Raw genomic sequence first — 54,062 nt, forward strand, 5'->3', positions numbered from 1 at the left:
TGCTTGAGGGCGTTGTCCTGGTCGACGTGCTCGTAGCGGTAGCGGGCGTCGAGAATGGGCTTGCCTTCGGTGAACAGCTTGCTGAAGTCCTCCGCGGCAACGGCGTGGTTAGTCAGGGTGCTGGCGATGGCCAGGGACAACAGGGAAAGTTTGATCAGGCGCATGGCGATTTCCTTGGGGCCAGAAACGCAAAAAAAAACGCCACGGCATCCAGTGCTCCCCAGGGAGTCGGATTGCCGTGACGTCGTTGTCGGTTGTGGCAGACACGCCGTTGTGCTGACCGCTGGCTGCCATAGCAGGCACCGTGCCATTGTTCATAACCTGATGATATTCAAGGATAAAACATGAAAGCGCCGAGCCATCCAGCGGCTCGTCTGGGCTGTTTCTGACTTGAGACGGTGCAAGCGCCGGGCGCTGTTGCGCCATAAAAAGCCGCCGCTGTATTACCGGTCCTGGCCGTTCCGAGGCATGCTTCGGGTTTTGCAGCCAAGGAGAGCCACCATGCAGCTTGAATTCCACCAGATCGATGCCTTCAGTCAGCACCCGTTCGGCGGCAACCCGGCGGTGGTCTACCGTCTCGATGCCTGGTTGGCGGACGAGGTGATGCAGCAGATCGCCGCCGAACACAACTTGGCGGAGACCGCGTTCGTGGTGAAGGAGGGTGCGGCTTGGCACATTCGCTGGTTCACCCCCGAGGTCGAGATGCCGCTATGTGGTCACGCCACCCTGGCGAGTGCCTTTGCCTTGTTCAACTGTCATGGCGAGACGGGTGACACGCTGGACTTCACCTGCCAGTCCGGTCCGCTGCGGGTGACCCGCGAAGGCGAGCGCCTGGTGCTGGACTTTCCCGCGCAGCCGCCCGCGCCGGTGGACACGCCCGAGGGCCTGGAGCAGGCGCTGGGCGTGGCGCCCAACGCTACGCTGGCCACCAACAAGCTGATCGTGCTGCTCGAATCCGAGCGGGCGGTGCGCGACTGTCGCCCCGACTTCGCCGCCATTGCCCGCCTACCCTGGCAGGGCGTGGTGATAACCGCTCCCGGAGAACGGCACGATTTTGTCTCGCGCTTCTTCGCGCCAGACATCGGCATTGACGAGGACCCGGTGACCGGTGCCACCCATTGCAGCCTGATCCCCTACTGGGCACAACGGCTCGGCAAGCCGGAGCTGAGCGCCTACCAGTGTTCGGCCCGTGGCGGCGAACTCCTGTGCCGACTGGAAGGCGAGCGGGTAATGATCGCCGGCCACGCGATCCTGGTCGCCAGCGGCAGCCTGTACTTGCCCTGACCGGCGATGCCTGCGTGCTGGCTATACTGCCGGCACTTCCCCGTTGGAGAAGGAGTGCCGATGCAGCCCTCCCGAAAACAGCTTGTGCGCGTGCGCCGCACGCTTCTGGCCAGCAGCGCTTCCCTGATGCATCTGTTGCTCTGCTGGCTGGCCTTTGCCGCCGGCTTCATGCAGCTCGGCTTGCGCGGCATGTTGCTGCTGAGCTTCGTGGTGCTGGCGAGCTGCAGCGCTTTCCTGCTGGCCACCTGGGCCAATTTCAACCTGCGTTTTCGCGACCCGAGCCTGACCCTGCCGCAGATGTGCTGGGCCATCGGCGTGGTGTTCGTCAGCGCCTATTTCGCCGACGAACTGCGTTCGCTGTTCCTGATGATGGTTTTGCTGGTGGTGATCTTCGGCGCCTTCGGCCTGGACCTCGGCGGCTTCGTGCGTGTCGGGCTGTTCAGTGCGCTCTGCTATGCCCTGTTGCTCCTGGCGCTGGCAGAGCGTGATGCGCTCATCGAACCGCGCTACGAATGGCTCTATGCGGTGGGGTTCTTCGTCCTGCTGATCGGCGTATCGGTGCTCGGCGTCGAAATGAGCGGCTTGCGCCGCGCGCTGCAGCTGCGTAATCGCGACCTGCGCCAGGCGCTGGACTGCATTCAGCGCTTGGCCATCACCGACGAGCTGACCGGCCTCTGCAATCGCCGCTATGCCAAGGAAGTGCTCGGCCAGCAGAAGGCGCTGGCCGATCGCGGCGACTACGGTTTCGTGCTGTGCCTGGTGGATATCGACTACTTCAAACGCGTCAATGACCGCTACGGCCATGCCGGTGGCGATGCGGTGCTGCGCCAGTTGTCGCGCCTGCTGGAAGGAGCGGTGCGCGATGTCGATTTCGTTGCACGGCTGGGCGGCGAGGAGTTCCTGCTGGTGCTATCGCGCACCGACGAAGCCGGCGCGGTGCTGATGCTCGAGCGCTTGCGCCAGCGCCTGGCCGGCGTCGAGTGGGACCAGTGCCCGGCGCTGCGCCTGACCTTGTCGGTGGGCATCAGCGCCTATCGTCCTGGCGAACAGTGGGAAGACAGCCTGCTACGGGTCGATAGTGCGCTTTACCAGGCCAAGCACAACGGCCGCGATCAATTGGTGCTGCTGTAGCGACGCACGCCGGATTCCGGCAGCGCCACGTGGGCTGCGACGCTGCCGAGGGCGGGGAACGCCACCAGGTGATCGGCGGCCACGCGAATACCGACTTCCTCGCCGGGCAGATGGTCGGCGTGGCTGGGGAACAACGACTCCAGCTGGCTGCCGGTGGCCAGTTGCAGGCGGTAGAGGGTGGCGGCGCCGAGGAAGGTCTTGCCGACGATGCGTGCCTTCTGTGGGCTATCCGGGTCGTAGACGATATCGTCCGGGCGCAGCAGCACGTCCACCGCGCTGCCGATGGGCCAGAGGTAGGCACGGTTGCCGCTGATCATGCCCAGTTCGGTCTGCACCGCTTCCGGGCTGTGCAACTGGCCGCGAATGAAATAGCCCTGGCCGATGAAGCTGGCGACAAAGGGCGTCAGCGGCTCGTGGTAGAGGTTGAACGGCGTATCCCACTGCTCCAGGCGCCCCTGGTTGAAGACCCCGACGTGGTCGCTGACGGCGAAGGCTTCTTCTTGGTCATGGGTGACCAGGATCGCGCTGGTGCCGCGTGCCTTGAGAATGTCGCGCACCTCATGGCTGAGTCGGCGGCGCAGCTCACCGTCTAGGTTGGAGAACGGTTCGTCGAGCAGCAGCAACTGCGGCTCGGGCGCCAGGGCGCGGGCCAGGGCCACGCGTTGCTGCTGGCCGCCGGACAGTTCGTGGGGGTAGCGCTTGCCCAGGTGGGTCAGCTTGACCAGTTCCAGCAGCTCGGCGGTGATGCGCTCGCAGTCCGGCTGCTTGCGAATGCCGAAGGCGATGTTCTCGGCCACCGACAGGTGCGGGAACAGGGCGTAGTCCTGGAACACCATGCCGATCCGGCGCTTCTCCGGCGCCAGGGTGAAGCCGGGGCGGGAGATGACTTCTCCACCGAGCTGGATCTCGCCTTCGCGCACTGGCTCGAAGCCGGCGATGGCGCGCAGAGTGGTGGTCTTGCCGCAGCCGGAGGGACCGAGCAGGCAGCCGATGTCGCCGCTGTTCAGGTGCAGGTTGAGGTCCTGCACCACACGTTGCTCGCCATAGCCGCAGGCGAGGTTGCGCAGGTTCAGCAGCAGGTCGTGGCTCATGCGTGGTGGTAGGCCGGCTCGACCAGCAGTTCCAGCAGCGCCTTCTGCGCGTGCAGGCGATTTTCCGCCTGGTCCCAGGCTACCGAGCGCGGGTCGTCGAGCAGGTCTTCGCTGATCTCTTCACCGCGATGGGCGGGCAGGCAGTGCATGAACAGCACGTCCGGGGCGGCGGCATCGAGCAGTTCGCGGGTCACCTGGTAGGGCTTGAACAGCGCCAGGCGGCGTGCACTTTCTTCTTCCTGTCCCATCGACGTCCAGACGTCGGTGCTCACCAGGTGCGCGCCCGCCACCGCTTCGCGCGGGTCGCGCAGCACCTGCACGCGATCGCCGGCCTTGGCGAGGAACTCGGCATTCGGCTCGTAGCCTTCCGGGCAGGCGACCTTGAGCTGGAAGTCGAACTGCATCGCCGCTTCTATATAGGTGTTGCACATATTGTTGCCATCGCCGACCCAGGCCACCGTCTTGCCCTGGATCGCACCGCGATGTTCGAGGAAGGTTTGCATGTCGGCGAGCAATTGGCAGGGATGCAGGTCGTCCGACAGGCCATTGATCACCGGTACCTGGGAGTGGGCGGCGAACTCGGTGAGGTTGCTGTGGGCGAAGGTGCGGATCATCACCACGTCGAGCATGCGTGACATGACCCGGGCGCAATCGCCGATCGGCTCGCCGCGGCCGAGCTGCGTGTCGCGCGGCGACAGGAAGATCGCCTGGCCGCCGAGCTGGATCATGCCGGCTTCGAAGGAAAGGCGGGTACGGGTAGACGCCTTCTCGAAGATCATGCCCAGTACGCGGTTCTTCAGCGGCTCGAACAATACGCCGCGGTTGCGCAGGTCCTTCAGCTCGATGGCGCGGCGCAGCAGGCCAACCAGTTCCTGGGGCGTGCAGTCCATCAGCGAGAGAAAATGCCTAGCGCTCATCATCAACTACCTTTCTGCAACGGGCCGCGGGTCCAGGGGGCTTTTACGAGGGAAAAGGGACGGGACCTGCGGCAATGGGCCGCGCGGGGGCGACAACGGGGAAGGCGCGATCTTATAAGGAAATTACGCACAGGCGCAAATTGCCCGCCGCAGACACACCGAGCGGCGCTCCGGACACGGTATTTTCCCGCTAATGCGGGAGGTGTCACAAATCTGACATGGCGGCTTGAACCTTTTCCGGGTGGGCTCCTACCATGCGCCCGCCTTTTCGAGGCAATGCATTGCCCCGCTAGGGGACATCCATGGATCTTTCAATGCAAAGGAGTTTTGCATGAAACAAGTAGCCTACGCCGCCGCCTTCTCCGCCCTCGCTCTGCTGACCGGTTGCGCCAGCCAGAACGTCAGCCAGCCGACCGCTCCGCTGAACGGTGAAGTCAAAACCAGCCTGAAGGCTGACGTCAAAGTCGGCGAGTCCATCTCCGGCCAGTCGTCCGTGAACATCCTGTTCGGTGTGATCAAGCTGGGTGGCGACACTCAGTTCGCCGACGGCGTGACCTATGGTGGTGGTGAGGGTGGTTTCGCTCTGGGTCTCGACCCGGTTGCTACCGCCAAGTCCGCAGCCGCTTACAAGGCTGTCAAATCCTCCGGTGCCGACCTGATCGTCGCTCCGCGCTACGAAGTTAGCGTGCAGGATTACTTCGTGTACAAAGCCGTGAACGTCAAAGTGACCGGCAACAAAGGTACCGTCACCGCTATCCGTTAAGGACTGCGTCGAATCGGCAGGCATGATGCCTGCCGATTCATGAAACTGACCCTGCTGGTCAATTCCCCCGCCTGCGCCCATAGTCTGGATTTCCCATCGACCCGACCGGTCGACTAGAACCAGAAGAATCGAGGCCAGGCCAATGAGCAAGACCCTCCATCACCGTGCGTGCCATCTCTGCGAAGCCATCTGCGGTCTGACCATCGAGACCGAGACCCAGGCCGACGGCAGTCAGCGTATTCTCTCCATCAAGGGCGACGCCCAGGACAGCTTCAGTCGCGGCCATATCTGCCCCAAGGCCGTGGCCCTGCAGGACATCCAGAACGATCCCGACCGCCTGCGCCAGCCCATGCGCCGCGTCGGCAGCGAGTGGCAGGCCATCGAGTGGCAGGAAGCCTTCGACCTGGTCGCCGAACGGCTCAGCGACATCCAGGCCCGCTACGGCCAGGGCGCCGTGGCCACCTATCACGGCAATCCGAACGTGCACAATTATGGGCTGATGACCCATGGCAACTACTTCCTCGGACTGCTGAAGACCCGCAGCCGCTTTTCCGCCACGTCGGTGGACCAACTGCCCCACCACCTGAGCAGCCTGCTGATGTACGGCCACGGCATGCTGCTACCGATTCCGGACATCGACCATACCGACTTCATGCTGATCCTCGGCGGCAACCCGCTGGCCTCCAATGGCAGCATCATGACCGTGCCGGATGTGGAAAAGCGCCTGAAAGCGATCAAGGCCCGCGGCGGCAAGGTCGTGGTGGTCGATCCGCGCCGCAGCGAGACGGCAGCCATCGCCGATCAACATCTGTTCGTACGCCCTGGGCAAGATGCAGCATTGCTGTTCGGCGTACTCAATACGCTGTTCGAGGAAGGCCTGACCCGGGAAACCCACTTGCCGGTGGAAGGCCTCGACGAGGTGCGTCAGGCGATCTCCGCATTGACCGCCGAGGCCATGGCCCAGCGCTGCGGCGTGCCGGCCGCCAGCATCCGCCAGTTGGCCCGCGACTTCGCCGCTGCCGACAAGGCGGTGTGCTACGGTCGCATGGGCATTTCCACCCAGGCGTTTGGCACCCTCTGCCAGTGGCTGGTGCAACTGATCAACCTGGTGACCGGCAATCTCGACCGCGAGGGTGGCGCCCTGTGCACCGAGGCGGCCATCGACCTGACGTCCTCCAGTTCGGGCACCCATTTCGACCGCTGGCGCAGCCGGGTTTCCGGGTTGCCGGAGTACGGCGGGGAACTGCCGGTGGCGGCGATGGCCGAGGAGATGCTGACGCCTGGGGAGGGGCAGATTCGCGCGTTGATCACCGTCGCCGGCAATCCGGTGCTGTCGACGCCCAATGGCCGGCAGCTGGAGCAGGCGCTCGATGGCCTGGAGTTCATGCTCAGCATCGACCCCTATATAAATGAAACGACCCGCTATGCCGATCTGATCCTGCCGCCGACCGCACCGCTGGAGCACGATCACTACGACATGACGTTCAACAGCTTCGCCGTGCGCAACGTCAGCCGCTTCAACGAAGCGGTGCTGGCCAAGCCGGCCGGTGCGCTGCACGACTGGGAAATCTTCGTCGGCCTGGCCCAGGCCTTCGCGGCCAGGACCGGTGTGGAGCTGAAGGCGACCATGCCGCCGGAGCAACTGGTGGATATGGGGCTGCGCATGGGTCGCTACGGTGACCAGTCCGAGCAGAAGCTCAGCCTGGCCATGCTGCGCGATCATCCCCACGGCATCGACCTGGGGCCGCTCAAGCCCAGCCTGGCCGCGCGCCTGCGCACGCCGAACAGCACCGTGCAGGCCGCGCCTGCTCTGCTGATGGCCGATCTGGCGCGGTTCACCGCCGAGCGGCCGCCGATTGTCGGCGAGCTGATGCTGATCGGTCGTCGCCATGTACGCAGCAACAATTCATGGATGCACAACTACCATCGCCTGGTGAAGGGCAAGCCGCGTCACCAACTGCTGATGAATCCCGAAGACCTGGCCTCCCGTGGCCTGGCCGACGGCCAGCGGGTACGGGTACGTTCGCGGGTGGGCGCCATCGAAGTGGAGGTGGCCGCCAGCGACGAGATGATGCCTGGCGTGGTCAGCTTGCCCCATGGCTGGGGGCATGCGCGCCCCGGCGTGCAGATGGCCATTGCCAGCGCGCAACCGGGCGCCAGCGCCAACGACCTGACCGATGAGCGGCTGATCGACGCGGTGTCCGGCAACGCTGTGCTCAACGGCGTGCCGGTCGAGGTAGAGGCGGCCTAGGGCCGCCTCCGGCAAGGCTGAGCAGACTGCTCGGCTTTCCGTTACAATGCGGCCACCGTGCCGGCCGTTGGGTCGGGCAGATGAGTCGGAATGAGCTGAGGTGCACCGTGGATATCATCGAAACCATCAAAGAGCAGATCGCCAACAACACTGTGCTGCTGTACATGAAGGGCTCGCCGAACGCCCCGCAATGCGGCTTCTCGGCCCGCGCCGCGCAGTTGGTCATGTCCTGTGGCGAGAAGTTCGCCTATGTCGACATCCTGCAGAATCCGGAAATTCGCGCGAACCTGCCGAAGTACGCCAACTGGCCGACCTTCCCGCAGCTGTGGGTCGACGGTGAACTGGTCGGCGGCAGCGATATCCTCACCGAGCTGTTCGAGAAGGGCGAGCTGCAGACCCTGATCAAGAACGCGGTGAACAAGGCCGACGCCTGAGTCCAGTCCGGTAATGAAAAAGGCCCCGCCAAGTGCGGGGCTTTTTCATTGCAGCCATCAGCGGTTGACTGAGCTGTAGTTCACTACATCCACAGCGATCTCTTCCAGCATCTGAATTTCTGCGCAAAGAAACGAAACGCCCGGGCAGCTGGCCCGGGCGCATGGCTCATTCTTGGAGGGCTATTCGTCCATCTGCGATTGCAGATAGTTCTCCATGCCCACCTTGGTGATCAGGCCGAGCTGGGTCTCCAGCCAGTCGATATGCTCTTCCTCGGACTCGAGGATCTCCTCCAGCAATTCCCGGCTGCCGTAGTCGCCGATGCTCTCGCAATAGGCAATGGCTTCCTTGAGGTCGGGCACCGCCTGCATTTCCAGGTTCAGGTCGCTTTGCAGCATTTCCTTGGTGTTCTCGCCGATCATCAGCTTGCCCAGGTCCTGCAGGTTGGGCAGGCCTTCGAGGAACAGGATACGCTTGATCAGCTTGTCGGCGTGCTTCATCTCGTCGATGGATTCGTGGTACTCGTGCTCGCCAAGCTTCTTCAGGCCCCAGTCCTCATACATGCGGGCATGCAGGAAGTATTGGTTGATTGCCACCAGTTCGTTGCCGAGGATCTTGTTCAGATACTGGATGACTTTCTTGTCGCCTTTCATGGGGAGTCCTGCCACTGCGTGATGGAATGGCCTGAAAGTCTGGTCGCGCAGATGGGGGATGTCAACCTAACTGATTGAATGTAAAGGGAAATTAAATCTTAATAGGAACGTTTAAGTTCTGCGTCTTGCTGATAACTGACTGATATTTAGGGACTATTGGGCGCCGGTTGGAAACGCCGATGGTCGCTGTCTTCGGCGACATAAAAAAACCGGACGCAAGGTCCGGTTCTTTACAGCGATATCCACTCAGGCGGCGACGAAGCCGGGGGAATAGGTCTGTACGCCCTGGCTGCTTTGCACCTCGGACAGGGTCTCGCGCACGACCTGCTTGGCCAGGCAAGCACACTTGCCACATTGGGTGCCGACTCCGAGGCTGTCGCGCACGTCTCGGTAGCTACAGCAACCCTCGAAGATTGCTTCGCGAATTTGACCGTCGGTGACACCTTGGCAGAGACAGACGTACATGGGGGCAACCCGTGCAAGAGGTTTCGATGAAAAGGATACTAATCAGAATGAGAATGATTGTCAAAGTTTCCAGAGAATCGGTCGCTCCCGGAAAAACCCTATATATAGCAGTGGCTTAGCGAAGGCGAAGGCGGGCGCAAATGCGGTGGGCGCTGCCCAAAATCGCGGTGTATGATGAACGGCCCTGTGCCGCGGGCCGCCTCACGTGATGGTTGGATACCGGTCCCGCGCTTCACTCGTTACTCAAGGAGATCTGGAATGAGCGTACTCGTAGGTAAAAAAGCGCCTGACTTCACCGTTGCGGCTGTGCTGGGCAATGGCGAAATCGTCGACAGCTTCACGCTGTCTTCCGCCATCAAAGGCAAGTACGGCCTGGTGTTCTTCTACCCGCTGGACTTCACGTTCGTCTGCCCGTCCGAGCTGATTGCTCTGGATCACCGTATTCCGGACTTCCAGTCGCGCAACGTGGAAGTGATCGGTGTGTCCATCGACTCCCACTTCAGCCACAACGCCTGGCGCAACACTCCGGTGGAGAAGGGCGGCATCGGCCCGGTCAAGTACACCCTGGCTGCCGACGTGAAACATGAAATCGCCAAGGCCTACGATGTCGAGTCCGAAGACGGCGTGGCTTTCCGCGGTGCCTTCCTGATCGACAAGAACGGCGTCGTACGTTCGCAGATCGTTAACGACCTGCCGCTGGGCCGCAACATGGACGAGCTGCTGCGCCTGGTCGATGCCCTGCAGTTCACCGAAGAGCACGGCGAAGTCTGCCCGGCCAACTGGAAGAAAGGCGACAAGGGCATGACCGCATCCCCGGAAGGTGTGGCCAAGTACCTGTCCGAAAACGCCAGCAACCTGTAAGGCGGCTGCGGCTGCGGCTGCGGATACGAAAAACCCGGCTGTTGCCGGGTTTTTTGTGTGCGTCGATCAGGATTTACTCGTCGAATTCATCCCAGCCGCCGAGTTCCTTCCAGCGGTTGACGATGCCGCAGAACAGCTCGGCGGTCTTCTCGGTGTCGTAGCGAGCCGAGTGGGCTTCGCGCCCGTCGAACTCGATACCGGCCGCCTGGCAAGCCTTGGCCAGCACGGTCTGGCCATAGGCGAGGCCGGCCAGGGTGGCGGTGTCGAAGCTCGAGAACGGGTGAAAGGGGTTGCGCTTGAGGGCCGTGCGAGCCGCGGCCGCGTTGAGGAATCCCAGATCGAAGCTGCTGTTGTGGCCAACCAGGATGGCGCGCTTGCAGCCGTTGGATTTCACCGCCTTGCGCACGCCGCGGAAAATTTCCTGCAGCGCATGCTCCTCGGTGACCGCCATGCGCAGCGGGTGGTCGAGCTTGATGCCGGTGAACTCCAGCGCTGCCGCTTCGATGTTTGCGCCCTCGAAGGGCTCGACCCGGAAGAAATGGCTGTGCTCGGGAAACAGGAAGCCTTGCTCGTCGATGCCGATGGTCACGGCGGCGATTTCCAGCAGGGCATCGGTGGCGGCGTTGAAACCGCCACACTCGACGTCGACCACTACCGGCAGGTAGCCGCGGAAACGCCGCGCCATCGGGTGGCGCGGGCCGTTCGGCAGGTTGCCGTCGAGTTCTTCGTCATACAGGTCTTGGTCTTCGCTCACGCCGGTTTCTCCTGCAGGCGCCAGCGCAGCTTCTCGCCGGCGCGCAGCGGAATGACCGTCTGTTCGCCGAAGGGCAGGCTGGCCGGGGCTGTCCATTCCTCTCGGACCAGCGTAATGGTCTCGGTGTTGCGCGGCAGGCCGTAGAAATCGGGGCCATGCAGACTGGCGAAGCCCTCCAGCTTGTCCAGCGCGTTGCGTTGTTCGAACGCCTCGGCATACAGCTCGATGGCCGCATAGGCGGTATAGCAGCCGGCGCAGCCGCAGGCGGCCTCCTTGGCATGCTGGGCATGGGGCGCCGAGTCGGTGCCGAGGAAGAACTTTGGATTGCCGCTCACCGCTGCATCCAACAAAGCCTCCTGGTGGGTGTTGCGCTTGAGGATTGGCAGGCAGTAGAAGTGCGGACGGATACCGCCGACCAGCATGTGGTTTCGGTTATACAGCAGGTGATGAGCGGTGATGGTGGCGCCGACGTTGGCCGCTGCACCTTGCACGAACTGCACGGCGTCGGCTGTGGTGATGTGCTCGAGCACCACTCGCAGGCTCGGGAAGCGCTCGACCACGCGGGACAGCTGCTCGTCGATGAAGGCCTTTTCGCGGTCGAACACGTCGATCTCGGCGCGGGTGACTTCGCCATGCACCAGTAGCGGCAGGCCGACTTCGGCCATGGCCTCCAGGGCCGGGAAAATGTTGTCCAACTGCGTGACGCCGGAGTCGGAGTTGGTGGTGGCGCCGGCCGGATAGAGCTTGGCGGCGTAGACGTAACCGCTGGCCTTGGCTGCGCGCACGTCGTCCGGGCTGGTGCGATCGGTGAGGTAGAGCACCATCAGCGGCTCGAAGGCATTGCCAGCGGGGCGCGCGTCGAGGATGCGCTGACGATAGGCATGCGCCTCGGCGGCGTTGCGCACTGGCGGTACCAGATTGGGCATGATGATGGCGCGGGCGAAGGTGCGCGCCACGTCGGCCACGGTGTGCTTGAGGGCAGCGCCGTCGCGCAGGTGGATGTGCCAATCGTCAGGGCGCAGCAGGGTGAGGCGGTCGAGCATGGGGGCTTCCAGGCGGGTAAAACGTGGCCTGCATGCTACCGGAAAAGCCCCGCCGCGGCACGTCGCCGTTCGCCCGGCGGCCACTGGGCCCCCGTGAGGCGGCGGATTCCCGGTTCAAGTTTTCCTCCGTCGCACCGATACAGCAAAGGAACGCCACCGTTGCCGTGGAGCCCGCCGTGCGCCGCCATCTCGCCCTCTTCAGTCTGTTCGTCTGCCTGCCGGTCAGTTTGCCGGCCGCTGCCATTTCCTTTCAGACCCGGCTGGAGAAGGTGGAGTGGACGGTCGAGGGTGATCGTTTCGAGTGCCGCTTGTCGCAGGCCATCACGCAGTTCGGCAGTGGCGAGTTCGTGCGGCGTGCCGGCGAGCAGGCGACCTTTCGCCTGAAAGCCCGGGAACGCTGGCTCGGTACCGGTTCGGCCACCCTGCTGGCGGCTGCCGCGCCCTGGCAGCCCGGGCGCGGCGATATCAACCTGGGGCCGGTCACGGTCGGCAGCGGTGACACGCCGTTCAACAGTACCCAGGAGCAGGCGGCCCGCTTGCTCAACGGTTTGATGGAAGGCCGCAGCCCGCTGGTGCGGCATCGCACCTTGCATGGCGGGGAACGGCTGGAGGTGAGGTTGCTGCCGGCCAAGTTCGGCAAGGCCTACGACGATTACCTGGCGTGCACGGCCAAGCTGCTGCCGGTGAACTTCGACCAGATCCGCCAGACCCAGATCGGCTTTCCCAGCGCCGGCACCGCGCTCGACGACATGGCGCGAGCCAAGCTGGACATCATCCTTGAGTTTCTCAGGGAGGATCCCAGCGTCAACCGCATCACCCTCGACGGCCACTCCGACAATAGCGGCAATCGTCTGGAGAACCGCGACCTGTCCCGTCGCCGCGGATTGGCGGTGATGGAGTACCTCAAGGCCAATGGCGTGCCGGAGCAGCATATCACCCTGCGTTTTCATGGCGAGCGCTACCCATTGGTGCCGAACACCAGCGAAGCCAACCGGGCGAAAAACCGGCGGGTGACCATGCGCCTGGAGCGCGAGGCGGCCTCCGAAGAACCGGCCCCGGCAGCTGGCGTGAAGCGCGCCCAGAATGTGACTGGATAGTCGCGTTGCTGAAAGTCCCCGTCGCCTTATCGTCCGAAGCTGTCGCGCCCCTGTAAAACCACCGCCATGGGCAGTAGAATCCGGGGTTTTCCGTACAACCCGTGGAGTGATGGCATGGCGGACGTAAAGAAGGTAGTCCTGGCGTATTCCGGTGGCCTGGATACTTCGGTGATTCTCAAGTGGTTGCAGGAAACCTATGGCTGCGAGGTGGTGACCTTCACCGCCGACCTCGGCCAGGGCGAGGAGGTCGAGCCGGCCCGCGCCAAGGCGCAGGCCATGGGCGTCAAGGAAATCTACATCGATGATCTACGCGAAGAATTCGTCCGCGACTTCGTCTTCCCGATGTTCCGCGCCAACACCGTCTACGAGGGCGAGTACCTGCTGGGCACTTCCATCGCCCGCCCGCTGATCGCCAAGCGCCTGATCGAGATCGCCAACGAGACCGGCGCCGACGCCATCTCCCACGGCGCCACCGGCAAGGGCAACGACCAGGTGCGTTTCGAACTGGGCGCCTACGCGCTCAAGCCAGGCGTCAAGGTCATCGCCCCTTGGCGCGAGTGGGACCTGCTGTCCCGCGAGAAGCTGATGGACTACGCGGCCAAGCATGAGATTCCGATCGAGCGCCACGGCAAGAAGAAGTCGCCGTACTCCATGGATGCCAACCTGCTGCACATTTCCTATGAAGGCGGCGTGCTGGAAGACACCTGGACCGAGCACGAAGAGGACATGTGGAAGTGGACCAAGTCCCCGGAAGCCGCCCCGGACACTCCCACCTATATCGAACTGACCTATCGTGCCGGTGACATCGTCGCCATCGATGGCAAGGACATGAGCCCGGCCACCGTGCTCGCCGAGCTGAACCGCATCGGCGGCGAGAACGGCATCGGTCGTCTGGACATCGTCGAGAACCGCTACGTCGGCATGAAGTCCCGCGGCTGCTACGAAACCCCCGGCGGCACTATCATGCTGCGTGCCCACCGCGCCATCGAGTCCATCACCCTGGACCGCGAAGTGGCCCACCTGAAAGACGAGCTGATGCCGAAATACGCCAGCCTGATCTACACCGGCTATTGGTGGAGCCCGGAGCGCCTGATGCTGCAGCAGATGATCGATGCGTCCCAGGCCAGCGTGAATGGCGTGGTACGCCTGAAGCTGTACAAGGGCAACGTCATCGTCGTCGGCCGCAAGTCCGACGACTCGCTGTTCGACGCTAATATCGCCACTTTCGAGGAAGATGGCGGCGCCTACAACCAGGCGGACGCTGCCGGCTTCATCAAGCTCAATGCGCTGCGCATGCGTATCGCGGCCGGCAAGGGCCGCAAGCTGTTCTAGGCCGCCTGCAAGCTGCGTTAAGCTCCCGCACAACCCCGGCCACCGCCGGGGTTGTGCGTTTCCAGACCGCCAAAAGCGGCATATACGAGGAAGACCTGATGAGATTGCTGCATACCATGCTGCGCGTCGGCGACCTGGACAAGTCCATCGCCTTCTACACCGAGGTGCTGGGCATGACCCTGCTGCGCCGCAAGGACTACCCGGACGGCCAGTTCACCCTGGCCTTCGTCGGTTACGGCGACGAGGCGCACAACAGCGTCATCGAGCTGACCTATAACTGGGGCGTCGATCAATACGAGCTGGGTACGGGCTATGGCCATATCGCGCTGGAGGTCGAAGACGTGTACAAGGCCTGCGAGGACATTCGTTCCCGCGGTGGCAAGATCACCCGCGAGCCGGGCCCGATGAAGCATGGCACCAGCATCCTGGCCTTCGTCGAGGATCCGGATGGCTATAAGGTAGAGCTGCTTTCGCCTAAGCGGAGCGACTGATAGCTGCTAGGCTTTTGTAAGCCATGGCTTACAAAAAACGCCTTTTGCCATGGCGAGCGAGGTGTGCCATGAGCGAACAAATGCACGTGGAGCGGCTGATCCATGCAGTGCAGGAGCTATCTCTGGCCCGCGATCTGGATCGCGTGGCGGAGATCGTCCGCCACGCAGCCCGCGAGCTGGGTGGGGCCGACGGCGCTACCTTCGTCCTGCGCGACAGCGGGATGTGTTTCTACAAGGACGAAGACGCCATTGCCCCTCTGTGGAAGGGGCAGCGCTTTCCTCTGGAGGCCTGCATCAGCGGTTGGGCAATGCTCAACCGGCAGGCGACGGTCATCGAGGATATCTACGAAGACCCTCGCATTCCCCACGAGGCCTACCGGCCGACCTTCGTTAAAAGCCTGGTGATGGTGCCGATTCGCACCCTTGAGCCGATCGGCGCCATAGGCACTTACTGGGCCCAGCGATATCGGGCCACGCCGCAGCAGGTTCAGGTGCTGCAGGCGCTGGCGGACTCGACCTCCGTGGCCCTGGAAAACGTGCAGGTCTATAGCGAACTGGAGCGGCGGGTCGAGCAGCGGACCGAACAGCTCGCCGATTCCAACCGGCAATTACTGGCGGAAATACAGGAGCGGGAGCGAGCCGAGGCGGCGGTGCGCCAGCTGTCGCTGACCGACGAGCTGACCGGGCTTTACAACCGGCGTGGTTTTCTGTTGTTGGCCGAGCGCGAGCTGGAGGCGGCGGTGCGTAGGCAGAGCCGCTGCTTGCTGTTGTACGCCGACCTCGACTATCTCAAGCAGGAAAACGACCGCCTGGGGCATGCCGCCGGCGATGCGCTGCTGATCGATGCGGCGCGGTTCCTGAAAGGGTTGTTCCGCAGCACCGACGTCGTGGCGCGCCTGGGGGGCGACGAGTTCGTCGTGCTGGCCACCGACTACAGCAGCAGCGAGGCTGTTCAACATCGCCTGCGCTCGGCCCTCGCCAGCTTCCGGCGCAGCAGTGCAGGAGGACCGTTGTCGCTGAGCGTGGGCATTGCCGAGTCCTCGCTGCGGGCCAACGAGGGACTCGAAGGGCTGCTGACCGAGGCGGATGCGGCCATGTATGCCAACAAATGCGCCCGCCGCCGCCTGCGGGCGGTCGGATGACGGTGCGTTGAATGCGAAAAGCCCCGCCGGAGCGGGGCTTTGGGGCAGGAAGCTAGAGGTCGAAATCGAAGTCCGCCAGTTGCTTCTGCAGGCGGCGCTCTTCCAGGTAGTTATCGATGATGCGGCGTTTGGTCAGGTTGGTCTTGGCTACCTCGACGGTGGCCTCGCCGGCGTCTTCGCCATCCTCTGCGATGAAGTCATCTTCGAGTTCGATATCAGCTTTGTCAGTCGCCATGTTTTTTCACTCCAGGCTACAAGGTGCCATTGGCGCACCTTATAGCGACAAAGCCGGAGCGGGTAAAAAAGATTTTTTCAATCGTATGACGGTTCTGATTGGGGAAAGATCAATCGTCCGACGTCTTGTGTTTGTACTCACACAAGTCTTCGATGCGGCAACTGCCGCATAGCGGCTTACGGGCCTTGCATACGTAGCGTCCATGCAGGATCAGCCAGTGGTGTGCGTCGAGCAGATAGTCCTTGGGCACGTGCTTGACCAGCTTGCGTTCGACCTCCAGCACGTTCTTGCCGGGGGCGATGTTGGTGCGGTTGGCGACGCGGAAGATATGCGTGTCCACCGCCATGGTCGGCTGGCGGAACGCGGTATTGAGCACCACGTTGGCGGTCTTGCGGCCGACGCCGGGCAGGGCCTCGAGATCTTCACGATTTTCCGGTACCTGGCTGTGGTGCTTCTCGATCAACAGCCGACAGGTCTCGATGACGTTCTTTGCCTTGCTGTTGTAGAGCCCGATGGTCTTGATGTACTCCGACAACCCGTCCACGCCCAGGGCATGGATCGCCTCGGGGGTATTGGCTACCGGGAACAGCCGAGCGGTGGCCTTGTTCACCCCGACATCGGTGGCCTGGGCGGAAAGGATCACGGCGATCAGCAGCTCGAAGGGTGAGCTGTAGGCCAGTTCGGTCTTCGGCTCGGGGTTGTCTTCATGCAGGCGACGGAAGATTTCCAGGCGTTTGGTGGCGTTCATGGGAGAGCCCCAAGGGTCGAGCGACAAGCGCCAAGTGCGTAGGAGGGGAACGCAAGCTCAGGCGTGCTTGGCGCTTGCCGCTCGCAGCAGGTGGCGGTCATTCGATCACCCCGGTCACCCGTACCCGCCGGCTGTGCGCGACGACCTGGGGTTGGCGGGCCTTGGCCCGTTCGGCCAACAGCTCGTCGACGCGGTTCTTCAGGGCGATCAGCAGGCCCAGCACGATAAAGGCGCCGGGCGGCAGGATAGCCAGCAGAAAGCCCTTGTATTCAGGGAAGAGGGTAACCTGCCAGTCCGCCGCCAGCGGTCCGAACAACAGGTGCATGTTGGCGAACACGGCGCCAGTGCCGAACAGCTCGCGCAGGCTGCCGAGCAGCACCAGCACCGCGCCGAAGCCCAGGCCCATCATCAGGCCGTCGAAGCCGGCGAGCAGCGGGTTGTGCTTGGCGGCGAAGCCGTCGGCGCGGCCGAGGATCACGCAGTTGGTGGTGATCAGCGGGATGAAGATGCCAAGGATCTGGTACAGCTCGTAGGTGAAGGCCTGCATCAGCAGCTCGATGCAGGTGGTCAGCGCGGCGATGATCATCACGAACGCCGGCAACCGCACGGCGGTATTGACCACGCTGCGAACCAGGGACACGGCGATGTTCGAGCAGATCAGCACCATGGCGCTGGCCAGTGCCAGGCCCATGGCGTTGACCGCGGAGTTGCTGACGCCGAGCAACGGGCAGAGGCCCAGCAGCTGTACCAGCGCCGGATTGTTCTTCCACAGGCCGTTGAAGCTCAGCTCACGAAGGCTGGGGTTGCTCATGGGGTCGCTTCCTTCTGCTTGATCGCGCGGTCGATGATCTGCAGCTCGTCGCGGGTCGCCGCTTTGCCGGCGAGGGAATGGGTGCCGGCCGCCGCCGGTTGGCTGTCCTGCTCGACGCTTTCCGGCGGCGCCGGGGTGCCCGGTGCCGATAGCAGCTCGGCCCGGTGCTTGTCGAAGTAGACCAGCGCGTTGTGCACGGCGTTGACCACCGCCCGCGGCGTGATAGTGGCGCCGGCGAACTGGTCGAATTCGCCGCGATCCTTCTTCACCGCCCAGCCCGACTCCTCAGGGTTGTCCAGGGACTTGCCCTTGAATTGCAGGATCCAGGGGCTCTTGGCCAGCTCGATACGGTCGCCCAGGCCGGGGGTCTCGCGGTGGTTGAGCACACGCACGCCCGCCAGCCTGCCATCCACCTCGATGCCCACCAGCATCTGGATAGCGCCGCTGTAGCCATCCGGTGCGGTGACATGCAGGATCACCGCGCTGGGCTCGCCGTTCTTGCGGGCGATGTAGGCCGGCTGCTTGCGCTGGTAGCCGAGCAGCGCGTGGGCCACGGGCATGCTGTCCTGCAGCAGGTTGTTGTCATAGCTGCCCGGCGGCAGGATTTCGCCGAGGGCGCGGACCTGCGCTTGCTCCTTGGCGTGCTCGATCTGCTCGGCGGTGCCTTGCTGGACCAGCGTCACCAGGCCGACCGTGACCACCGCGAACAGGCCGAGGACCAGGCTGTTCTTCATCATCGAGCGGCTGATTTCCGGCAACAAGGCGTCACTCCCCCAGTTTGAAGCCGCGCTCGGCCTTGCGGTGGCCGTAGGTGCGCGGGCGGGTGTAGTAGTCGATAGTCGGTGCCGTCAGGTTCATCAGCAACACGGCGAAGGCGACACCGTCCGGGTAGCCGCCCCAGGCGCGAATCACATAGACGAGGATGCCGACCCCGGCGCCGAAGATGATCCGCCCCAGGTTGCTGGTGGCGCCGGATACCGGGTCGGTGATGATGAAGAAGGCACCGAGCATGGTGGCGCCGCTGAGCAGGTGGAACAGCGGCGAGCCGTGGCTGGCCGAGCCGGAACCGTTCCAGAACACCAGGCTCATGGCGAGCAGCGCAGCGAGCATGCCCAGCGGCGCATGCCAGCTGAGCACACGCTTATAGAGCAGGAACAGGCCGCCGGCGAGAAACGCCAGATTGACCCATTCGACGCCGGCGCCGCCGAAGCGGCCGAAGGCCGGGTTGCTCGCCCATAGCTCGTCGATGGTCAGGCGGTTATTGACCTTCAGAGCGTCCAGGGCGGTGGCCTGGGACCAGCCGTCCGGCAGCGCGGCAAGGCCGAGAATCTGTTGCAGGCCTTCGAGCATGCCGACCGCGTGGGGAGCCGGCCAACTGGTCATCTCCACCGGAAACGAGATCAGCACCACGACGTAGCCGAGCATGGCCGGATTGAAGGGATTCTGGCCGAGCCCGCCATATAGCTGCTTGCCGAAACCGATGGCGAAGCCGATGGCGATCAGGCTCAGCCACCAAGGGGCATAGGGCGGCAGGGCCAGCGCCAGCAGCACCGCGGTGACCAGCGCGCTGCCGTCCTTGAGGAAGAAACCCACCGGCCGGCGACGCAGGCGCAGCAGGGAGGCTTCGAAACCCAAGGCCAGGGCGCAGGCCCAGAACAAATTGAACAGGGTGCCTACGCCATACAGCCAGGTTAGCGCCACAATGCCGGGCAGGGTGGCGGCGAACACCAGCAGCATGACCCGCTGGGTGCGATTGCTGCCCGTGGTGTGGGGCGAAGTGATGCGGGGCAGGGCCATCGGCTCTCCGGTTTGGCGTGCTTCTGTGGGGCGGCCTAGGAATTCTGGTGTGCTTGCAGCTTGTGCTCGGCCTCGGCGAGTCGGGCCCGGGCGGCTTCGAGCGCTTCCGCTGCGGCCTCGCCGTCGCGCTCCAGCTTGCGCAGGTCGGCGCGGGCGAAGGCTACTTCAGTCTTCAGTGCGCGCGTTGCCTCGTCTATCGGGTGCTTTTCCGTGCGCACCAGTTCGGACACGGGTTTGTTCGAGGCTTCTTCGGCCGCGTGCAGTGCCTGCTCGGCATCGCCCGCGGCATCGCGCAGCTTGCTCAATTCGGCAGGCCCGGCGCCGGCTTTTTCAGCTTTTTTCAGCTCCGCGCGTTTCATCGCCAACTCGATCTTGGCCCGCTTCAGCCGGTCCACGTCCTGGGCGTCGGCCTTCTCCGCCGGGGAGCTTGCCGGCTGGGCGTCCAACGCGGCCAGCGCCTTCTCGGCAGCATCGAGCTGGCTGCGCAGTTGCTGCTGCTCGGCGTGTTGCTCGGCGCTGGGGTTCTCGACTTTTTCGGCCTTGCGCAGCTGGGCGCGCAGCATGGCAGCTTCGATCTTGGCTTTCTTCAGCGCGTCGTCGTTAGCCGGTTGGGTGGCGGTCGGCGCCGACGGTGCTTGCGCTTGCAGGGTGGCCAGCGCCTTCTCGGCGGCATCGAGTTGGCTGCGCAGTTGCTGCTGCTCGGCGTGTTGCTCGGCGCTGGGGTTCTCGACTTTTTCGGCCTTGCGCAGCTGGGCGCGCAGCATGGCAGCTTCGATCTTGGCTTTCTTCAGCGCCTCATCGTTGGCCGGTGCGACCGTGGCTGCTGGTGCAGCGGCCAGGGCGGCCGCCAGGGCCTGTTGGGCGGCGTCGGCGGCGGCGCGCAACTCGGCCACCTGGGCCTGCAGCTCGGGGGTGTCGTGGGCAGCCAGCTGCTTCTCGGCCTTCTTCAACGCAACCTGGGCCATGCTGGCTTCGATTTTCAGCTTCTTCTGCGCGTCGCTCAGCCCGGACGGCTTCGGCGCTGCCCCGTGGACGGCATCGTCGGCCAACTGGGCGGGAGAGGTCTCCGCTTGCAAGGCCTTGGCCCGCGCGGCGCGTTCGGCGCGCGCCTGGCGCTCGGCTTCCTTTCGCTCTTCCTCGCGACGCAGGCGATCCTGACGCAGTTCGAAGCGCTGCTTGGAGTGCTCGGCTTTCTGCTGTTTCTGCTCCAGCTCGCGAATCTCTCCCTTGGCCGCTCGGAAGTACTGTACCAGCGGGATGGTCGACGGGCAGACGTAGGCGCAGGCGCCGCATTCGATGCAGTCGAACAGGTTGTGGGCCTTGAGCTGGTCGTGCTCCTGGCCGATCGCGAAGAAATGCAGTTGCTGCGGCATCAGCATCGCCGGGCAGGCTTGCGCGCACTCGCCGCAGCGAATGCAGGGCAGTGGCGGTGGCGGAGGTGGCAGTTCGACGGCGGTGGCAGCGAGCAGGCAGTTGCTGGTCTTGATCAGCGGCACATCCAGCGAGGGCAGGGTGAAACCCATCATCGGACCGCCCATGATCAGGCGATCCAGCTTGGCCTTGTCCAGGCCGGCGAATTGCAGCAGCTCGCCAACCGGTGTCCCGAGCAACGCCTCGACGTTCATCGGTCGCGCCAGCGCCTCGCCGGTCAGCGTGGTAATGCGCGAAATCAGCGGCTTGCCGTGAACCACCGCCTCGTGGATGGCCACGGCGGTGCCGACGTTCTGGCAGAGAATGCCAATGTCCGCCGGCAGCCCGCCGGAGGGCACTTCGCGCCCGGTGAGGATCTGGATGAGCTGCTTTTCCCCACCGGACGGGTACTTGGTGGGGAACACGCGAACCTGGATCGGCCGCTCGCCGATGGCCGCGCGCACGGCGGCGATGGCGTCGGGCTTGTTGTCCTCGATGCCGATCAGTACTTCGTCGGGTTGGATCAGGTGGGCGAGAATCTCTATGCCGCTCACCAGTTCGGCGGCTTTCTCGCGCATCAGCAGGTCATCGGCGGTGATGTACGGCTCGCACTCGGTACCGTTGATGATCAGCGTGTGGATTTTCTGCGTCGGCCGGGCGGTGAGCTTGACCGCCGTAGGGAAGCCGGCACCGCCGAGCCCGCTGATGCCGGCCTGGCGGATCTTCTCCAGCAGGGCGGCGGGTTCCAGGCTGCGATAGTCGGGGCAGGGGGCCAGGTCCAGCCATTGGTCCTCGCCGTCGCAGTCGATGACGATGGCATGGGCCGGCAGGCCGGAGACGTGGGGGTAGGGCTGCGGTCCGATGAAGCTGACAATGCCGGAGCTCGGCGCATGCACGGCGGCACTCACGACACCACTGGCCTTGGCGATCAGCTGACCCTTGAGCACAGCCTCGCCCACCTCCACCAGCGGCTCCGCCGGTGCGCCGATGTGCTGGGCCAGCGGCAGGATCAACCGCGCGGGCAGCGGTACGGCCTGGATCGGTGAGCGGTTGGAGAGCTCCTTGCGCTCCGCTGGGTGGATGCCTCCCGGGATGTCCCAGATCATGGCTGTGCCCATGTGTTGCATCACGCTCATGCGGCTCGCTCCCGATCACTGGCGATCAGTTGGCTGGGCGCCAGCGGCAGCTCCCACTTCCAACCCTGCAGGCTGCTGCCCAGCGGCACCATGTCGATGCAATCCACGGGGCAAGGCTCGACGCAAAGATCGCAGCCGGTGCATTCGGAGACGATCACCGTGTGCATCTGCTTGGCCGCGCCGACGATGGCATCCACCGGGCATGCCTGGATGCATTTTGTACAGCCGATGCACTCGGCCTCGCGGATATAGGCGACCATCGCCGGCTTCTCACCTTCCACTGCGTCCAGCGGTTCCGGCTCCACGTCGAGCAGGTCGGCCAGGGCCTGGATGGTCGCCTCGCCGCCGGGCGGGCACTTGTTGATCTTGTCGCCGTTGACGATGGCTTCGGCGTAGGGCTTGCAGCCTGGATAGCCACATTGGCCGCACTGGGTCTGCGGCAACAGCGCATTGACCTGGTCGGCAATCGGGTTGCCCTCAACGCGGAAACGCACCGCGGCGAAACCGAGAATGGCACCGCACACCAGGCACAGCGCGAGCAAGGCAAGAATGGCGCTGACTACCAAGCTCATAGCTTGATCAACCCGGAAAAGCCCATGAAGGCCAGGGACATCAAGCCGGCGGTCACCATGCCGATGGCTGCGCCACGGAAGGGCGCCGGTACGTCGGCGATGGCGATGCGCTCACGCATGGCGGCGAACAGCACCAGCACCAGCGAGAAACCCAGGCCGGCGGCGAAGCCGTTGGTGGTGGCGGTGAGGAAGGTGAATTCGGTCTTGTTGGCATTGATCAGGGCAACGCCGAGCACGATGCAGTTGGTGGTGATCAACGGCAGGAAGATCCCGAGAACGCGATAGAGCAGGGGACTGGTCTTGTTCACCACCATCTCGGTGAACTGCACCACCACGGCGATCACCAGGATGAAGCTAATGGTGCGCAGGAACTCCAGGTCCAGGGGCTTGAGCACGTACTGCTGCACCAGATAACTGCACATCGCCGCCAGGGTCAGCACGAACGTAGTGGCCAGGGACAGGCCGATGGCGGTTTCGATTTTCTTCGACACGCCCATGAACGGGCACAGGCCGAGGAACTGTACCAGCACGAAGTTGTTGACCAAGATGGAGCTGACCAGGATCAGGGCGAATTCGGTCATGGCGGATTACCGTCGCAGGCTGGCTCTAGGGCTGGGAAGAGGGGGCTTATTATCGGGGAGTCGCTTAAGGGCTGCAAATGGCCTGGTTGGAAACCATTCATTGCCTCAATTCGACGCGCTGTCCGACAATCCTACCGTCTGTCAGTGTGACACGGTGTCAATTTGGTGGCACGACTACTCTCAAGATGCGAGGAGCTGGATGCGAGGCCGAGTGCCAGTGGACGGTTAAAGGTGTGTTGCGAGCACTGTAGTCCGCGGGAGGGTGCACTGTGTCCAAACAGATGCGTGGTTTCACGCTGATCGAGGTGATGGTAGTTGTAGCCATCATCGGCATTCTCGCGGCCATTGCCTGGCCAAGCTATCAGCAGTACGTCATCCGCAGCAAACGTTCCGCCGCCCAGTCGGCGATGATGGATATCGCCATCCGCCAGAAGCAGTTCCTGCTGGCCAACCGAGCCTATGTCGACAAGGCGACGCTGGAAGGCAGTGGCTATGCGCTGCCGGCTGATGTCAGCGCGGCCTACACCTACATCATCACCCTCGGCGCCGGGCCAGCCCCCAGCTTCACCATCACTTTCACCCCCCAGGGAACGCAGGCCAGTGACGGTGTCCTTACGCTCAACGGCCAAGGGGTGAAAACCCCGGCGGACAAGTGGTGACGCCCGTGCGCCAGCCTATCTCTTTGCAGCGCGGTGTCAGCTTGATCGAGATGCTGGTCACCATGGTCATACTCGCCATCGGTTTGCTGGGTGTAATGGGACTTCAGGCGCGTTTGCAGGAGTCGGAAATGGAAACCTATCAACGCTCTCAGGCGCTGATCCTGCTGGAGGACATGGCGCAGCGACTATCGGCCAATCGAGGTGCGGCCTCCAGCTATGTGACGGGTAGCGCCAATCCCGTGGGTGCTGGGATGAGCTGCCCGGCTACGACTGCGACCCAACGGGATCGAGACCTCAAGGAGTGGTGCGAAGCGATGCAGGGCGCCGCAGAAACCCTCAGCGGCTCACGTGTAGGTGCCATGCTAGGTGGGCGGGGCTGTGTGGAGTCGCTAGGAAGCAATCAGTACCTGGTCACTGTGGCCTGGCAGGGGCTGGCGCCGCTGACGGCTCCCCCTGCCGGCGTGGCCTGCGGGCGCAATAGCTACGACACTGCGGGCAGTTCGTGTACCGGCGACCGCTGCCGTCGCGTGGTTACCACTCTGGTACGGATCGCACCGCTATGAAGAACTCGCCTGCCTTTAAGCATTCGCCGCGGTCGACCGAAGGCTTCGGTCTCATCGAGCTGATGGTGGCGATGGCTATCGGTCTAGTTATCACTGTCGCCACCCTCACGCTCTACGTGGATATGAGTCGTAGCAATAACGAGCTGGCCAAAACCAACACCCAAATTGAAAACGGCCGCCTGGCGATTCAACTATTGCGTGACGACCTGATGCACGCGGGATTCTGGAACGGCTACATCCCGAATTTCGATGACTTGACGTTCAATGGAGCGCCCTCGGATTATCCCAGGGATATTCCGTCACCGTGCCTGGGCTATACCTCTTGGACCAGCCAACACCGGGAGAGTCTGATTGGCGTCCCAGTGGCGCTGTATGTCGACGTCCCGTCTGGTTGCTCGAGTCAGCTGCCCGATAAGCAACCCAATAGTGACGTATTGGTCGTGCGACATGTGCAGAGCTGCGTCGCTGGTGCGGCCAATTGCGAAGTGCTCACCGGTGGAAAACTGTATTGGCAGACATCGTTCTGTGAGACCGAGGCTCGTTATCAACTGGGTGATGCAGGTCTAACATTGCGCCGGCGGGACTGCACTGCACCTGCCGAGATCCGCAAATTTGTCAACAACATTTATTACCTGCGCAACTACGCCTTGGACCCTGGTGACGGAATTCCCACCCTGATGCAGTCGTCGTTCGACTTGCTGGGAGGGAATCTGGTACAGCAGCCCGCCGTGGCCATGGTGGAGGGTATCGAAGCGATGCGTTTCGAATTCGGTGTGGATGACCGCAGCGACGCCAATCAGCCGATCAGCCATACACAGGCAATTACCTGGGCCAACCCGCAGAGTCGGTCGTCCCCGACCAATCGAGGAGACGGCGCTGCGGATCGCAGTTGCACTTCAACCACTTGTGCTGCCTCTGTCACACCGGTGTGCGACATGGAGCCGATCAAACCAGCGCTGTGCAGCATGGTCGATGCCGTGGTGGTTAAGGTCTATCTCCTTGTGCGCAATCTAGAACCCACCCTGGGATATGTCTCTAACCAGCAGTACTCGCTCGCTGGTCAGACCTACGGCCCTTTCAATGACAACTTCCAACGTCACGTCTATTCGACCACCGTTCGCCTGACCAACATCTCAGGTAGGAGGGAAACTCCATGAAAAGCTTGCCTCTGCGGCAGCGGGGAATGGCCCTGGTCATCACCATGATCATGCTGCTGCTCATGACACTGATGGTGTCCTCGAGCTTCACCCTCAGCACTACCAATCTGGAGGGTGTAGGCAACCAGCAATGGCGCAGCGAAGCGCTGGCGGCAGCTGATTCGGCCATCGAGCAGGTCATAGGTTCGTCCTTCACGGCTGCGCCGGCGGCCCAGGCTATCAGTGTGGACATGAATCAGAACGGCTCGGCCGACTATGTGGTGCAGGTCTCCCAGCCTGTGTGCGTCAGGGCCCGCCTGGCCAGCGTGGCTCCGCCGAGCAGTCTGACCCTGGTCAATATGTCGAACAACACTTGGAACACCATCTGGGAAATCGTCGCCACGGTACAAGATCCAGTAAGTGGCGCTTCGGTGCGAGTGCGCTCCGGAGTGCGTGTCTTACTTTCCGATGCTGTCAAGAACGCGATCTGTGCTTGAGCGAGCTGTCATGAGGTACGCGTTATGAAATCTATCATTTGCAAGTCTCTGTTGTTCATGACAGCTGCCATGGTGACGGCCGAACGGTCGCTCGCCGAGGATATCGACCTGTTCGTTGGCAACCCCAGCAGCGTTGCGGAAGCGCCCAACGTGCTGATCATTTTGGACAATACGGCTAACTGGAATCTGCCTTTCGCTAACGAGAAGGCAGCGCTGGTTTCAGTGGTCAATGCGCTTCCGCCAGACAAATTCCGTGTCGGACTCATGATGTTCACCGAAACAGGCGCAGGTAATTCCGGCAATGATGGCGCTTACGTCAGAGCGGCGATCCGGCCGTTGGATGCCGCCCACAAGACGCGCATGCAAAACCTGGTCAACAGCCTGCATCAAAACAACGACAAGTCGAACGGCGGCAAAGTCGGCAAGGCCATGCAAGAGGCGTATCTCTACTTTGCAGGAGGAACGCCAGACGCTGGCAATAATAAGGTCAAAACCGACTTCACCGGCAACAGTGGGGTAAATGCCGCCTCCGATGCCATTTACGCCGTAGCCGGTAATGCCTTGGCCAGTAAGGGCAGTAGCACCTATCTCTCGCCGGTTGTCGCCGGCTGTGCCAAGAACTTCATCATCTACATCAGCAACGGCGCCGCTCAGGACAATAATGCCGATACCGCACAGTCCACCAGTGCTTTGGCTGCCGCTGGCGGCGCTACCACCACTATTCCGATCACTCCGAGCGGTTCCCAGAGTAATGTGGCTGACGAATGGGCCCGTTTCATGAAGAAGCACAACCTGGGCGTGACGACGTACACCGTGGACATCGACAAGATCACCACGGGGCAGGGGCCCGGCTGGACCGCATTGTTGCAAAGCATGGCCCGCGTAAGTGGCGGCAAATACTTCGATGTCAGCAGCGGCACTGGTGGATCGCAAATCGTCAACGCCTTGAATGCGATCTTCTCCGAGATCCAGGCGGTAAACAGTGTTTTTGCGTCGGTCAGTCTGCCGATCAGCGTGAATACCCAGGGTACTTTCCTTAACCAGGTGTATGTCGGCATGTTCCGCCCGGACCAGGATTCCTTCCCTCGTTGGTTCGGTAATCTCAAGCAATACAAGCTCGGCCTGATTAACAATGATCTTCGGTTGCTGGACGCAAATGACGCAAGTGCGATCAATAGCGCAACGGGATTCATCACTGAATGTGCTCGCAGCTATTGGACGCCTTCGACGGTCGATAACTACTGGGCGTTCAGTCCGCGCGGCGAATGCCTCGCGGTACCCGGTTCCGATATCTCCAACTATCCGGACGGAAATGTGGTCGAAAAAGGGGCTCAGGCTCACCGCCTGCGTAACGCGGCCACTCGTACTGTGTACACTTGCTCGCGGACCTTTGGCAGTTGCACTTCGCTGACATCCTTCAGCACCGCCAATTCCGACATTACTCAAGCCAGCCTCGGCGCAGCTGACGCTACCGCACGCAGCAACCTGATCACCTGGGCACGTGGGCAGGACCTGCTGGAGGAGAATGGTAACAACAACACCGCTGAGGTACGGCCATCCGTGCACGGCGATGTGGTCCACTCACGGCCAGTGGCGATCAACTACGGTACCGATGCCTCGCCAGAGATTGTGGTGTTCTACGGCGGCAATGACGGTGTACTGCGTGCCGTGAATGGTAATCGGACTGCCAGTCAGGTTGGTTTCACCGCGGGCAGCGAGCTGTGGTCATTTATGCCGCCGGAGTTCTTCGGCAGCATCAAGCGGTTGTACGACAACACCAACACCATCAGTTTCCCAGGCAGCACCGGCGGTACGCCGAAGTCCTACGGTATGGACGGTGCGGTGACTGCCTACAAGCAAGGCAACAACGCTTGGTTGTATTCTACCCTGCGTCGTGGTGGTCGCGTGCTCTATGCGTTCGACGTGTCGGTAGGGGGTACGCCTACCCTGAAGTGGAAGCGGGGCTGTCCGAGTAACTTCCCTGCTTCGGGCGCGGTCAGTGATGCTGACTGCAGCGCAGGGTTCAGCGGCATCGGCCAGACCTGGTCGGCACCTAAGGTTATCAAAACTGCCGGTTATGGTGCGGGAGCTGCTCCCATGCTGATCATGGGCGGTGGTTACGATACTTGCGAAGATGCCGACCCGCACAGTTGCACCAGTTCCACCAAGGGCAACAAGGTATACGTGCTCGACGCAGATACGGGGAGTCTGCTGCGCACCTTCGACACGGATCGCAGTGTCGTGGCCGAAATCCTAGTGGTGCCGGACAGTAGCGGCTTGGGCATCTACGGTTACGTGGCGGACCTGGGTGGAAACGTCTACCGCATCACCATGGGGAATGCGGCTCCGGGCGCCTGGAGTATGGTGAAGATTGCCGCGCTTGGGCCGGATCGCAAGTTCATGTTCGCACCGGATGCCATCGTAGACGGTTCGGACTATGTCCTGCTGCTCGGCTCGGGGGACCGGGAGAAGCCCTTGCTCAGCTACACGGGCGCATCCAGCGCCACCAACTACTTCTTCATGCTGCGGGATAGGCCGACCGATCCAATCTGGCTGACGAACGAGGTCGGGAATTGCGGGTCCGCTCGGTTGTGCCTGAATTCGCTGTTGCCGATCACCAGTTCGGCAACGCCCAACGCCAATGACTTGGCAACGAAGAAGGGGTGGTACCTGGGCTTGAGCCCGACCGAGCAGGTCGTGACCTCGGCCATAACCGTGTTCGGCGTGGTGACCTTCAGCACTCACCAGCCGGCGGTGGCGACGCCAGGGGTGTGTGCCAGCCTTGGGGAAACGCGTGTCTACAACATCAACTATCTGAACGCCGAAGGCAACGACGGCCAGCGTTACTCTGACCTGGCCGGCGACGGCCTGCCACCTTCACCCGTGGCGGGCATGGTGACTCTGGACGATGGTCGGACGGTGCCTTTCGTCATTGGCGCCAACCCCAATTCGCCCCTCGAGGGCAGCCCACCTGTGCAGCCGCTGTCTGTGCTGCAGCCAACGGCGCGGGTCTATTGGAACATCGAGGACTAGGAGGGTAAGTCATGGCTAGGCGGCTTGGAGGTGGCGACATGCATGGCTTCACTCTGGTGGAGCTGATGACGGCGTTGGCCATCGCGGCCATTCTTGCGGGATTGGCGATACCGTCGTTCGACAATTTCATCCTGTCTACACGGCTGCGTACCTATGCCAATGATTTCGCCGCCAGTGTGCAGATAGCGCGTAGCGAGGCGAAGAAGCGCAATACCGTGGTGACTCTCTGTCCTTCCAGCGATGGCACCAGCTGCGCTAACTCGGGCAATTGGGAGCAAGGCTGGATCGTACTCAGTGGTACTACCGTGTTACGCCACCGCCAAGCGACCGCCTCAGGCTATCAGATGAGTTCGAGCGTTACTGCGCTGTCTTTCCAACCCAGCGGGTTCGGTTCCACGCAGGCGACGCTGTTGGTGTGCCGAGCATCGCCAGTGGGGAGCCAAGAGCGCGAGGTTTCCGTTTCCGCCACGGGGCGCACTCGGGTGAAGAAAACCTATGAAGAGAGCTGCCCGACGGGCTCCTGAGGATCGGGTCTGGGTCCGATGCAAGGGGCGTTGGACGGCCGCGACTTGCGTGCCCGTTCATTGTCTATCCAGCCATATCGGCAGCGCTTCGTGCTGCTCTCTTACTTCACCCTCTGCCCCGGCTTCGCACCGCTGTCCGGGCTAAGCAGGTAGATTTCCTCGCCGCCGGGGCCGGCGGCGAGGACCATGCCTTCGCTGATGCCGAATTTCATCTTGCGCGGAGCCAGGTTGGCGACGTAGAGGGTGAGGCGGCCTTCCAGCTTGCTCGGGTCCGGGTAGGCGCTCTTGATGCCGCTGAATACGTTGCGCTTGGCGTCGCCGATGTCCAATGACAGGCGCAGCAGCTTGTCGGCACCCTCGACGAACTCGCACTTCTCGATCAGGGCGATGCGCAGGTCGACGGCGGCGAAGGCGTCGAAGTTGATTTCCGCGGCCAGCGGTTCCTTGGTCAGTTCGCCGTTGCCCGTGGGGGCGGCTTCGGCGGCGGCGAGGTCTTCTTTGGAGGCTTCGATCATGGCGTCGATTTTCGCGGGCTCGATACGGGTCATCAGGGGGGTGAAGGCGTTCAGTTGGTGATTGGCCAGCAGGGTCCCGTGGTCGTCCCAGCGCAGCGGGGCGACGTTGAGGAAGGCCTCGGCATCGGCGGCCAGTTTCGGCAGCACGGGCTTGAGGAAGATCACCAACTGGCGGAACAGGTTGATGCCCTGGGCGCAGATTTCCTGGACTTCCGCCTGTTTGCCTTCCTGCTTGTTCAGGGCCCAGGGCGCCTTGTCGGCGATCCAGGCGTTGGCGCGGTCGGCCAGCGCCATGATCTCGCGCATGGCGCGGGCGAAATCGCGGGCCTCATAGGCCTCGGCGATTCCGGGGGCGGAGCTGCGGAACGCTTCAGTGAGTTCCGGCGCGGCATTGCCGGCCACCAGCACGCCGCCATTGCCCTTCTGGATGAATCCGGCGCAACGGCTGGCAATGTTCACCACCTTGCCCACCAGGTCGGAATTCACCTTCTGCACGAAGTCTTCGAGGTTGAGATCGAGGTCGTCCACGCCGCGGCCGAGTTTGGCGGCGTAGTAGTAGCGTAGGTATTCCGGGCTCAGGTGATCGAGGTAGGTGCGGGCCTTGATAAAGGTGCCGCGCGACTTGGACATCTTCTGCCCGTTCACCGTCAGGTAGCCGTGCACGTTCACGCCGGTCGGTTTGCGGAAGCCGGCGCCTTCGAGCATCGCCGGCCAGAACAGGGCGTGGAAGTTGACGATGTCCTTGCCGATGAAGTGGTACAGCTCGGCGGACGAGTCCTTGCCCCAGAAGGCATCGAAATCCAGCTCCGGGCGCTTGGCGCAGAGATTCTTGAAGCTGGCCATGTAGCCGATAGGCGCATCCAGCCAGACGTAGAAGTACTTGCCCGGCTCGCCGGGAATCTCAAAGCCGAAGTAGGGCGCGTCGCGGGAGATGTCCCACTCCTGCAGGCCGCTGTCCAGCCATTCGGCGATCTTGTTGGCCACCGCTTCCTGCAAGGTGCCGCTGCGGGTCCAGCTCTTCAGCATGGCGTCGAAATCGGGCAGCTTGAAGAAGAAGTGCTGCGATTCCTTCAGCACCGGCGTGGCGCCGGAAATGGCCGACTTGGGGTTCTTCAGTTCGGTCGGCGTGTAGGTTGCGCCGCATTTCTCGCAGTTGTCGCCGTACTGGTCCTCGGCCGCGCACTTCGGGCAGGTGCCCTTGATAAAGCGGTCGGCGAGGAACATGCCCTTCTCGGGATCGAAATACTGGGTCACCGCGCGGGTGGCGATGTGCCCGGCGTCGCGCAGGCGGGTGTAGACCAGGCTCGCCAGTTCGCGGTTCTCTTCCGAGTGGGTCGAATGGTAGTTGTCGAAGTCCACCAGGAAGTCGGCGAAGTCGGCGGTGTGCTCGGCCTTGACGTTGTCGATCAGTTGCTCGGCGGTGATGCCTTCCTTCTCCGCGCGCAGCATGATCGCCGAACCGTGGGCGTCGTCGGCGCAGACATAGATGCACTGGTTGCCGCGCAGCTTCTGGAAGCGCACCCACATGTCGGTCTGGATGTACTCCAGCATATGGCCGAGGTGAATCGAGCCGTTGGCGTAGGGCAGGGCGCTGGTGACGAGAATCTTGCGGGCTTCGGTCATGGTGATCGGCTGCACTGGTAACACAAGGGAAGTCGGCAACTATAAAGGAAGCTGCAAGTTGCAAGCTACAAGCGATCAGGAAAAGCAAGCGTCGGCAGCTGCCAGGGCGGCCACTCGCCTTGCCGCTTTCAGTTAGGATAACCGCCTGTTTCGCTCAACCATCGGAGTCAGCCATGAGTTCTGTCACTCGCGAGGCGGTGGAAGCCGCGCTGCGCCAGTACACCGACCCCCATCTCGCCCTGGACCCGGTCAGTGCCGGCTGCGTGCGGGCAATCGATATCCAGGACGGGCGCGTTGCGGTGCAACTGGAGTTGGGCTACGCCGCCGACCTGTTCAAGAACGGCTGGGCGCAGGTGCTGCAAACGGCGGTAGCGAACCTGGAGGGGGTAGCCTCCGCCAGGGTCGAGATCGATTGCGTGGTCGCTGCACACAAGGCCCAGGCGCAGGTGCCGGCCTTGGCCAATGTGAAGAACGTGATTGCCGTGGCCTCCGGTAAGGGTGGTGTGGGCAAGTCCACCACCGCCGCCAACCTGGCGCTGGCCCTGGCGCGCGAGGGTGCGCGGGTCGGCATTCTCGATGCGGATATCTACGGGCCGAGCCAGGGTGTCATGTTCGGCATCCCCGAGGGCACGCGGCCGGAAGTCAAGGACCAGAAGTTCTTCATCCCGCTCAAGGCCCATGGCGTCGAGGTGATGTCCATGGCTTTTCTCACCGATGACAATACGCCGATGGTCTGGCGCGGGCCGATGGTCTCCGGTGCGCTGATCCAGCTGATCACCCAGACCGCCTGGGATGATCTCGACTACTTGGTAGTGGACATGCCGCCGGGCACCGGCGACATCCAACTGACCCTGGCGCAGAAGGTGCCGGTGGCCGGCGCGGTGATCGTTACCACGCCGCAGGACCTGGCCCTGCTGGATGCCAAAAAGGGCGTGGAGATGTTCCGCAAGGTGAACATCCCGGTGCTCGGCGTGGTGGAGAACATGGCCGTGCACATCTGCTCCAACTGCGGCCATGCCGAGCATCTGTTCGGCGAGGGGGGCGGCGAGAAACTGGCGGCGCAATACGGCGTCGACCTGTTGGCGTCGTTGCCGCTGTCGATGCTGATCCGCGAGCAGGCCGACGGTGGCAAGCCGACCGTCATTGCCGAGCCGGAGTGCCAGATTTCCATGGTCTACCAGGAGCTGGCGCGTCTGGTCGGTGCGCGCATTGCCTTGGGTGACCAGGCGGGCATGCCGAGCATCGTGATTTCCGAAGACTGAAGTCCGCCTGCCGAAGCGTACCGCATCGGCGGCACGCCAGGTCGACGACGGCCCCTACCTCCCGGTAAGATGCGCTCACTTTTTCGCCACCCTGCCAGCTAGGATTCCAGCCATGAGCATCAAATCGGACAAGTGGATTCGCCGCATGGCGCTTGAGCACGGCATGATCGAGCCTTTCGTCGAGCGTCAGGTGCGCACCGAAGGCAACGACCGGCTGATCTCCTACGGCGTCTCCAGCTACGGCTACGACGTGCGTTGCGCCGATGAATTCAAGGTATTCACCAACATCAATTCGGCCACTGTCGATCCGAAGAATTTCGACGAGAAGAGCTTCGTCGACATCAAGAGCGACGTCTGCATCATCCCGCCGAACTCCTTTGCCCTGGCCCGCACCGTCGAGTACTTCCGCATTCCGCGCAACGTGCTGACCATCTGCCTGGGCAAAAGCACTTATGCGCGCTGCGGCATCATCGTCAACGTCACGCCGCTGGAACCCGAGTGGGAAGGTCATGTGACCCTGGAGTTCTCCAACACTACCACCCTGCCTGCGAAGATCTACGCCAACGAGGGCGTCGCGCAGATGCTATTCCTCGAGTCCGACGAGGAATGCGAAGTTTCCTACCGTGACCGTGGCGGCAAGTATCAGGGCCAGCGCGGTGTAACCCTGCCCAAGGCCTAGGCCTCGGGACCTCAGAAAGCCGGGTGCGAGGCCCGGCTTTCTGCTGTCTGGCGATCCATTTCGCGTCATCTGACGAACAGCGGGAATTCCGCGGTGCGGTCACGCTCTACCGTGTAGCCGACGACCCAGGTTGGCCACTGCGAGAGGAGACGAGTAATGGCACCAGCTGTGCAGACCCAGGAAGGAAGCCGCGCCTACCGGGCGGGCGATCCCGATACGCCGCAGCCGGCGGAACAGCCACCGATGCCGAGCGAGCCGGGCGAACCCACGGTACCGGACCAGCCGCCGCCGGCGCCTGTCGCCTGAACGGCGAGAGGTAGAGCGCGGGCAAAAAAATAGGCGCTGTTCAGGCGCCTTGGGGAGTAAATCAATCGATGCTGGGTAACTGACCGCTCGGGCCGGTCGAAGTTCCGTAAATAATTCGAATTTGCCAGCAATCGGTTCTTCAGTGGTTCGCCAGGTCGGCGAACAGTGCGGCGACATCGCGGTCGTCCACCGGTTCGTACTGCGCATAGTGCAATCCGACCGTGAAGAACGGCTCGGGCGTGGCCAGGCAGACGACTTCATCAGCCAGTTCGCACAGTTCCGCGACGACTTCCCGTGGCGCCACCGGCACGGCCAGCAATAGCCGTTTCGGCCCGGCCTTGCGCAAGCCTTTCAAGGCCGCGCGCGCGGTGCCGCCGGTGGCCATGCCATCGTCGATCAGGACCACGCAGCGCCCGGCCAGGTCCGGTGGCGGACGCGAGCCGCAGTAGAGGCGCCGCCGTCGCTCCAGCACCTTGAGCTGCCGCATGATCTCGGCTTTCAGCCAACCGGGCGGAGGATCGACCTGCTGCAGCAGTTCTTCGTTGACCACCCATTGGGGCCTGGCGCCGTCGACCAGGGCACCCAGCCCCAGGGGCTCGCTGCCCGGTGCCGCCAGTTTGCCCACCAAGGCCACGTCCAGTGGCGCGTCGAGCGCCTCGGCGGCGGCATGGGCGACGGCTACCCCGCCTCGGGGCAGCGCCAGCAGCAGTGGCTGTTCGGTGACATAGCATTGCAGGGCCTCGGCCAAGGCCACGCCGGCATCCTGGCGATCGACGAACAGCCGGGGAGAGCGCTTGGCCTGGCCCATGGCGATCACGCTCCGAAGGGGTAGGTGTTCGGCGGGCCGGGCTGTTGCCATTGCGGGCCGAGCGGGGTAACGGCGCGGGTTTTCTCGAACCACAGCCAGGCATCGAATTGCTCCTCCAGCAGCGCTTCGAAATAGTGGCTCAGGCGCTCGCTTTCCGGTCGATAGATAACCCCGATGGCGCGCTCCAGGCGCACGCCACCGAGGGCTTCGCGCAGTTCGCCACGGGCGATGCCGCGCCAGTCGGTGAGCGAGGCCGGCACGCCGGCGCGCAGAAATGTCTGCTCCCAGCTGTCGGCGCGGCAGGGACGGACCTGCTTGATCTGCATCGGTTCGTCCCAGTCGCTGGCAGCCGCCACCAGCCCCTGGTCGGTACCCATGCCGAGCAGCACGGCGGCGTCGCGCCATGCGGTACGGCAGAGCTGGCCGAGGTTGAACTGGCCCTCCCAGCCCATGGAGGTGGCCGAGGCGTTGCCGACATGCGAATTGTGGGCCCAGACCACCGCCTTTGTCTGCGGGCCTCGGTGCTCCAGCAGTGCGCGCAGGGTGTCGAACATATGCTTGTCGCGCAGGTTCCAGGATTCCGTGGAGCCGCGGTACATGATGCGGTAGTACTGCTCGGCGGAGCGCACCACGCGGGCGTTCTGTGCGGCGTCGAAGAAGGGCTCTCCGTCCTTGCCGAGCAACTCCAGGCGCTTGTCCAGCAGTTCGCGCAATTGCTCGACCACCGCTTTCTCGCAGGAGGCCTGCGGGCCCTGCAGCATGACCCGCTGGCCGTACAGGGCCGGGTCTTCCTGCCAGGGCGTCAGACAGCCGTAGCGTCGCTGGGCGGCCTGTGCCGCCTGGGGATCGACGCGCTGCAGGTAGCGCAGCACCGCGGAAATCGAGGCATGCAGGCTATACACGTCGAGCCCGCGAACTTCGCAACGTCGCTCGGCCGGCAGGTCGGCGTTGTACTGGCGCAGCCAGTCGGCGAAGGCTGCCACTTCGGCGTTGCGCCACATCCAGCGGGGGAAGCGCTCGAAGCTGCCGGACTGCCAGTCGTCAGCGCGATGGCGCACATAGCGGTCGATATGGCCGGCATCCGGCCAGTCGGCTTCCACGGCGACGATCTGGAAGCCATGTCGCTCGATCAGGCGCCGGGTAATGGCGGCGCGGCAGCGATAGAACTCGGAGGTGCCGTGGCTGGCTTCGCCGATCAGTACCACGCGGGCGTCGCCATAGCGGTCGAACAGCGCGCCGAGGACAGGGTCATCGAGCGCCGGAAGCGGCTCTGCGTATCGGCGCAGGAGCGCCGCGAGATCGCCTTCCGATCGGCCCGCTGCGCCGTCCAGCCATTTCGCGAGCTTGCCCATGACCTCCTCCGAAAGAGAGCTCCTGGATATGCTGACCGGGCCAGGCCGGCCGACGTTCCTAGCGGGCGACAGATGGCGTGCAGTGGCGGGCTCGGCGGGGTCTAAAAGTACGAGGCTTCCGGTGTGGCGAGTGCTGCACGAGGCGAGTTCGCGGAGGGCGCAGGCATGAGCAAGTGGATCATTACCTTCAGCAAAGATGGCAATACCACCAAGCTGGAAGTCGAGTCGGCACAGCAACCGAGCATGGAGCGGGTTATGGAGCTGGTGGCCGCCGAAGCCGAGCGCGACAACGAGCCGGAGGAGTTCGACGACGCACACCTGGAGCCTGCGCAGATCCTGGAGCAGCGCTTCGGGATCACCCTGACCGGTATCGTCAGGGCGGACTGAGGCACACCCCGGCACAATAAAAAGGGGCGCCGAAGCGCCCCGAAAATCTGTGGAGTAAGTCCGCAACCTTAGTAGCTCTCGAGCGTGCTTCGGTTCCTCGGCACCCGACCGGCGGTCAGGGGCTACCCGGTGTCAGCAGCAGGCGCTGGGTACCGTAGACCTTCTCCAGGTTTTGAGATTGGAAGGGGAAGCTCATGTAGCGTCCCTTGAGCCAGGCGTCGATGCCATCGGCGTAGTGCTCGCTGGCGGGGTTGCCGGACTGTCCCGAGCTGTTGACCCCGATGAGCGGCTCTTCCTGGTTGAAGTCGACGACGATACGCATGGCCGGAATCAGCCAGGTGTCGAAATCCTTGCCCCATTCGTAGGCGGAAACGTTCAGCGTGGTGTGATCGCCTCCGGCCGGGTACGGACCGCGGTCGAGGTAGTCCTTGATCGCATTGAGCCCGGCGCGCTGGGCTCCGCCCATGTACGGTGCCAGCTGGGTGGTCTCGGTCTGCCAGGTATAGGTGTGCAGCTTGCCCCACTGCCAGGCCTGTCGATCCGTTCCCAAGCGCCGCTCCAGCAGGTCCACCGCCGCGACCAGGCTGCGGGCGAGAATGGCTGGCTTGTCCTCGTGCTCAGGGGTAGCTTGGTCATCCCAGAACGGGCTGTCCTCGCGGCCGAGCAGGTGATCGGCCGGCGCCGAGTAGGAGGTGTTGGCGCTCTCCACCAAGGCATGCCAGGCATCGCCATCCTCCGGGCCGAGTTCGTCGCCGAATATCTGCCGGGCACTTTCCTGCAGGAAAGCCTCGTACAGGGCGGCATCCGCCGACTGCGGGCCGAGATTGCCGTCGAACGCCAGTAGGCGGGACAGTGCCTCCCGAGCTTTGCCGCGCTCCTGAGAAGGCAGGTCGGCGATGGCCTGGGCGAGGGATTCGGCCATGCCCGGTGCGGCGAGCATGGCCTGCAGCTTGGCAACGAACGGCGAGGTCTGGTCGTACTGCATGGCGATCATGCTGCGGGTGTCGTGGGTGCCGCTGCCGGCCAGCGTGGCAATGCGCTCGGCGCGCTCCGGGTAATACCAGGAGTTGGACAACTGGACGCCATAGCCGGGCGGTACCGTGCGGTGGTTGGCGGTGCCCAGCCAGCCCTGCGCCGGGTCCTGGTCATAGGGGTGCAATAGTGGGTCGGCGTAGCCGTCCCAGCCGTAGCGCTCGTCCCAGCCGGGGGAAGGCAGCAGGCCGCGGCCCTCGCGGCGGTTGGGAAAGCGCCCGGTGACCTGCCAGCCGATGTGCTCGGCATCGGCGAAGAGAATGTTCAGCGCCATGGCACGCACGTCGCGAGCGGCCTCGAAGGCTTGATCCACAGATTGCGCGCGGGACAGCTCGAAGAAGGCATCGAGGGTCTGGTCGCCATCCATCTGTGGGGTTTTCAGCGCGATGCCGTAGCGGCTGGTCAGGTGCAACGGCTGCAGCATGTGCTTGCGCTCGCCGAGCACGCTGTTGAGCAGCGGGCCGTTGCGGGTTTCATAGAGGGTCTCGCGGATCGGCCGTTCGCCTTTGATGAAGAAGGTTTCCTGGCGTTCCCTGGCCGGCAGCCACTGGCTGTCGGCGAGATAGTAGAGGTGGCCGTCCTGCTGCTTGAGCTGCTCCAGGAACAGGTCTTGGTTGTCGCCCATGACCATGGTCATGCCCCAGGCCAGCTTGCCGTTGAAGCCGGCCACCACCGCCGGCACCCCGGCAATGGAGACTCCGGCGGCCTGATAGCGCGGCGAGCGCAGTTGTACGAAATTCCATACCGACGGCATCGACAGCGGCAGGTGGGTGTCGTTGGCCAGGATGCTCTTGCCGCCGCGACTGCGCTGCGGCGCTATCGCCCAGTTGTTGGAGGCGGCGACGCCGAGCATGTTGAGGCTGGCGATGCGCTTGGCCGTTTCGTTCAGCGCGGCCAGGCCGGGGATCTGGCCGTCGAGGTCGAGACCTTTTAGCTTGTCGGCTTCGTCGAATGGCAGGGGTTCGTCCAGGTAGATCGGCAGCAGCCAGGCCAGCTTGTCGGCGCCGACCTTCTGCGCCATCACCAGCGAGGCGATTTCCTCCTGCAGATTGACCGCCAGGCCGAAGTTCAGCAGGCAGAATACCAGCGCCGAATCCTCAGGCTTCCAGTAAGCGGGGCGATAACCGGAGGCGTCCAGGTCCATCGGCAGCTTGTCGCGGTAGCGGTACAGGTAGGCATTGACGCCACGGGCATACACCTCGAAGAACCGCTTGATGCGCGGCGAGCTGTTCTTGTAGAGCGTATCGGCGCTCTCTTTCAGGTTTACCGCGCGCATGAAGCGGTCGATCTCCAGCACGCCTGGGCCGGCCATCTCCGCCAGCCTGCCCTCGGCCACCAGGCGCAGGCCGACCATCTGGCTGAGCCGGTCGCTGGCATGCACGTAGCCGAGAGCGAACAGCGCATCGTGGAAGGTGGTGGTTTCGATCAGCGGCATGCCCAGCGCGTTGCGGCGTATCACCACGCTTTGCGTCAGCCCCTGAACCTGCATGATGCCTTTCTCGGGCGGCAGGCTGTCGGCGTAACGGCTATCGAGGAAGGACTGGCAGCCGCTCAGGCCGATCAGGCTGGCGAGCAGGGCGCCGAAGGTCAGGCTGGACAGCGGGCGGAACAGGCGCGATCGCATGCTGCGGGCTCCTTGCGCGTAGGGATGTCATGGAAAGTGGTACGTTCGTACTTTTTTCGGAAAGCCTACCAGAGGCCCCAACACAATAGGCCATAACTTGGGTTGGGTCGGCTCAGGCGTCGTTCGCCGGCGGCAGCGCTTCTTCCAGCAGCCAGCGAGCGGCGGCGCGGGCGGCCGCCTTGTGGCGTAGCTCCAGGGCGCTGAACTGGGCTTCGTGGTGACGCCTTTCGCCCCGGTCCAGCGCCTTCCAGGCCAGGTGGGTCGGCACGTGGGCGGTAGCCTCGTACAGTTCCTGGAATACCTCGCAATGCGGGTCCTGGCTGATCTGCGGATCGTAGTTGTCGATCAACACCTTGATGCGGATCGCGCCCTCGATGAGCGGTAATTGTTCGTCCAGCAGGCTGCTGGCGAGGATGCGCAGGTCTTCGCCGAGGCGCTCGCGGCGATCCCGCTCCGCCTCGGCGAGGGCCTTTTCCTGGGCCCAGACGCGCCGCCACAGCGCCAGCGCAATGGCCGCCAGCAGCAGGATGATCAGCACGCCGGCCAGCAACAGGCTGATGACCAGATCGCTCATGGTTGGCTCAAGCGCCGTGGCACTTCTTGAATTTCTTCTGGCTGCCGCAGGGGCAGGGGTCGTTGCGGCCGACTTCCTTCAGCGGATTGCGCACCGGCTCCTGGGGCCCGTGATTGCAGTGCGGGCCATGGACGTGGCCGTGATGATCGTGGTCGTGGTCGCAATCGGGACCATGCACATGAGGTTCTTGGTTCATGGGAACTACTCCGGGATGAAATCGCCGGGAATTATCTCGCCTTTGCGAGAAAGGTGCACGCTGCGACCGAACAGCAGGCCGGTTTTGACCTCTCCCTTGAGGCTATAACTGATGGGTCGGTCGGGTTTTTCCAGCAACTTGACGATATATTTCATGTGTCGCCAGAGGTTGGTACGAACCGGCACGTCGAATTCCATGTGGCCATGGGCGGGCACGGTGAACCAGGTGCTGGATTCGCCGTCGGCCAGCGGCACCTCGTTGAGCGTGATGTCGTAGACGAGGCCGCGTACCGGCAGGCTGACCCCGTTGGGGTTGTCGATGCGAAAGCGCAGGATGAATTGCTGCTCCAGCAGTCGCGCCTTGATCACGTCGACCTTGACGAGGTGGACAACCGGGTCCTGGAATCCGCCACTGAACCAGGTGGAGCATCCGCTGAGTCCCAACAACAGTAACAGGCTAAGAATTCTTATCGTTTGTGCCTTTAGAAACATTCCACCCACTCCAATTAGCGCCCCAGTGTAACAAGCAACTGCTTGCCTGCAATCGATTGAGACGCGAAAAAAACCTGCGCCATACTGGATACCTAATAGGACAACGATGTGACGGAGAAAAATTATGAGCCGCTATGAGATCGCCTTTTCCGGCCAGTTGGTGCCGGGCGCCCAGCCCGAGGCGGTTAAGGCCAACCTGGCCAAGTTGTTCCAGGCGGATGCCCAGCGTATCGCGCTGCTGTTCTCCGGACGGCGTATCGTGCTGAAGAGCAACCTGGATGCCGAGAGCGCCGAGAAATACCGCGCCACGCTGGCGCGAGCCGGTGCGGTGGTCGAGGTGCAGTCGCTGGAGGTGGAAATCGAGGAGGTCGAGCTGGCGCCGCCACCGCCCGAGCAGCCGGCGAGTTCGCCGGCTGCCGCCCCGGCGACGATGGAGGAGCGCCCGCGTGAAGGTGCGCGACTCCAGGTGGCTCCGCGCGACGAATACATGGCGGCGTTCGCCGGGGTCGACGCACCGGATTTCGGCATCGCGCCGGTAGGGGTGGACCTGCAGGATGCCAAGCCCGAGCCGCAGGCGCCGGAGCTGGACCTGTCGAACATCAGTCTGGCGCCGCCCGGCAGCGACATGGGACAGATCAAGCCCGGCCCGGCTGCGCCGCCGCCGGACACCTCGCACCTGAAACTGCAGTGAGGCCAGCGGGCGGCGCCGCGATAGCGCGGGCGCCGTCCGCGTTCACATGACCTCTGCCCAGAGGTCGTATTCGTCGGCATCGGTGACCCGGCAGCGCACCTTGTCGCCCGGCTTGAGTTCGCTGTCGCTGGCGACGTAGACGTTGCCGTCGATTTCCGGGGCGTCCGCCCAGGAGCGGCCGATGGCGCCTTCCTCGTCCACCTCGTCGATCAGTACCTCGATTTCCTTGCCGATCTTCAATTGCAGGCGCGCCGCACTGATGGCCTGCTGATGGGCCATGAAGCGTTCCCAGCGCTCCTGCTTCACATCGTCCGGGACCTGTTCCAGGCCGAGGTCGTTGGCGGGGGCGCCGTCCACCGGCGAATACTGGAAGCAGCCGACGCGGTCGAGCTGGGCTTCGGTCAGCCAGTGGAGCAGATACTGGAAGTCTTCCTCGGTTTCGCCGGGGAAACCGACGATGAAGGTGGAGCGAATGGTCAGCTCCGGGCAGATTTCCCGCCACCGCTTGATGCGCTCCAGGGTCTTGTCCTCGAAGGCTGGACGTTTCATTGCCTTGAGCACCTTCTGGCTGGCGTGCTGGAAGGGAATGTCCAGATAGGGCAGCAGCTTTCCGGCGGCCATCAGCGGAATCACGTCATCGACGTTCGGGTACGGATAGACATAGTGCAGGCGCACCCAGACGCCCATGCTGGAAAGCGCTTCGCACAGCTCCTTCATGCGGGTTTTCACCGGCTGGCCGTCCCAGAAGTCGGTCTTGTACTTCAGGTCGACGCCGTAGGCGCTGGTGTCCTGGGAGATCACCAGCAATTCCTTGACCCCAGCCTTGACCAGCCGCTGGGCTTCGCTGAGCACGTCGCCCACCGGGCGGCTGACCAGCTTGCCGCGCATGGAGGGGATGATGCAGAAGCTGCAGCTGTGGTTGCAGCCTTCGGAAATCTTCAGGTAGGCGTAGTGACGCGGGGTCAGCTTGATGCCTTGCGGCGGCACCAGGTCGATCAGCGGATTGTGTTCGGTCTTCGGCGGCACCACCTCATGCACGGCATTGACCACCTGCTCGTATTGCTGTGGGCCGGTCACGGCCAGCACGCTGGGATGCACGTCCCGGATCGCGTTCTCTTCCACGCCCATGCAGCCGGTGACGATGACCCGGCCGTTCTCGGCGATGGCCTCGCCGATCACATCGAGGGACTCGGCCTTGGCGCTGTCGATGAAGCCGCAGGTGTTGACCACCACCACGTCCGCGTCCTGGTAGGTCGGTACGACTTCGTACCCTTCCATGCGCAATTGGGTGAGGATGCGTTCAGAGTCGACCAGGGCTTTCGGGCAACCGAGGCTGACAAAGCCGACTTTCGGCGTGGTGGGAGTGGACATGGCGGCTAACCTCGAAGGGCGCTCACGAGGCGCCTTGATCAAAAAGTGCGCAATTCTAGCGGCCGTCCAGGAGCTTGCCTAGTGGTGGAGCGGGGGATTTTATCGACGGTGCCGGCCGAGGTTTTGCCTGCTGCCGAACCCGAGTGCCGAGTTGTCGGTGCGGGCGAAGCGTTGGTGAGGAAGAGGGGCGCCCATTGGCGAATTGTGACCAAAACAAAAAGGCCACTCGTTTGAGTGGCCTTTCTGATGTTTGGTTGCGGGGGCTGGATTTGAACCAACGACCTTCGGGTTATGAGCCCGACGAGCTACCAGACTGCTCCACCCCGCGTCTGTGTGGTCGGCATTCTACAGCCGAACGCATGAGTGTCAATCCTTTTCGGAGAAAAAGTGTTTTTTCTTCAATCTCTTAGCGATTCCTGCGAAACGTGCCTATTCATCGTCGACGATCAGATTGAAGCGTTCGTCGGTGGCGCCCGCGGCGATCAACTGCTCGGCCTGCTCTTCGCTCAGGTAGACCGGCACGCCTTCGATGGCGGTGATGGACATGCGAGCGTCCGGGTCGGTGGTCACGCGTAGCGCGTCGATGGGGCGTTCGTATTGCGAGCCCTGGACGCTCAGCACGCAGGTGCCGGTTTGCGGTTTGATTTCAACGGTCATGGGATAAACCCTCCCTAGCTGGGCTTATCTGTTGGGACAATGCGCGGGGCGGATCGTTGAGTGTTGCGGCAGCTCCGTTGGTCGCCCTGCCGACAGCAGCTGTCAGCAGCCAGCAGGCTGGCGCCTCCTACTCGATGCGGGAATATGCCAGCATGGCGCTTTTTTGGCAGGCGGACCGGGCGGGTCGCCGTTCTGGAACGACGCGGGCATGAACGCGAGAAAGATCATTCACGTCGATTGCGACTGCTTCTATGCCGCCATCGAAATGCGCGACGATCCCCGGCTGGCCAATCGGCCGCTGGCAGTGGGCGGCGCTGCCGATCGTCGCGGGGTGATCGCCACCTGCAATTACGAGGCGCGCGCCTACGGCGTGCGCTCGGCGATGTCCTCGCATCATGCGCTCAAGCTGTGTCCCGACCTGCTGATCGTCAAGCCGCGTTTCGAGGCCTATCGCGCCGCTTCCCAGGAAATTCACGGCATTTTTCGCGACTACACCGAACTGATCGAGCCGCTGTCGTTGGACGAGGCCTATCTCGACGTGTCCGCCAGCCCGCACTTTGCCGGCAGTGCCACGCGCATTGCCCAGGACATTCGCCGGCGCGTGCAGCAGCAGTTGCATATCACCGTGTCCGCCGGGGTGGCGCCCAACAAGTTCCTGGCCAAGATCGCCAGCGACTGGAAGAAACCCAACGGACTGTTCGTCATCACGCCAACTGAGGTGGAGGCCTTTGTCGCCAGCTTGCCGGTTAGCAAGCTGCACGGCGTGGGCAAGGTGACCGCAGACAAGCTCGGGCGGCTCGGCATCCATCACTGCGCCGACCTGCGCGAGTGGAGCAAGCTGGCCCTGGCGCGGGAGTTCGGCTCCTTTGGCGAGCGCCTGTGGAGCCTGGCGCGCGGCACCGACGAACGCCCGCTGCAGGTGCATAGTCGGCGGCAATCGCTGAGCGTGGAAAACACCTACGACCACGATCTACCCGACCTGGCCGCTTGCCTGGAGCGCCTGCCTGCGTTGCTGGAGGAGCTGGGCGGCCGCCTGGCCCGCCTGGACAGCAGCTACCGCATCGGTAAGCCTTTCGTCAAAGTGAAGTTCCACGACTTCAGCCAGACCACCGTGGAGCAGGCCGGCGCCGGGCGCGACCTGGAGAGCTTTCAACTGCTGCTGGGGGCGGCCTATGCGCGTGGCGGCAAGCCGGTGCGGCTGCTCGGCGTAGGTGTGCGCCTCACCGACCTGCAGGGCGCGCACGAGCAACTGGAGCTGTTCGCCTCGCCGTGAGGCGGGGGCTACCGAGTTCAGCCTTTTTCCGGCCAGAGGCGAATCGCTTTACCGGTAGCCGGCCACAGGCGCAGTTGCTCGATGGGCGAGAAGTCCCAGCGTTGGACCTTTTCGAGGGCGTCGAGGAAGCGCTGCTCCTGTTCCATCAGCGCGGGCGCGCACAGTCGGCGGGTGCTGCCGACTTCGCCGAAGCGCAGCTGGTCGCCCTCCAGTTGGTAGGGCGCGAACCAGTGATTGCAGCCGGCAGTGCCATAGGCCCGGCCATCGGAGCCGAGGGTCAGGGTCAGGTGGCTGCGGTCGATCAGCGGTTGTTCGCCGATCCATTCCACGCGGTAGCCACGCTCCTGTTCCAGTTGCAGCGGGCCGGCGGCGCAGCCCGCCAGGAGGACGGCTAAGCCGGCCATGATCGGGGTTCTCATGCTGTCTTCTCCTGGCAGGCGGGGCACAGGTGGCGTCCGTCGCGGTTCTGCCAACCCAGTTCGACGAGACGGGCTTCGGCGGCCGGCGCATGGGCCTTTTCGCCGAGGGCGGCATCCACGGCGAATTCGACGTCCGCCCGCTGGCCGCAGGCATCGCAGTCGACCTTCCAGGTGTGGATCGCCAGTTCGCGGAATGCCGGGCCGTTGGCCACCGCCAACCACTGGCCCGGCGGGTTGATCAGATGGCGAACCTTTTCCACCACCAGGCGCATGCTGAGGTCGCGGCTGCCCTTGAGGGTTACCAGCAGGCTGTCGCCGGTCTGGATCGAGCCGCCAGTGCCGGTCACCTGATAGCGGCCCGGTGCCAGGGCGCGGCACTCGCTGAGGGTATGGGCGGGGTTGAGCAGGGTGTAGCGAAAGTCGTGTTCGGCCATGGCGGGGTTCGGGGATGTGGAAGGGCGGAGCGGCATGCTATCACGCTGCTGGTTCGACCCGATTCGTCGCTTGTCCGGCGGCCCATGCCTGAATGTTGGCGAGCGTGGTTTCGGCAATCGCGGTCAGTGCTTCTCGCGTCAGGAATGCCTGGTGGGCCGTGACGATGACATTGGGAAAGGTCAACAGGCGCGCCAGTACGTCGTCCTGCAATGGAAAGTCGGAGTGGTCCTCATGGAACAGGCGGGCTTCCTCTTCATAGACGTCCAGCCCCAGGTAGCCGAGTTGGCCGCTTTTCAGCGCTTCGATCAGCGCTGGCGTATCGACCAGTGCGCCGCGCCCGGTATTGATCAGCATGGCGCTACGCTGCATGCGCGCCAGCGCCTGGCGGTCGATAAGGTGGCGGGTCTCGGGGTAGAGCGGGCAGTGCAGGCTGAGGACCTGCACCTCCGGCAGCATTTCGTCCAGTGGCAGGTAGTTCACGCCCAGGGCCTGGAGCTGGGCGTCCGGTTGCGGGTCGCAGGCCAGGACCCGGCAACCGAAGCCGAGCATGATGCGGGCGAACCGGCCACCGATCTCGCCGGTGCCGACCACGCCGATGGATTTGCCATGCAGGTCGAAGCCGATCAGGCCGTGCAGGCTGAAGTCGCCCTCGCGGGTGCGGTTGAAGGCGCGGTGCAGGCGGCGGTTGAGGGTGAGAATCAGGCCGACCGCGTGTTCCGCCACCGCGTGGGGCGAGTAGGCAGGCACCCGTACCACGGTCAGGCCGAGTCGGGCGGCGGCGGACAGGTCGACATGGTTGTAGCCGGCCGAACGCAGGGCGATCAGCCGCGTACCGCCGGCGGCCAGACGCTCCAGCACCGGCGCGGACAGGTCGTCGTTGATGAAGGCGCAGACCACCTCGCAGCGATCCGCCAGGGCGGCGGTCTGCCGATCCAGCCGTACCGGCTGGAAAAGCAGTTCCAGATGTTCCGGTCGCTGCGCGGCGAGAAAGCTGTCGCGGTCATAGGGCTGGCTACTGAACAGCATGATGCGCATGGGGGGCTCCCTGTGGAATCAGGCGTGGGCGGAGGCCTCGTTGGCCAGGCGCTCTATGGCGGCGTCGAGGTCGTCCAGCGCGGCTCTGGCGGCGGGGTCGTCCTGCTTCAGCAGCGTTTCGCTACGCTGGCAGGCAGCACGCAACTGCGGTACGCCGCAGTAGCGAGTGGCGCCGTGCAGGCGATGGACCCGCTCGATCAGTGCGGAGCGGTCGCCGCTATCGCGGGCCTGGCGGATCGCAGCGCGGTCGGCTTCCAGCGAGGCGAGCAGCATCGCCAGCATGTCGGCGGCCAGGTCGGCCTTGCCAGCGGCTAATTGCAGCCCTTCCGCCTGGTCCAGTACCTTGAGCTGCGTGGCCGTGGGCGGGCTTTCCTCCAAAACACGCTCGGGGCCGTGGCTGCTCAGCGACAGGCCGGTCCACTTGAGCACCACCTGAGCCAGTTGCCGTTCGTTGATCGGCTTGGTCAGGTAACCGTCCATCCCGCCCTGCAGCAGGGCACGTTTTTCGTTGGCCAGGGCGTGGGCGGTGAGGGCGATGATCGGCAGCGGCTCCTGGCCCTGCTCGGCTTCCCAGCGACGGATCGCCTCGGTGGTCTGCCGGCCGTCCATGCCGGGCATCTGTACGTCCATGAAAACCAGGTCGAAATGCTCCTTCTGCACCGCTTGCACTGCCGCCTGGCCGTTGTCCACCGCGCTGACCTGGGCGCCCATGTCGTTGAGCAGGGTCTTTACCAGCAGCAGGTTGGCCGGGTTGTCGTCGACGCATAGCAGGTGCGGTGCGCGCCCCGCCAGCGGGCGTTCGCCTTCGGCGCGGGGCTGCGCGGGCTGGATCAGGTCGGTCAGGCTGCGCTGCAGCTTGCGGGTGCAGGCCGGCTTGGCCTGCAACTGGCCGTGCAGTTCCGGCAGGGCTTCGTGGTAGAGCGCCTGTTCGGTGGTGGGGCAGAAGATCAGGCACTTGCAGTCGTGGCGCTCCAGGTCCCAGACCAACTGGTTCAGGCGCTCCGGCGGCAGCTCGGCGCAGGTGATGCCGAGCACTGCCAGTTCGATCGGCTGTCCGCTGTTGCGGGCCGCGGCGACGCTGCGCAGCATCTGCTCCGGATCGCCGCAGTGCACAACTTGCAGGCCGCAATCCTCCAACTGGTGCTGCAGGGCCTGGCGCGCCAGTTCGTGGTACTCCAGCACCGCCACCCGGCGGCCGAGCAGCGGTGCGCGCGGCTGATCCTCGGCGTCGTCGCGGGCGCGCGGCAGGCTGAGGCTGATCCAGAATTCCGAGCCTTCGCCGGGCGTGCTGGTGACGCCGATTTCACCGCCCATCTGTTCCACCAGGCGCTTGGAAATCACCAGGCCGAGGCCGGTCCCGCCAGCCTGGCGGCTGAGGGAGTTGTCAGCCTGGCTGAACGCCTGGAACAGCGAGCGCAGGTCTTCTTCGGAAAGGCCGACGCCGGTGTCCTGCACGCTGATGCGTAGCTGCGCGCGGTCGCTGCGCTCGTCCTCGAGCATGGCGCGCAGCACGATGGTGCCTTCGCGGGTGAACTTGATGGCGTTGCTCAGCAGGTTGGTCAGCACCTGCTTGAGGCGCAGCGGGTCGCCGACCAGCGACAGCGGCGTGTCGCGATAGATCAGGCTGACCAGTTCCAGGTGCTTGGCGTGGGCCGCCGGGGCGAGCATGGTCAGGCTGTCCTGCAGCAGGTCGCGCAGGTTGAATGGAATGCTCTCCAGCACCAGCTTGCCGGCCTCGATCTTGGAGAAGTCGAGCACCTCGTTGATGATCGCCAGCAGGTTGTCGGCGGACTTGCCGATGGTATTCAGGTAGTCCTGCTGGCGCGGGCTCAGGGCGCTCTTCTGCAGCAGGTTGGTAAAGCCGAGGATGCCGTTGAGCGGGGTGCGGATCTCGTGGCTCATGTTGGCGAGGAACTCGGACTTGATGCGGCTTGCCTCCAGGGCTTCCTTGCGCGCCAGGTCCAGCTCGATGTTCTGGATCTCGATGGTTTCCAGGTTCTGGCGCACGTCCTCGGTGGCCTGGTCGATGCTGTGCTGCAGCTCTTCCTGCGCGTTCTGCAGAGCCTCGGCCATGCGATTGATACCGGAGGCCAGCTCATCCAGTTCGTGGCTGCCGAGGGCGGGCAGGCGGGTTTCCAGATTGCCGTCCTTGAGCTGGGCCACCCCCTGCTTGATGCGTCGCAATGGCTCGTTGATGCTGCGGCTCATGCGCAGCGCCAGCAGGGCGGTGACCGCCAGCCCGGTGACGATCAGCAGAAGGCTGGCGAACAGGCTGCGATAACCGCGCAACAAGGTGCCCTGGTGCGACAGTTCCAGCTCGACCCAGCCGAGCAGGCGTTCGTTGTCGGAGTCGATGGTCTCGTCGGTCAGGCTGGCATGGTAGCCCAGCACCGGCAGCAGGAAGCGGGTCGCATCGCGGCTACTGACATGTACCGAAGTGCCGCCGTCGCCCATGGGCTGGGGGTTGATCATGTTCGGCCCGGCGTGGGCGAGGCGGGCGCGATCAGCGTTGAGAAAGGTCACCGAGCGCACATCCGGTTGCTCGAGGGCTTCCTGGGCGATGCGCTTGAGCAGCTCCGGGTTGCCCTGGATGAGGGGCGGGGCGGCCAGCGGTGCCAGCTGTTCGGCGACCATTTCGCCGCGCTGCAGGAGTTGCGTCTGCAAGTCGGATAGCTGCGCCCAGATGAAATAGACGCCGAGCACCAGCGCCAGCAGGCTGGTGGGCAGCAGGGTCAGCATGAGTACGCGGCCTTTGATGCCGAGATCCTTGAACACGAGACGCTCCCGAAATGCTTCTTTAGGGTTCAGGCCGGCAGTGTAGCGGCTGCCCTGAGCCGGCGACAGCGCACCGCGTGGCCGGGTTATGGCCATCGGCGCTTATGACGCGTGCCGGTTTGCCGCTATCATAGTCATCCTTTCCCGCTGCCCGGATTGCGAAGCGCCATCATGATCCCGCAATTTCCCTCCATCGCCGATTGCGTCGGCAACACCCCGCTGGTCCGCCTGCAACGCTTGCCCGGGGAAACCTCAAATACCCTGCTGGTCAAGCTGGAAGGCAACAACCCGGCCGGCTCGGTAAAGGACCGCCCGGCGCTGTCGATGATCACCCGTGCCGAGTTGCGCGGCGAGATCCGCCCCGGCGACACCCTGATCGAAGCCACCTCCGGCAATACCGGCATCGCCCTGGCCATGGCAGCGGCCATCAAGGGCTACAAGATGATCCTGATCATGCCCGACAACATGAGCGCCGAGCGCAAGGCGGCGATGACCGCCTATGGTGCCGAGCTGGTGCTGGTATCCCGCGAGGAGGGCATGGAAGGTGCCCGCGACCTGGCCGAAAGCCTGCAGCGCGGCGGTCGTGGCAAGGTGCTCGACCAGTTCGGCAACGGCGACAACCCCGAGGCCCACTATGTCGGTACCGGTCCGGAGATCTGGCGCCAGACCCAGGGCAGCATCACCCACTTCATCAGCTCCATGGGCACCACCGGCACCATCATGGGCGTGTCGCGTTACCTCAAGGAGCAGAACCCGGCTATTCAGATCGTCGGCCTGCAGCCGATGGAAGGCGCGGCGATTCCCGGCATTCGCCGTTGGCCGCAGGAGTACCTGCCGAAGATCTACCAGGCCGAGCGGGTCGACCGTATCGTCGACATGGCCCAGGCCGAGGCTGAGGATGTCATGCGCCGGCTGGCCCGCGAAGAGGGCATCTTCTGCGGCGTTTCGTCCGGCGGTGCAGTGGCGGCGGCCTTGCGCCTGTCCCGCGAGGTCGAGAATGCGGTGATCGTGGCGATCATCTGCGATCGCGGCGACCGCTACCTGTCCACCGGTGTCTACGAAGTACCCGAGCATTAGCCATGAACCAGCATGATCCAGCCCGGATGTTGTCGCCTTGCGATCCGGGCGGTGTGGAGGCCATCGATGGCTAAGCGCACCTCCGGCCTGCGCTTCCAGCCGAGTGGCGGCGCGCGGGCGGCGCAGTTGCCGGTCGGCAAGAAGCAGCGGCTGACCGTCGAGCGCCTGGCCAACGACGGTCGTGGCATCGCCTTTCATGAAGGGCGCACCTGGTTCGTCACCGGCGCCTTGCCGCAGGAGCAGGTCGATGCCCGCGTGCTCGCGGCGCGCAGCCAGGTGGTCGAGGCGCGCGCCGAGCGGATTCTCGTTGCCAGCCCGTTGCGCCGGGCCGAACCCTGTCCCCATGCGCGCCAATGTGGCGGCTGTACCCTGCAGCATGTGCCTCACGCCGACCAGCTTGCCCTGAAACAGCGCAGCCTGGCCGAACAATTGGCGCGTTTCGCCGATCTGGTGCCGGACGAGTGGGCGCCTCCGCTGGTCGGCCCGGAGTTCGCCTATCGCCGACGCGCGCGCCTGGCGGTGCGCTGGGATGCCGAGGCTGCACGGTTGCAGGTTGGTTTCCGTGCCGCCGCCAGCCAGGCGATTGTCGACATCGATGAATGCCAGGTGCTGGTACAGCCTTTGCAGCCGATTGTCCGCGCGTTGCCGTCGGTACTGCGTGCGCTGCACAAGCCGCAGGCCATTGGGCATGTCGAACTGTTCAGCGGTACGGCTAACGCCCTGTTGGTGCGGCATACCGCCGCGCTGCCGGAGGCCGACAGGCAGCGGCTGGTGGCGTTCTGCGCCGAACAGCAGGCCCAGTTGTGGTTGCAGGGGGCGGGCGAGCCGCAACCGCTGGAGGCCGGGCTACGCTTGGCCTATCGCCTGGAGCCGTGGGATATCGAACTGGACTATCGCCCCGGCGACTTCATTCAGGTCAACGCGCCAGTGAACCAGGCGATGGTCGCCCAGGCGCTGGAATGGCTGGCGCCCCAGCCCCATGAGCGGATACTGGACCTATTCTGTGGCCTCGGTAACTTCGCCTTGCCGCTGGCCCGTCAGGTCCGTGAGGTGGTGGCCGTGGAAGGCGTACAGACGATGGTCGAGCGGGCTCGCGGCAATGCCGAGCGCAACGGCTTGGGCAATGCGCACTTTTTCCAGGCCGACTTGTCGAAGCCGCTGGCCGACGCCCCCTGGGCTCGCCAAGGCTTCGCCGCGGTACTGCTGGACCCGCCGCGCGACGGCGCCTGGGAGGCGGTACAGCACCTGAGGGAGCTGGGTGCCAAGCGGGTTCTGTACGTATCGTGCAACCCGGCGACCCTGGCGCGGGATGCGGCCGAGCTGGCCCGCCAGGGGTATCGGTTGCGCCGCGCCGGCATCCTCGACATGTTCCCGCAAACAGCCCATGTCGAGGCCATGGCACTTTTTGAGGCGACCTCCTGATCCGGCCCCTGGTGGCTGGATCGGGCGGCGGGCCCGGCTCGCTGGGTCGCAGTATGTGGGCAAGGAGTTGCCCGCTTAAATTTCGACCGGCCCAGAGAAGGCCGGCACCGCAGGGGTAAGCAGCATGGTACAGGTGAGAGCGCAGCAGCCGATCAATACCGACGGCAGCATCAACTTGGAAGCGTGGCTGGATCACGTGCTGGGCATGGATCCGGTGCTCGACCGAGAGGCTCTGAAGGAAGCCTGCGAGTTCGCCCGCGAGGCCGAAGAGCAGGCCAACGCCGCGCAGAATATCTGGGCCGAGGGCAATTCCAGTTTCCAGACCGGCCTGGAGATCGCCGAGATCCTCGCCGATCTCAAGCTCGACCAGGACTCGCTGATCGCCGCAGTGATCTACCGCGGCGTGCGCGAGGGCAAGATTCCGCTGGAGACCGCCAGCCAGCGCTTCGGCCTGGTGGTGGCCAAGCTGATCGAAGGTGTGCTGCGTATGGCCGCCATCAGCGCCAGCCTCAACCCTCGCGAATCCATGGTGCTGGGCACCCAGGCCCAGGTGGAAAACCTGCGCAAGATGCTGGTGGCGATGGTCGACGATGTGCGCGTCGCGCTGATCAAGCTGGCCGAGCGCACCTGCGCAATCCGCGCGGTGAAGGACACCGACGACGAGAAGCGCCACCGGGTGGCCCGCGAAGTGTTCGACATCTATGCACCGCTGGCCCACCGTCTGGGCATCGGCCACATCAAGTGGGAGCTGGAGGACCTGTCCTTCCGCTACCTCGAGCCCGATCAGTACAAGCAGATTGCCAAGCTGTTGCACGAGCGCCGGCTCGACCGCGAACAGTACATCGCCGACGTGGTCCAGCAGCTCAAGGACGAACTCAGCGACGCCGGTATCAAGGCCGATATCAGCGGCCGGGCCAAGCACATCTATTCCATCTGGCGCAAGATGCAGCGCAAGGGCCTGGAGTTCAGCCAGATCTACGACGTGCGGGCGGTGCGTGTGCTGGTGCCGGAAATGCGCGATTGCTATACCGCGCTGGGCATCGTGCATACCCGCTGGCGGCACATTCCCAAGGAGTTCGACGACTACATCGCCAACCCCAAGGAAAATGGCTACCGCTCGCTGCACACCGCGGTGATCGGCCCGGACGGCAAGGTGCTGGAAGTGCAGATCCGCACCCACGCCATGCATGAGGAAGCCGAACTGGGCGTGTGCGCCCACTGGCGCTACAAGGGCACCGACGTCAAATCCAGCTCCGATCACTACGAAGAGAAAATCTCCTGGTTGCGCCAGGTGCTCGAATGGCATGAAGAACTGGGCGATATCGGCGGCCTGGCCGAGCAGCTGCGCGTGGATATCGAGCCGGACCGGGTCTACGTGTTCACCCCCGACGGCCACGCCATCGACCTGCCCAAGGGTGCCACGCCGCTGGACTTCGCCTACCGCGTGCACACCGAGATCGGCCACGGCTGCCGCGGCGCCAAGGTCAACGGTCGCATCGTGCCGCTCAACTACAGCCTGCAGACCGGCGAGCAGGTGGACATCATCACCAGCAAGCACGGCTCGCCGAGCCGCGACTGGCTGAACCCCAACCTCGGCTACATCACCACCTCGCGGGCGCGGGCGAAGATTGTCCATTGGTTCAAGCTGCAGGCCCGCGACCAGAACGTCGCCGCCGGCAAGACCCTGCTCGAGCGCGAGCTGAATCGCCTTGGCCTGCCGCCGGTGGACTTCGCCAAACTGGCGGAAAAATCCAATCTCAAGGCGGCCGAAGACATGTTCGCCGCGCTCGGTGCCGGCGACCTGCGCCTGGCCCATCTGGTCAATCTGGCCCAGCAGCTGGTGGAGCCCGACCGCAGTACCGAGCAACTGGAGCTGATTCCCCGGCGCGCCAGCCAGCACAAGCCGGGCAAGCGCGGCGACATCCAGATCCAGGGCGTCGGCAACCTGCTCACGCAGATGGCCGGCTGCTGCCAGCCGCTGCCCGGGGACCCGATCGTCGGCTACATCACCCAGGGGCGCGGCGTCAGCATTCACCGCCAGGACTGCGCCTCGGTGCTGCAGCTGGCCGGCCGCGAGCCAGAGCGCATGATCCAGGTCAGCTGGGGGCCGGTGCCGGTACAGACCTATCCGGTGGATATCGTCATTCGGGCCTACGACCGGTCCGGCCTGCTGCGCGATGTCTCCCAGGTGTTGCTCAACGAGCGCATCAATGTGCTGGCGGTGAATACTCGCTCGAACAAGGAAGACAGCACCGCGCTGATGTCGCTGACCATCGAGATTCCCGGGCTGGACGCCCTCGGCCGCCTGCTGGCGCGCATCTCGCAGTTACCCAATATCATCGAGGCCAAGCGCAATCGTGCCAATTGAGCGGCAATGCTCGAGCGACAAGCTGCAAGCAAATAGCGGTGTGCCGTTCGTTCTTGCGGCTTGTAGCTTGTGGTTTGCAGCCTAGGAGTTTCCATGTACCGACTCGACGACCTGCTGCACTTGATGGCCCGCCTGCGCGATCCGCAACATGGCTGTCCCTGGGACCTCAAGCAGTCCTACGCGACCATCGTGCCCTACACCATAGAAGAGGCGTACGAAGTAGCCGACGCCATCGAGCGTGGCGACTTCGAGCACCTGCCCGGCGAGCTGGGCGACCTGTT

General features: G+C 63.9%; 53 protein-coding genes and 1 tRNA gene (1 of these 54 running past the window's edge). 26 read left to right on the forward strand and 28 right to left on the reverse strand.

Features of this window, described 5'->3' with window-relative positions; genetic code table 11:
- Nucleotides 1–501 precede the first annotated feature (501 nt).
- Nucleotides 502–1,284: a PhzF family phenazine biosynthesis protein gene (locus tag ACWKV7_RS19000; RefSeq protein ID WP_483859266.1), complete on the forward strand. Its 783-nt coding sequence runs from the start codon at nucleotides 502–504 to the stop codon at nucleotides 1,282–1,284.
- A gap of 60 nt (nucleotides 1,285–1,344) precedes the next feature.
- Nucleotides 1,345–2,415 (forward strand): GGDEF domain-containing protein, encoded by a 1,071-nt coding sequence (locus tag ACWKV7_RS19005; RefSeq protein WP_483859267.1) that lies wholly within the window; start codon nucleotides 1,345–1,347, stop codon nucleotides 2,413–2,415.
- On the opposite strand, the gene ACWKV7_RS19010 is transcribed toward ACWKV7_RS19005, so the two are convergent.
- Both ACWKV7_RS19010 and argF read right to left on the reverse strand, forming a co-directional pair.
- A complete protein-coding gene (locus tag ACWKV7_RS19010; RefSeq protein WP_483859268.1) occupies nucleotides 2,397–3,506 on the reverse strand; it encodes an ABC transporter ATP-binding protein in 1,110 nt (369 codons plus the stop codon). The two genes, ACWKV7_RS19005 and ACWKV7_RS19010, sit on opposite strands and share 19 nt — an antisense overlap.
- Nucleotides 3,503–4,423 carry an ornithine carbamoyltransferase gene (argF, locus tag ACWKV7_RS19015; protein WP_483859269.1) on the reverse strand — a complete coding sequence of 307 codons (921 nt, stop codon included), beginning with the start codon at nucleotides 4,421–4,423 and terminating at the stop codon, nucleotides 3,503–3,505. Before argF ends, ACWKV7_RS19010 begins: the two co-directional genes overlap by 4 nt.
- 331 nt (nucleotides 4,424–4,754) lie before the next feature.
- Between argF and ACWKV7_RS19020 the strand changes: the two genes are divergently transcribed.
- From ACWKV7_RS19020 to grxD, 3 genes are all read left to right on the forward strand, one after another.
- On the forward strand, nucleotides 4,755–5,186 hold the full coding sequence (locus ACWKV7_RS19020; RefSeq protein ID WP_483859270.1) for a hypothetical protein: 432 nt from the start codon (nucleotides 4,755–4,757) through the stop codon (nucleotides 5,184–5,186).
- A gap of 142 nt (nucleotides 5,187–5,328) precedes the next feature.
- Nucleotides 5,329–7,437 (forward strand): molybdopterin oxidoreductase family protein, encoded by a 2,109-nt coding sequence (locus ACWKV7_RS19025; protein ID WP_483859271.1) that lies wholly within the window; start codon nucleotides 5,329–5,331, stop codon nucleotides 7,435–7,437.
- A 107-nt stretch (nucleotides 7,438–7,544) separates the two neighbouring features.
- Nucleotides 7,545–7,871: a Grx4 family monothiol glutaredoxin gene (gene grxD / locus ACWKV7_RS19030; RefSeq protein WP_483859272.1), complete on the forward strand. Its 327-nt coding sequence runs from the start codon at nucleotides 7,545–7,547 to the stop codon at nucleotides 7,869–7,871.
- 180 nt (nucleotides 7,872–8,051) lie between these two features.
- Here grxD and bfr read toward each other — a convergent pair whose 3' ends face one another.
- Together bfr and ACWKV7_RS19040 are read right to left on the reverse strand one after the other, a co-directional pair.
- Nucleotides 8,052–8,522 carry a bacterioferritin gene (gene bfr / locus ACWKV7_RS19035; protein WP_483859273.1) on the reverse strand — a complete coding sequence of 157 codons (471 nt, stop codon included), beginning with the start codon at nucleotides 8,520–8,522 and terminating at the stop codon, nucleotides 8,052–8,054.
- Between the two features lie 246 nt (nucleotides 8,523–8,768).
- Nucleotides 8,769–8,987 (reverse strand): bacterioferritin-associated ferredoxin, encoded by a 219-nt coding sequence (locus ACWKV7_RS19040; RefSeq protein WP_483859274.1) that lies wholly within the window; start codon nucleotides 8,985–8,987, stop codon nucleotides 8,769–8,771.
- A 258-nt stretch (nucleotides 8,988–9,245) separates the two neighbouring features.
- Between ACWKV7_RS19040 and ACWKV7_RS19045 the strand changes: the two genes are divergently transcribed.
- The gene (locus ACWKV7_RS19045) at nucleotides 9,246–9,848 is read left to right on the forward strand and encodes a peroxiredoxin (RefSeq protein ID WP_483859275.1); all 603 of its coding nucleotides are present in this window, start codon (nucleotides 9,246–9,248) and stop codon (nucleotides 9,846–9,848) included.
- Nucleotides 9,849–9,921: 73 nt separating this feature from the next.
- Here the strand turns inward: ACWKV7_RS19045 and rnt are convergent, their stop codons facing one another.
- On the reverse strand, nucleotides 9,922–10,602 hold the full coding sequence (rnt, locus tag ACWKV7_RS19050; RefSeq protein ID WP_483859276.1) for a ribonuclease T: 681 nt from the start codon (nucleotides 10,600–10,602) through the stop codon (nucleotides 9,922–9,924).
- Nucleotides 10,599–11,645 (reverse strand): dihydroorotase, encoded by a 1,047-nt coding sequence (gene pyrC, locus ACWKV7_RS19055; protein ID WP_483859277.1) that lies wholly within the window; start codon nucleotides 11,643–11,645, stop codon nucleotides 10,599–10,601. Before pyrC ends, rnt begins: the two co-directional genes overlap by 4 nt.
- A 203-nt stretch (nucleotides 11,646–11,848) precedes the next feature.
- Between pyrC and ACWKV7_RS19060 the strand changes: the two genes are divergently transcribed.
- The 4 genes from ACWKV7_RS19060 (at nucleotide 11,849) to ACWKV7_RS19075 (ending at nucleotide 15,707) form a co-directional block, all read left to right on the forward strand.
- The gene (locus tag ACWKV7_RS19060) at nucleotides 11,849–12,742 is read left to right on the forward strand and encodes a flagellar protein MotY (protein ID WP_483859373.1); all 894 of its coding nucleotides are present in this window, start codon (nucleotides 11,849–11,851) and stop codon (nucleotides 12,740–12,742) included.
- A gap of 114 nt (nucleotides 12,743–12,856) precedes the next feature.
- A complete protein-coding gene (locus ACWKV7_RS19065; protein WP_483859278.1) occupies nucleotides 12,857–14,074 on the forward strand; it encodes an argininosuccinate synthase in 1,218 nt (405 codons plus the stop codon).
- Nucleotides 14,075–14,172: 98 nt separating this feature from the next.
- Entirely contained in the window at nucleotides 14,173–14,565 is a 393-nt protein-coding gene (gene gloA, locus ACWKV7_RS19070; RefSeq protein ID WP_483859279.1) for a lactoylglutathione lyase, read from the forward strand.
- Nucleotides 14,566–14,633: 68 nt separating this feature from the next.
- Nucleotides 14,634–15,707, forward strand: coding sequence for a GGDEF domain-containing protein (locus tag ACWKV7_RS19075; protein WP_483859280.1), 1,074 nt, complete (start codon nucleotides 14,634–14,636; stop codon nucleotides 15,705–15,707).
- Nucleotides 15,708–15,759: 52 nt separating this feature from the next.
- Here ACWKV7_RS19075 and ACWKV7_RS19080 read toward each other — a convergent pair whose 3' ends face one another.
- From ACWKV7_RS19080 to rsxA, 8 genes are all read right to left on the reverse strand, one after another.
- Nucleotides 15,760–15,942 carry a PA3496 family putative envelope integrity protein gene (locus ACWKV7_RS19080; protein WP_483859281.1) on the reverse strand — a complete coding sequence of 61 codons (183 nt, stop codon included), beginning with the start codon at nucleotides 15,940–15,942 and terminating at the stop codon, nucleotides 15,760–15,762.
- A 109-nt stretch (nucleotides 15,943–16,051) separates the two neighbouring features.
- Nucleotides 16,052–16,690 (reverse strand): endonuclease III, encoded by a 639-nt coding sequence (gene nth / locus ACWKV7_RS19085; protein ID WP_483859282.1) that lies wholly within the window; start codon nucleotides 16,688–16,690, stop codon nucleotides 16,052–16,054.
- 97 nt (nucleotides 16,691–16,787) lie between these two features.
- Nucleotides 16,788–17,501, reverse strand: a complete 714-nt coding sequence (locus tag ACWKV7_RS19090) for an electron transport complex subunit E (RefSeq protein ID WP_483859283.1) — start codon at nucleotides 17,499–17,501, stop codon at nucleotides 16,788–16,790.
- Nucleotides 17,498–18,238, reverse strand: a complete 741-nt coding sequence (rsxG, locus tag ACWKV7_RS19095; RefSeq protein WP_483859374.1) for an electron transport complex subunit RsxG — start codon at nucleotides 18,236–18,238, stop codon at nucleotides 17,498–17,500. Before rsxG ends, ACWKV7_RS19090 begins: the two co-directional genes overlap by 4 nt.
- A 28-nt stretch (nucleotides 18,239–18,266) precedes the next feature.
- On the reverse strand, nucleotides 18,267–19,298 hold the full coding sequence (locus ACWKV7_RS19100) for an RnfABCDGE type electron transport complex subunit D (RefSeq protein WP_483859284.1): 1,032 nt from the start codon (nucleotides 19,296–19,298) through the stop codon (nucleotides 18,267–18,269).
- A 35-nt stretch (nucleotides 19,299–19,333) separates the two neighbouring features.
- The gene (gene rsxC, locus ACWKV7_RS19105; protein ID WP_483859375.1) at nucleotides 19,334–21,826 is read right to left on the reverse strand and encodes an electron transport complex subunit RsxC; all 2,493 of its coding nucleotides are present in this window, start codon (nucleotides 21,824–21,826) and stop codon (nucleotides 19,334–19,336) included.
- A 14-nt stretch (nucleotides 21,827–21,840) separates the two neighbouring features.
- A complete protein-coding gene (gene rsxB / locus ACWKV7_RS19110; RefSeq protein WP_483859285.1) occupies nucleotides 21,841–22,416 on the reverse strand; it encodes an electron transport complex subunit RsxB in 576 nt (191 codons plus the stop codon).
- Nucleotides 22,413–22,997 (reverse strand): electron transport complex subunit RsxA, encoded by a 585-nt coding sequence (rsxA, locus tag ACWKV7_RS19115; RefSeq protein WP_483859286.1) that lies wholly within the window; start codon nucleotides 22,995–22,997, stop codon nucleotides 22,413–22,415. Before rsxA ends, rsxB begins: the two co-directional genes overlap by 4 nt.
- 281 nt (nucleotides 22,998–23,278) lie before the next feature.
- On the opposite strand from rsxA, the gene ACWKV7_RS19120 reads away from it, so the two are divergent.
- Genes ACWKV7_RS19120 through ACWKV7_RS19145 form a run of 6 tightly spaced genes read left to right on the forward strand, consistent with a single transcriptional unit; the run spans nucleotide 23,279 to nucleotide 29,409 of the window.
- Complete coding sequence (locus ACWKV7_RS19120) at nucleotides 23,279–23,656, forward strand: type IV pilin protein (RefSeq protein ID WP_483859376.1); 378 nt, start codon at nucleotides 23,279–23,281, stop codon at nucleotides 23,654–23,656.
- A gap of 5 nt (nucleotides 23,657–23,661) precedes the next feature.
- Complete coding sequence (gene pilV, locus ACWKV7_RS19125) at nucleotides 23,662–24,219, forward strand: type IV pilus modification protein PilV (protein WP_483859287.1); 558 nt, start codon at nucleotides 23,662–23,664, stop codon at nucleotides 24,217–24,219.
- Nucleotides 24,216–25,376, forward strand: a complete 1,161-nt coding sequence (locus ACWKV7_RS19130; protein WP_483859288.1) for a PilW family protein — start codon at nucleotides 24,216–24,218, stop codon at nucleotides 25,374–25,376. The genes pilV and ACWKV7_RS19130 overlap by 4 nt, the downstream gene beginning before the upstream one ends.
- Nucleotides 25,373–25,852 carry a PilX N-terminal domain-containing pilus assembly protein gene (locus ACWKV7_RS19135; RefSeq protein WP_483859289.1) on the forward strand — a complete coding sequence of 160 codons (480 nt, stop codon included), beginning with the start codon at nucleotides 25,373–25,375 and terminating at the stop codon, nucleotides 25,850–25,852. Before ACWKV7_RS19130 ends, ACWKV7_RS19135 begins: the two co-directional genes overlap by 4 nt.
- A gap of 24 nt (nucleotides 25,853–25,876) precedes the next feature.
- A complete protein-coding gene (locus tag ACWKV7_RS19140; protein ID WP_483859290.1) occupies nucleotides 25,877–28,885 on the forward strand; it encodes a pilus assembly protein in 3,009 nt (1,002 codons plus the stop codon).
- A gap of 38 nt (nucleotides 28,886–28,923) precedes the next feature.
- Nucleotides 28,924–29,409 carry a GspH/FimT family pseudopilin gene (locus tag ACWKV7_RS19145; protein WP_483859291.1) on the forward strand — a complete coding sequence of 162 codons (486 nt, stop codon included), beginning with the start codon at nucleotides 28,924–28,926 and terminating at the stop codon, nucleotides 29,407–29,409.
- Nucleotides 29,410–29,510: 101 nt separating this feature from the next.
- Here the strand turns inward: ACWKV7_RS19145 and metG are convergent, their stop codons facing one another.
- Nucleotides 29,511–31,547 (reverse strand): methionine--tRNA ligase, encoded by a 2,037-nt coding sequence (metG, locus tag ACWKV7_RS19150; RefSeq protein WP_483859292.1) that lies wholly within the window; start codon nucleotides 31,545–31,547, stop codon nucleotides 29,511–29,513.
- 173 nt (nucleotides 31,548–31,720) lie between these two features.
- Here metG and apbC point away from each other — a divergent pair, with 173 nt between their 5' ends.
- From apbC to ACWKV7_RS19165, 3 genes are all read left to right on the forward strand, one after another.
- On the forward strand, nucleotides 31,721–32,809 hold the full coding sequence (gene apbC / locus ACWKV7_RS19155) for an iron-sulfur cluster carrier protein ApbC (protein WP_483859293.1): 1,089 nt from the start codon (nucleotides 31,721–31,723) through the stop codon (nucleotides 32,807–32,809).
- A gap of 112 nt (nucleotides 32,810–32,921) precedes the next feature.
- On the forward strand, nucleotides 32,922–33,488 hold the full coding sequence (gene dcd, locus ACWKV7_RS19160) for a dCTP deaminase (protein WP_483859294.1): 567 nt from the start codon (nucleotides 32,922–32,924) through the stop codon (nucleotides 33,486–33,488).
- Nucleotides 33,489–33,644: 156 nt separating this feature from the next.
- Nucleotides 33,645–33,794, forward strand: coding sequence for a hypothetical protein (locus ACWKV7_RS19165; protein ID WP_483859379.1), 150 nt, complete (start codon nucleotides 33,645–33,647; stop codon nucleotides 33,792–33,794).
- Between the two features lie 139 nt (nucleotides 33,795–33,933).
- Here the strand turns inward: ACWKV7_RS19165 and ACWKV7_RS19170 are convergent, their stop codons facing one another.
- Both ACWKV7_RS19170 and ACWKV7_RS19175 read right to left on the reverse strand, forming a co-directional pair.
- Nucleotides 33,934–34,602 (reverse strand): phosphoribosyltransferase, encoded by a 669-nt coding sequence (locus ACWKV7_RS19170; RefSeq protein WP_483859295.1) that lies wholly within the window; start codon nucleotides 34,600–34,602, stop codon nucleotides 33,934–33,936.
- Between the two features lie 5 nt (nucleotides 34,603–34,607).
- On the reverse strand, nucleotides 34,608–35,954 hold the full coding sequence (locus ACWKV7_RS19175; RefSeq protein ID WP_483859296.1) for an erythromycin esterase family protein: 1,347 nt from the start codon (nucleotides 35,952–35,954) through the stop codon (nucleotides 34,608–34,610).
- Nucleotides 35,955–36,119: 165 nt separating this feature from the next.
- On the opposite strand from ACWKV7_RS19175, the gene ACWKV7_RS19180 reads away from it, so the two are divergent.
- On the forward strand, nucleotides 36,120–36,341 hold the full coding sequence (locus tag ACWKV7_RS19180; RefSeq protein WP_483859297.1) for a hypothetical protein: 222 nt from the start codon (nucleotides 36,120–36,122) through the stop codon (nucleotides 36,339–36,341).
- 115 nt (nucleotides 36,342–36,456) lie between these two features.
- Here the strand turns inward: ACWKV7_RS19180 and ACWKV7_RS19185 are convergent, their stop codons facing one another.
- The 4 genes from ACWKV7_RS19185 to ACWKV7_RS19200 all read right to left on the reverse strand — a co-directional run bounded on the left by ACWKV7_RS19185 (nucleotide 36,457) and on the right by ACWKV7_RS19200 (nucleotide 40,258).
- The gene (locus tag ACWKV7_RS19185; RefSeq protein WP_483859298.1) at nucleotides 36,457–38,997 is read right to left on the reverse strand and encodes a penicillin acylase family protein; all 2,541 of its coding nucleotides are present in this window, start codon (nucleotides 38,995–38,997) and stop codon (nucleotides 36,457–36,459) included.
- 112 nt (nucleotides 38,998–39,109) lie between these two features.
- Nucleotides 39,110–39,571: a DUF2489 domain-containing protein gene (locus tag ACWKV7_RS19190; RefSeq protein ID WP_483859299.1), complete on the reverse strand. Its 462-nt coding sequence runs from the start codon at nucleotides 39,569–39,571 to the stop codon at nucleotides 39,110–39,112.
- A 7-nt stretch (nucleotides 39,572–39,578) separates the two neighbouring features.
- Nucleotides 39,579–39,767 (reverse strand): SEC-C metal-binding domain-containing protein, encoded by a 189-nt coding sequence (locus ACWKV7_RS19195; RefSeq protein ID WP_483859300.1) that lies wholly within the window; start codon nucleotides 39,765–39,767, stop codon nucleotides 39,579–39,581.
- A gap of 5 nt (nucleotides 39,768–39,772) precedes the next feature.
- Nucleotides 39,773–40,258 carry an LEA/WHy family protein gene (locus ACWKV7_RS19200; RefSeq protein WP_483859301.1) on the reverse strand — a complete coding sequence of 162 codons (486 nt, stop codon included), beginning with the start codon at nucleotides 40,256–40,258 and terminating at the stop codon, nucleotides 39,773–39,775.
- Between the two features lie 124 nt (nucleotides 40,259–40,382).
- Between ACWKV7_RS19200 and ACWKV7_RS19205 the strand changes: the two genes are divergently transcribed.
- The gene (locus ACWKV7_RS19205; RefSeq protein WP_483859302.1) at nucleotides 40,383–40,949 is read left to right on the forward strand and encodes a hypothetical protein; all 567 of its coding nucleotides are present in this window, start codon (nucleotides 40,383–40,385) and stop codon (nucleotides 40,947–40,949) included.
- Nucleotides 40,950–40,991: 42 nt separating this feature from the next.
- Here the strand turns inward: ACWKV7_RS19205 and rimO are convergent, their stop codons facing one another.
- The 3 genes from rimO to ACWKV7_RS19220 form a co-directional block, all read right to left on the reverse strand.
- On the reverse strand, nucleotides 40,992–42,320 hold the full coding sequence (gene rimO, locus ACWKV7_RS19210; RefSeq protein ID WP_483859303.1) for a 30S ribosomal protein S12 methylthiotransferase RimO: 1,329 nt from the start codon (nucleotides 42,318–42,320) through the stop codon (nucleotides 40,992–40,994).
- 251 nt (nucleotides 42,321–42,571) lie between these two features.
- Nucleotides 42,572–42,648 (reverse strand) — tRNA-Met (locus ACWKV7_RS19215).
- A 101-nt stretch (nucleotides 42,649–42,749) separates the two neighbouring features.
- Nucleotides 42,750–42,977, reverse strand: a complete 228-nt coding sequence (locus tag ACWKV7_RS19220) for a DUF3203 family protein (RefSeq protein ID WP_483859304.1) — start codon at nucleotides 42,975–42,977, stop codon at nucleotides 42,750–42,752.
- A 208-nt stretch (nucleotides 42,978–43,185) separates the two neighbouring features.
- Between ACWKV7_RS19220 and dinB the strand changes: the two genes are divergently transcribed.
- Nucleotides 43,186–44,250, forward strand: coding sequence for a DNA polymerase IV (gene dinB / locus ACWKV7_RS19225; RefSeq protein WP_483859305.1), 1,065 nt, complete (start codon nucleotides 43,186–43,188; stop codon nucleotides 44,248–44,250).
- Between the two features lie 17 nt (nucleotides 44,251–44,267).
- Here dinB and ACWKV7_RS19230 read toward each other — a convergent pair whose 3' ends face one another.
- Genes ACWKV7_RS19230 through ACWKV7_RS19245 form a run of 4 tightly spaced genes read right to left on the reverse strand, consistent with a single transcriptional unit; the run spans nucleotide 44,268 to nucleotide 48,914 of the window.
- Nucleotides 44,268–44,669 carry an META domain-containing protein gene (locus ACWKV7_RS19230; protein ID WP_483859306.1) on the reverse strand — a complete coding sequence of 134 codons (402 nt, stop codon included), beginning with the start codon at nucleotides 44,667–44,669 and terminating at the stop codon, nucleotides 44,268–44,270.
- Entirely contained in the window at nucleotides 44,666–45,103 is a 438-nt protein-coding gene (locus ACWKV7_RS19235) for a hypothetical protein (RefSeq protein WP_483859307.1), read from the reverse strand. Before ACWKV7_RS19235 ends, ACWKV7_RS19230 begins: the two co-directional genes overlap by 4 nt.
- A 40-nt stretch (nucleotides 45,104–45,143) precedes the next feature.
- Nucleotides 45,144–46,139, reverse strand: coding sequence for a 2-hydroxyacid dehydrogenase (locus ACWKV7_RS19240; protein ID WP_483859308.1), 996 nt, complete (start codon nucleotides 46,137–46,139; stop codon nucleotides 45,144–45,146).
- 18 nt (nucleotides 46,140–46,157) lie between these two features.
- Nucleotides 46,158–48,914 (reverse strand): response regulator, encoded by a 2,757-nt coding sequence (locus tag ACWKV7_RS19245; protein ID WP_483859309.1) that lies wholly within the window; start codon nucleotides 48,912–48,914, stop codon nucleotides 46,158–46,160.
- A 171-nt stretch (nucleotides 48,915–49,085) separates the two neighbouring features.
- Here ACWKV7_RS19245 and cysM point away from each other — a divergent pair, with 171 nt between their 5' ends.
- The 4 genes from cysM to mazG form a co-directional block, all read left to right on the forward strand.
- Nucleotides 49,086–49,991, forward strand: coding sequence for a cysteine synthase CysM (cysM, locus tag ACWKV7_RS19250; protein ID WP_483859310.1), 906 nt, complete (start codon nucleotides 49,086–49,088; stop codon nucleotides 49,989–49,991).
- Between the two features lie 66 nt (nucleotides 49,992–50,057).
- Nucleotides 50,058–51,413: a 23S rRNA (uracil(1939)-C(5))-methyltransferase RlmD gene (gene rlmD / locus ACWKV7_RS19255; RefSeq protein WP_483859311.1), complete on the forward strand. Its 1,356-nt coding sequence runs from the start codon at nucleotides 50,058–50,060 to the stop codon at nucleotides 51,411–51,413.
- A 124-nt stretch (nucleotides 51,414–51,537) separates the two neighbouring features.
- Nucleotides 51,538–53,781: a GTP diphosphokinase gene (relA, locus tag ACWKV7_RS19260; protein ID WP_483859312.1), complete on the forward strand. Its 2,244-nt coding sequence runs from the start codon at nucleotides 51,538–51,540 to the stop codon at nucleotides 53,779–53,781.
- Nucleotides 53,782–53,874: 93 nt separating this feature from the next.
- Nucleotides 53,875–54,062, forward strand: the start of a protein-coding gene (gene mazG, locus ACWKV7_RS19265; RefSeq protein WP_483859313.1) for a nucleoside triphosphate pyrophosphohydrolase. It continues 649 nt past the right edge of the window; the window shows 188 of its 837 coding nt (coding positions 1–188); it begins with the start codon at nucleotides 53,875–53,877; its stop codon lies beyond the right edge, outside the window.

This window comes from Zestomonas ipomoeae (assembly GCF_057128665.1).

What these genes read in the sequence shown, in the direction of transcription:
- ACWKV7_RS19000 (WP_483859266.1), top strand. Translation starts at nt 502, where the DNA reads ATGCAGCTTGAATTCCACCAGATCGATGCCTTCAGTCAGCACCCGTTC.
- ACWKV7_RS19005 (WP_483859267.1), top strand. Translation starts at nt 1,345, where the DNA reads ATGCAGCCCTCCCGAAAACAGCTTGTGCGCGTGCGCCGCACGCTTCTG.
- ACWKV7_RS19010 (WP_483859268.1), bottom strand. Translation starts at nt 3,506, where the DNA reads ATGAGCCACGACCTGCTGCTGAACCTGCGCAACCTCGCCTGCGGCTAT.
- argF (WP_483859269.1), bottom strand. Translation starts at nt 4,423, where the DNA reads ATGAGCGCTAGGCATTTTCTCTCGCTGATGGACTGCACGCCCCAGGAA.
- ACWKV7_RS19020 (WP_483859270.1), top strand. Translation starts at nt 4,755, where the DNA reads ATGAAACAAGTAGCCTACGCCGCCGCCTTCTCCGCCCTCGCTCTGCTG.
- ACWKV7_RS19025 (WP_483859271.1), top strand. Translation starts at nt 5,329, where the DNA reads ATGAGCAAGACCCTCCATCACCGTGCGTGCCATCTCTGCGAAGCCATC.
- bfr (WP_483859273.1), bottom strand. Translation starts at nt 8,522, where the DNA reads ATGAAAGGCGACAAGAAAGTCATCCAGTATCTGAACAAGATCCTCGGC.
- ACWKV7_RS19040 (WP_483859274.1), bottom strand. Translation starts at nt 8,987, where the DNA reads ATGTACGTCTGTCTCTGCCAAGGTGTCACCGACGGTCAAATTCGCGAA.
- ACWKV7_RS19045 (WP_483859275.1), top strand. Translation starts at nt 9,246, where the DNA reads ATGAGCGTACTCGTAGGTAAAAAAGCGCCTGACTTCACCGTTGCGGCT.
- pyrC (WP_483859277.1), bottom strand. Translation starts at nt 11,645, where the DNA reads ATGCTCGACCGCCTCACCCTGCTGCGCCCTGACGATTGGCACATCCAC.
- ACWKV7_RS19065 (WP_483859278.1), top strand. Translation starts at nt 12,857, where the DNA reads ATGGCGGACGTAAAGAAGGTAGTCCTGGCGTATTCCGGTGGCCTGGAT.
- gloA (WP_483859279.1), top strand. Translation starts at nt 14,173, where the DNA reads ATGAGATTGCTGCATACCATGCTGCGCGTCGGCGACCTGGACAAGTCC.
- ACWKV7_RS19075 (WP_483859280.1), top strand. Translation starts at nt 14,634, where the DNA reads ATGAGCGAACAAATGCACGTGGAGCGGCTGATCCATGCAGTGCAGGAG.
- ACWKV7_RS19080 (WP_483859281.1), bottom strand. Translation starts at nt 15,942, where the DNA reads ATGGCGACTGACAAAGCTGATATCGAACTCGAAGATGACTTCATCGCA.
- nth (WP_483859282.1), bottom strand. Translation starts at nt 16,690, where the DNA reads ATGAACGCCACCAAACGCCTGGAAATCTTCCGTCGCCTGCATGAAGAC.
- ACWKV7_RS19090 (WP_483859283.1), bottom strand. Translation starts at nt 17,501, where the DNA reads ATGAGCAACCCCAGCCTTCGTGAGCTGAGCTTCAACGGCCTGTGGAAG.
- rsxG (WP_483859374.1), bottom strand. Translation starts at nt 18,238, where the DNA reads ATGATGAAGAACAGCCTGGTCCTCGGCCTGTTCGCGGTGGTCACGGTC.
- ACWKV7_RS19100 (WP_483859284.1), bottom strand. Translation starts at nt 19,298, where the DNA reads ATGGCCCTGCCCCGCATCACTTCGCCCCACACCACGGGCAGCAATCGC.
- rsxC (WP_483859375.1), bottom strand. Translation starts at nt 21,826, where the DNA reads ATGGGCACAGCCATGATCTGGGACATCCCGGGAGGCATCCACCCAGCG.
- rsxB (WP_483859285.1), bottom strand. Translation starts at nt 22,416, where the DNA reads ATGAGCTTGGTAGTCAGCGCCATTCTTGCCTTGCTCGCGCTGTGCCTG.
- rsxA (WP_483859286.1), bottom strand. Translation starts at nt 22,997, where the DNA reads ATGACCGAATTCGCCCTGATCCTGGTCAGCTCCATCTTGGTCAACAAC.
- ACWKV7_RS19120 (WP_483859376.1), top strand. Translation starts at nt 23,279, where the DNA reads ATGCGTGGTTTCACGCTGATCGAGGTGATGGTAGTTGTAGCCATCATC.
- ACWKV7_RS19130 (WP_483859288.1), top strand. Translation starts at nt 24,216, where the DNA reads ATGAAGAACTCGCCTGCCTTTAAGCATTCGCCGCGGTCGACCGAAGGC.
- ACWKV7_RS19135 (WP_483859289.1), top strand. Translation starts at nt 25,373, where the DNA reads ATGAAAAGCTTGCCTCTGCGGCAGCGGGGAATGGCCCTGGTCATCACC.
- ACWKV7_RS19140 (WP_483859290.1), top strand. Translation starts at nt 25,877, where the DNA reads ATGAAATCTATCATTTGCAAGTCTCTGTTGTTCATGACAGCTGCCATG.
- ACWKV7_RS19145 (WP_483859291.1), top strand. Translation starts at nt 28,924, where the DNA reads ATGCATGGCTTCACTCTGGTGGAGCTGATGACGGCGTTGGCCATCGCG.
- metG (WP_483859292.1), bottom strand. Translation starts at nt 31,547, where the DNA reads ATGACCGAAGCCCGCAAGATTCTCGTCACCAGCGCCCTGCCCTACGCC.
- apbC (WP_483859293.1), top strand. Translation starts at nt 31,721, where the DNA reads ATGAGTTCTGTCACTCGCGAGGCGGTGGAAGCCGCGCTGCGCCAGTAC.
- dcd (WP_483859294.1), top strand. Translation starts at nt 32,922, where the DNA reads ATGAGCATCAAATCGGACAAGTGGATTCGCCGCATGGCGCTTGAGCAC.
- ACWKV7_RS19165 (WP_483859379.1), top strand. Translation starts at nt 33,645, where the DNA reads ATGGCACCAGCTGTGCAGACCCAGGAAGGAAGCCGCGCCTACCGGGCG.
- ACWKV7_RS19170 (WP_483859295.1), bottom strand. Translation starts at nt 34,602, where the DNA reads ATGGGCCAGGCCAAGCGCTCTCCCCGGCTGTTCGTCGATCGCCAGGAT.
- ACWKV7_RS19175 (WP_483859296.1), bottom strand. Translation starts at nt 35,954, where the DNA reads ATGGGCAAGCTCGCGAAATGGCTGGACGGCGCAGCGGGCCGATCGGAA.
- ACWKV7_RS19180 (WP_483859297.1), top strand. Translation starts at nt 36,120, where the DNA reads ATGAGCAAGTGGATCATTACCTTCAGCAAAGATGGCAATACCACCAAG.
- ACWKV7_RS19185 (WP_483859298.1), bottom strand. Translation starts at nt 38,997, where the DNA reads ATGCGATCGCGCCTGTTCCGCCCGCTGTCCAGCCTGACCTTCGGCGCC.
- ACWKV7_RS19190 (WP_483859299.1), bottom strand. Translation starts at nt 39,571, where the DNA reads ATGAGCGATCTGGTCATCAGCCTGTTGCTGGCCGGCGTGCTGATCATC.
- ACWKV7_RS19195 (WP_483859300.1), bottom strand. Translation starts at nt 39,767, where the DNA reads ATGAACCAAGAACCTCATGTGCATGGTCCCGATTGCGACCACGACCAC.
- ACWKV7_RS19200 (WP_483859301.1), bottom strand. Translation starts at nt 40,258, where the DNA reads ATGTTTCTAAAGGCACAAACGATAAGAATTCTTAGCCTGTTACTGTTG.
- ACWKV7_RS19205 (WP_483859302.1), top strand. Translation starts at nt 40,383, where the DNA reads ATGAGCCGCTATGAGATCGCCTTTTCCGGCCAGTTGGTGCCGGGCGCC.
- rimO (WP_483859303.1), bottom strand. Translation starts at nt 42,320, where the DNA reads ATGTCCACTCCCACCACGCCGAAAGTCGGCTTTGTCAGCCTCGGTTGC.
- ACWKV7_RS19220 (WP_483859304.1), bottom strand. Translation starts at nt 42,977, where the DNA reads ATGACCGTTGAAATCAAACCGCAAACCGGCACCTGCGTGCTGAGCGTC.
- dinB (WP_483859305.1), top strand. Translation starts at nt 43,186, where the DNA reads ATGAACGCGAGAAAGATCATTCACGTCGATTGCGACTGCTTCTATGCC.
- ACWKV7_RS19230 (WP_483859306.1), bottom strand. Translation starts at nt 44,669, where the DNA reads ATGAGAACCCCGATCATGGCCGGCTTAGCCGTCCTCCTGGCGGGCTGC.
- ACWKV7_RS19235 (WP_483859307.1), bottom strand. Translation starts at nt 45,103, where the DNA reads ATGGCCGAACACGACTTTCGCTACACCCTGCTCAACCCCGCCCATACC.
- ACWKV7_RS19240 (WP_483859308.1), bottom strand. Translation starts at nt 46,139, where the DNA reads ATGCGCATCATGCTGTTCAGTAGCCAGCCCTATGACCGCGACAGCTTT.
- cysM (WP_483859310.1), top strand. Translation starts at nt 49,086, where the DNA reads ATGATCCCGCAATTTCCCTCCATCGCCGATTGCGTCGGCAACACCCCG.
- rlmD (WP_483859311.1), top strand. Translation starts at nt 50,058, where the DNA reads ATGGCTAAGCGCACCTCCGGCCTGCGCTTCCAGCCGAGTGGCGGCGCG.
- relA (WP_483859312.1), top strand. Translation starts at nt 51,538, where the DNA reads ATGGTACAGGTGAGAGCGCAGCAGCCGATCAATACCGACGGCAGCATC.